This is a genomic window from Mycobacterium szulgai (assembly GCF_002116635.1).
In the GTDB taxonomy this organism is placed as follows: domain Bacteria; phylum Actinomycetota; class Actinomycetes; order Mycobacteriales; family Mycobacteriaceae; genus Mycobacterium; species Mycobacterium szulgai.
Window position 1 is genome coordinate 1 of sequence record NZ_LQPW01000136.1, and the last position, 56,621, is coordinate 56,621.

Here is a 56,621-nt window from a genome sequence, read left to right on the forward strand (position 1 = left end):
GCGGCGTCGGCGGTAACGCCGTGCTGTACGGCAACGGCGGCAATGGCGGCCCCGCCGACCCCCCCGGCCAATGCGGCCGTAGTGTCTGCGAACCCGCCGCTCCCACCGGTTCCGCCGTCACCGAACCACCAGCCGCCGGCTCCGCCGGTGCCGCCATTCCCGCCGGTCCCGCCGCTGAACGAGCCCCATCCGGCACCGCCCGCGCCGCCGGTGCCCAGGAGTCCGGCGGCACCGCCGGCCCCGCCGTTTTGTCCGGAACCACCCGACCCGCCGGCGCCACCGTCGCCGAACAGAATTCCGCCGGGCAAGCCGTCGTGACCAGTCCCGGGCGTCCCGGGCAGGCCATTAGCTATGAGTGGACGTCCCAGCAGAGCCTGGCTCTGTGCATTGACGGCGGCGAGCGCCTCCTGCTGCAAGATGTGCACGGGTGAAGTGCTGACCGGCGCGTTGAATCCGTCGGCGCCCAAGAGCGCGCCGCCGGCGCCACCGGCGCCGGTGGTGCCCGCGGTGGGGCCGGTTCCGGCGTTGCCGCCATTGCCGCCGTTGCCGTACAGCACGGCGTTACCGCCGACGCCGCCTGTCCCGCCCAACACTGCGCCTTGCCCGCCGGCGCCGCCGGCACCTCCATTTCCTAGCAAGATGCCGCTTACGCCGCCGTTGCCGCCGTTGCCGGCGATACCGCCAGCCAGTGCTGCCCCGCCGACCCCACCGATCCCGCCGTTTCCGAACAGCAGAGCGTGCCCGCCGGTGCCTCCGGCACCGCCCTGGGCGTTGCCGACTCCGCCTGCCCCGCCGGCTCCGCCATTGCCGGCTAGCACGCTGGCAACGCCGCCACTTCCGCCGCTACCGCCGGCGATTGCGCCAAACCCGCCGTCCCCGCCGGATCCGCCGGAACTGAACAGCAGGCCGGCGCTGCCGCCGGAGCCCCCTGCGCCGCCGGCACCTAGCGGGCCGTTGCCGCCATCGCCGCCGCCGCCGCCGGTGCCGAATAGCAGGCCGCCGTTGCCGCCGAGGCCGCCGGCACCGCCGTTGCCGGTGCCACCGTTGAAGCCGACAAGTACCCCGGGGCCGCCCGCGCCGCCGGCGCCACCGGCTCCGAACAAGCCGGCGCCCCCGCCCGCTCCTCCGTTGCCACCACTTCCGGTGCCGCCCAGCGCTGGGCCTCCCAAACCGCCGGCGCCGCCCCTGCCCCAGACCAACCCGCCGGTTCCGCCGGCGCCGCCGGTTCCGCCGTTTCCACCCGCCGAGTACCCACCGGCCCCGCCGGCGCCTCCGCTGCCGAACAGTCCGGCAGCCCCGCCTCTGCCCCCCGTTCCGCCGCCGGTACCCACCGTGTCGGGTGTGCCCGACCCACCGGCCCCGCCGTCGCCGAGCAACCAGCCGGCGTCGCCGCCGTTATTGCCGGTTCCGGGCGCTGCGTTGGCGCCGTTGCCGATCAGCGGGCGTCCGGTCAATGCCTGGCTCGGCGCGTTTACCGCGTCGAGCAGGGCCTGCAATGGCGAGGCATTAGCGGCTTCGGCGCTGGCATAGGCGCTCGCGCCGGCGGTCAATGCCTGGACGAACCGCTGGTGAAACGCCGTCGCCTGGGCGCTGAGCGCCTGATACCCCTCGGCATGCCCGGAGAAAAGGGCCGCGATCGCTAATGACACCTCGTCTTCGGCTGCGGCCGAGAGCGCCGTAATCGGGGCCGCTGCCGCCGCATTGGCCGCGCTCAGTGCCGAACCGAGACTCGCCAGATCGGTTGCCGCCGTTTCCAGCACCTGCGGTGCTGCCATCACAAAGGACATTTGCCACCCCAACGGCTCGGAAGTTTGGTTTGCGCTCGATCAACCCGGATACCTCTCGGGTCGACGCACACCGTATCCCGAAAGTCGGTAGTGCGTCGTACTTTTCAACGTCTACGGGTGAGTGGGCCGTTGCCCGCTGACAGCGAGCCGCGCATCATACGAGACGAATCCGGCGCCGCCCGCGTCCGGATGGCGCCGACGGTGTCCGGCGGTTATGTGTCAGCATGTCCGGATGACTGTTCGCAGGCTTGCCCGCATCGTTGGTAGCTCGGTGGCGATGAGTTGGGCGCTCTTGAGCGCGCCGCTCGCGCTCGCCCCAACCGCTGCTGCCGATCCATGTTCGGACGTCGCGGTGGTTTTCGCTCGTGGCACCCATCAGGAACCCGGTCTCGGCAATGTCGGCCAGGCGTTCAGCGACTCGCTCACCTCCCAGCTCGCAGGACGCTCAGTCGGGGTCTACGCGGTGAACTACCCCGCCAATGACGACTACCACAACAGCGCGGCAAGCGGTTCCGACGATGCCAGCGCCTACATTCAGCAGACCGTCGCCAGCTGTCCGAACACCAAGCTGGTGCTGGGCGGCTATTCCCAGGGCGCGACGGTGATCGACTTGGCCACCGCAGCGCTGCCGTCCCAGGTCGCCGATCACGTGGCCGCGGTCGCGCTGTTCGGCGAACCAAGCAGCGGATTCTCCAGCATGTTGTGGGGCGGCCAGCCGCTGCCCACCATCAGCCCGCTGTACAGCGCAAAGACCGTCAACATGTGTGCCGCCGACGATTTCATCTGCACCGGCGGAGGCAGCTTCGCGGCGCATGTCTCGTATGTCGAATCCGGGATGACAACCCAGGCAGCGACATTCGCGGCCAACAAGGTGGGTCAAGCGCCACAACGCGGGTAGCACCCCGTCGATTACCGTCGACGGTATGTCTGAAGTTACCGGCAACGCCCCAATCGACGACGTATCCCCCGGCGACATCATCACGGTGAACCGTGGCTCTGGTGAACGGCACTACAAGGTGGTGTTCAAGGACGCCGCCGACGCCGGCTACCTGCTCACGCTCGAAGGCGACGGCGGCGAAACCTTCGCTCTCGATCTTGCGGCAGGTAGCACGGTCAAGAGGTCGCTGCAGTCGAAGTGGGAGTCCATGCAGAGCCCGACGCCGCATACAGAGACTTAATCCGGGTTCAGTTGTTGAAGATCGTGGTGCCGGTTCCGCCGGGCGCGTTGCTGATATAGATCGGTTGAGTCGCGAACGGGAAGTTCCCGGTGTTCATGGTGCTGCCGGTCGTCACAGTTGGGGTGTAGCCCGCGCTCGTCACCCAGTGATAGAGCAGCGTCGAACCGTCGCTTGTGTACACGTTGATGACTGTTCCCGCCGGCAGCGGTCCCGAGCTTTGACCATTGCCGAGTAGGTAGGACGGCATGGTTCCGGTGACGCCACCGGAGTCGATGATCGCCGTAACGGCTTGCTGCGGGCCGCCATTGATGCTGACGTTCACCGTGCTGATCGGCGCTCCCGGTACTTCGACCCGCGGTGATCCCGTGTTGGGACCGAAATGCAGCTTTCCCCCTTGCTGGTCGATCAGCACACCCTGATTGAGGTCCCCGCCCAAGGCCGTCGTCGGACTGCTCGGGCCGGGACCCACGGCGTTGGGGCCGATACCCAGCACGCTGGTGACGCCGGCGGGAGCGAAATACCCTTCGAAAGTCTGGGGGAAGGACAGCAACACCACGTTGACCGGCGTCGGCGCGGTGACGACACCGTTGCCGAAATCGACCGGCATGTTGTAGGTCGCATATATATAGGTCAGTCCGCCGCTGTAGCCGCTGATGCCGAACGAGCTGGGCAGACCCAGGCGCAAAACGCCCAGCGGACCGCCAAAGGCAGTGGGTGTGACGACGAGGCCCTCGGAGCCGGTGTCGACGAGGGATTGGATACTCGGTCCGCCGTTGACGGACAGGTTCACCGCCGGCTCGGTACCCGCGTTGACGTGCATCAGCGCGGTTCTGCCGTCAATACCGAGCCCACTGGGCCCGGGGTAGCCCGCCAGCCAGCCGGCGTGGCCGCCGGTACCGCCGAAGCCGCGGATCCCACCGGCGCCGATGCCGCCGTAGCCGCCGGTGCCGCCATTGCCGATCAGACCCGCCGCACCCGCAGCGCCACCGTTGCCGCCGACCGTGGGCGATGCACCGCCGGGTCCGCCGGTGCCGCCGTTGCCCAACAGCCACCCGCCGGGACCGCCGGGACCGCCGGCCGCGCCGGTACCTCCGGTTCCTCCCGCTCCCCCATTGCCGATCAGCCCAGCCGCGCCGCCGGCGCCGCCGCCTACCCCCGCCGTCGTCGGCGAATAACCGGTGCCGCCGTTGCCGTACAACAGCCCACCGGGCTGGCCATTCGGACTGGCAGCCGTACCGTTGGCGCCGTCGCCGATCAGCGGACGCCCCAGCAATGTCTCGGTCGGTGCATTGATCGCGGCCAGCAATGGTGCTGTGACCGCAATCTCTGTCGCCAGATACGACCCAACGGCCGAGTTCAAGGACTGCACAAACTGCTGCTGGAAGGCATTGACCTGGATGCTGAGGGCCTGATACTCCTGCCCGAATCCGGCGAAAAGCTGCGACAGCGCGGTCGAAATCTCGTCAGTAGCGGCGGCCGCGATTCCGGTGGTCGGCGCGGCGGCCGCCGCGTTCGCCGCAGCGAGCGCGGACCCGATGCTCTCCAAATCCGATGCCGCCGACATCAGATATTCGGGAGCCACGACCAGAAGTGACACTCCGCCCCTTCCCCCTCAATCGCCGACCAGGTGTGCGCCTAAGCGTAACGAGATGCCCGTCTCGGCAGCTGGGTTTTCACGTATCGGTAACCAGCAACGCCCGAGCAAACGCACGGGCACCGCCATACTTGCCGCTTTTGGGGGCTGGCGCGCGGACATCACACCGGTTCAAAGGATTTGTTAAGAATCTGCGGAGGCGGCGGGCCGATTGTTATCTCACCAGCAAGTCCCCAACGCTTTGAAGGAAACCACCACCACCATGTTCACCACCCGCGTCACCAAGTCCGTCGCCGGCACCGCCCTGGTCGCCGGGACCGTCGGCCTAGCCACCCTGCTCTCGTTCGGAACCGCCAACGCCAGCTCCGTCGACGACCAGTTCGTCGCCACCCTGCAGCAGCAAGGGATCACCGTGAGCAACCCGCAGGCCGCCATCAAGGTGGGCCACAAGGTATGCGTCGCGCTTGGCGAGGGCACGAAGCCCAGCGCAATCAGCGCGCAGCTGGTCAAGGACAACCCCGGCATGAGCGAGCAGAACTCGCTGGTGTTCGTGGTCGACTCGGTGCAGTCCTACTGCCCGCAGTACATGCACCACAACGCCGACGGCACGGTCACGATCAGCGCGGCCTGAGACCGCGTCGCTCAAACATGTTGGGATACTGAAGGATTCAGGGCCTAGCCGGGGCAATAGGTTGATTCGGCGGCACTGACCATGGAAGTGACATCGGCAAACGAGATGCCCTTCGCGCCCAAGGTGGTGTGAATGTCCTGGGCGATCTGGTCAGGCGTCTTTCCGGCCATGCGATCGGCGCAAATCTGGTGCCCCATGGCGATGATGTCCGAGTCGTCCCCGGCCGGCCAGGAGAATCCGAGCTGGTGCATCTTGGAAATAAACGTGTCATCGGTGCTGTCGGCGAGTGCGATCGCAGTGCCCGTGGTCAGGGCAGCGCCGACCATCACAGGGACAGCAAGTCTGGCAAGCCAGCGAGGTGAAAACATCTGAACGCCCTTTCTTGTTGGCGTTGACGGCTTCCTCAGTACAGTCCGAGCGGCCGCAAACTGCAATACGGAAAAATGGCGGTAACCGGTTAGTTACGCGCGCCTAGAAGAAACCCGACTCCCCGGACCCGGAGTTGAATCCACCCGAGTCCGAGCCGCCCGAATTCCCGAAGCCCGAGTTGTTCATCCCGCCGGTGTTACCCATGCCCGAACTGTGTTCGCCCGAGTTGAAGAAACCGGTGTTGTAGTAACCCGAGTTCATCAAGCCGATGACGTGGTTGCCCGAATTCAAGAAGCCGACCTGCAAGCCATCGGCACCATGGTTGAAGAAGCCGGTGTTGGTTCCCCCAGCACTGGCGTTGAAGAAGCCGATGTTGTCTTCACCACCGCCGGAGTTTCCCCAACCCGAGCTGTATCCGCCACTGGCCGAATTGGTGAAGCCCGAACTGTAGTTGCCCGTGTTGAAAAAGCCGGAATTCCCGGTGCCGGAGTTCCCGAAGCCGGAGTTTCCGGTGTTGCTGGCGGTGCCGCCAAATCCGGTGTTGACGTCGCCCGCGTTCCACAGACCGGTGTTGGTGTCGCCCGAGTTGAAAAGACCCGTATTGGTGAAGCCCGAGTTGAAGAAGCCGGTGTTGCCCGCCTGTCCGACGATTCCCGGGCCGAAGACTGGGTCGGTGCCATTGCCACCGCTGTTGAAAGCGCCTGTGTTGCCGATTCCGGAATTGGACCAGCCCACATTGCCGAAACCCGCATTGAAGGAGCCGACGTTGTGATTGCCGGCGTTGAAGAAGCCCACATTATGGCCGAACAGCGAAGTGCCGCCGGAATTGAAGGCACCCAGGTTGCCGTTGCCGGCGTTCACCAGCCCCATATTGGTGCTGCCCGCGTTGAAGGAGCCGGTGTTGTAGGCGCCGGCGTTCCAGAACCCGGTATTCGTGCTCCCGGTGTTCCCGATTCCGGTGTCTGTGTTACCCGAATTGAACAGACCGAAGTTGTTTGTTCCCGTGTTGGCGATGCCCCAGTTGTGGGTGCCGGAGTTGAAGAAGCCGGAGTTGTCTGTTCCGGAGTTGAACAAGCCGGTGTTTCCGCTACCGGAGTTCCACCCGCCGAAGCCAATCTGGTTGTTGCCGGTGAGACCGATGCCGATATTTCCATGCCCGGTGTTAGCCAGGCCGACATTGCCGTCGCCGGCGTTGGCAAAGCCGAAGTTGAAGCTGCCGTTATTGCCCACGCCGGCGTTCCACCCGACATTGTTGGCGTTCAGCCCGCCGATGCCGATCTGATTGTTGCCGGTGAGCCCGATGCCGATGTTGTTGCTGCCGACGTTGCCGACCCCGATGTTGCCGTCGCCGAGGTTGCCGAACCCCCAGTTGTAATTGCCCAGATTGTCAACGCCCACATTGAATGTGGACTGTATGCCGTCGATGGCTCTGGCCACGTTGCCGTTGCTGAAGCCGATGTTGCCGGTGCCGACGTTGCCCAGGCCGAAGTTGAACTGACCGATGTTGCCAGTGCCGAAGTTATAGCTGGCCGCGCCCGGGTAGGGCGCGCCGGCGAAACCTAACGCAGCGTTTCCGTTGCCGGCACCGATGTTGAAGGAGCCGAAGTTACCGAAGCCCACATTGTTGTCGCCGCCGCCGGCGGGCCCGCCATTGCCGGAGCCCAAGTTGAAGCTGCCGGTGTTGCCGCTGCCGATGTTGAAGCTGCCGATGTTGCCGATGCCCAGATTTATGCCCTGCAGACCGGGCAGGCTTTGCAGGGCCTGCTGCCACGGTGTCAGCTGGGCGGCCGCCGCGGCGGCCCCGCTGTAGTAGCCGAACATCGCCGCGACGTCCTGGGCCCACATCTGTTCGTATTGGGCCTCGACGGCCGCGATCGCTGGAGCGTTGAGGCCCAACAGGTTTGCCCGGATCAAGGAGACCAGGGCCGACCTGTTGAGCGCTAACGACGCTGGGTGTACGGTGGCCGCCCACGCGGCTTCGAATGCGCAAGCCGCCGCTTGCGCCTGACCGGCGGTAGTTTCGGCCTGGGTCGCGGCCGCGGCTAACCACGTTGCATAAGGAGCCGCCGTGGCCGTCATAGCCGCCGCGGCCGGGCCCTGCCACGACGTACCTGCCAGCCCGAAAGTCACCGACTCGAACGAGGCAGCCGCAGAATTCAACTCACCCGCTAACCCATCCCACGCCGCCGCGGCGGCCAACAGCGGTCCTGATCCCGCACCGTTGAACATTCGACCCGAATTGATCTCAGGCGGCAACACCGCAAAATTCATCGTGCCCCACCCTCCGCGTCGGCGCTCATCCCTACCCCGCTCGTAGCGGCGGTGGCCGAACAAACTGTACCCGGCAGTCCTCCAGATGTGGCCCGTTTTGCGCTGTTGCGTCACAAAGCACGGTGCACAAAATGATTCAGCGTCAACACTTCTCGTGCAGATGTCAGGTCAATGGCCGGGTAGCCGCCATCAGCGGTCCAAACCCCACGGCTTGCATGCGGTTCATCATCTTCGCCGTTGACGGTTCATGTTCCAGCAACGCGTCGACTGCGTCCTCGGCGGTATCGACGATGCGCACCAGCCTGCCGAATTCCGGGCGTGACAACTTCGCCCGCCCGACGAACAAGGCATCAAGCACGGGCAGAACCGGCAGTTCCTCCGTCCAGAATTCTTCGCCCAAAAAAATCATCGGGGCGAACGGCTGGTCGTTTCGCGGATAGAAATTCTGCGCCGCATTCTGAAACACTTCTTGCAACGTGCCCGCTGCTCCAGCGGTGTAGATGATGCCGTTGGCGGCCAATGAAAGCAGGATGTCTTCGCGAATGCTGTTCTGGAAGTACTTCGCGACTTGCGTTGCCAGCGGCGAAAGCGGCTCACCCCCGTAGTACCAGGTGGGCACCGCGATGCTGCGTCCTCCACGGTCGATGAACGTTTGCGCGATCTCGTACGCGGGTTTGACCCAGTCATGCAGCCGGCGCACCATCGCGATGTCGACCGCACCCGTGCAGGAGACCACCGCCGACGCGCCCTCGGGCAGCGTCGGCCGCGCCTGCAATTGCTTCAGTGCGTGGGTCACATCGTCGCCCGGCGCACTGGCCAGCAACGCGCCCAAGTGGGTGGCTTCCATCGCTCCGGGCCCGCCTCCGCTGGCAACCAGGCAGCCGCGTTGTGTCAGGGCCCGCGCGATGTCCACTACGGATGAATAGTTCGCCGATCCGCGAATCTCGTCATGGCCACCCATGATGGCGACCGTGGGCGAGTCAACACTATGCAAGAAAAGGGTGAGGGCGCGCATGATCGAGTGGTCGTGCAGCGCCTGCATCATTCCTGCGTAGGGATCGGTGGGACACGCTCCGCCGTTGGCGGTGAAATATCGATAGGACCGAAAGTCCACGGTTTCGGCGAAGCTGTCCGGCCGTTCCGCGGCGAAGCCGCTCAGCAGCTCCATCGGCGTGTAGAGCGAGCTGCGCAGCGGCTGGAACGGGACTTCAAGAATCGGCATGTGGCATCCGGCTGCATTGTGTCACAACGGATTGGCGCGACAGAGTAATTCGCTAACAGTTGCAGCGCTGCGTCGGATGCGCAATGGCCTTCAGCACGAGCTGTGGGGTCCCGCCGAAATCATCTGGGTTGCAGGTGTATAGCGCGAGGCCCGCCTGGGCCTGCTGCAAATGTTGCCGGCGCACGGCAGGCTCGTCCACATCACGCGCGACATACGGTTTTACGGACAGCACTGCCAAGGTGCAGTCCCCGCGTTGGAGGTCTGTTGAGTTTTGGCCGGTGTGGGTATCAGTGATTGCAGAGGCGAGCCGGCCCTTGTGGTACTCGTCTTTGATCGTCGTCGTCGTAGTTTGCGACGATGCGGTGATAGGCGACGGTCGTCGTGGAAGGGGTGCTGGTCGCCGTGGTGGAGTCGGAGCCGGGAGAACCGTCGGAGCGAGGTCGCGTTGCGTCGGTTAGCTGATCGAACTATAGTCTGGACAGGTGTCCAGTTTTGCTGTCACGGTGTTCGCGGGTCCGGACACCGGGATGGATTTGAGACGTGCTTCCGCCGTCGTTCCCCAGCGGAGAAGAGTTGAGTATGCGCATCGCCCTGCTGTCCTACCGGAGCAAGACCCATTGCGGTGGACAGGGCGTCTATGTGCGCCATCTCAGCCGCGGTCTGGTGGACCTCGGGCACGACGTGGAGGTGTTTTCCGGTCAGCCCTACCCCGAGTTGCTCGATCCGCGGGTGCGCTTGACCGAAGTGCCGAGCCTTGATCTGTATCGGGAACCCGACCCCTTCCGAGTGCCGCGCCTGAGCGAGATCCGCGATTCCATCGACGTGCTGGAACTCCTCACCATGTGGACCGCGGGATTTCCCGAGCCGCGGACATTCACCATGCGGGCCGCCCGGCTACTCGCCGACCGGGTCGCCGACTTCGACCTCGTCCACGACAACCAAAGCCTGGGCACCGGCCTGCTCGGCATCGCCGAGCTGGGCCTTCCGGTGGTCGCCACCGTGCACCACCCCATCACCCGTGATCGTCTGCTCGATCTCGCGGCAGCGCGGTGGTGGCGAAAACCGTTGGTGCACCGTTGGTATGGCTTTTCCAGTATGCAGAAACAGGTGGCCCGGCAGATCCCGGACCTGCTGACCGTTTCCTCGTCGTCGGCGGTCGACATCGTCTCCGACTTCGCCGTCTCCCCCGGCCAACTGCACGTGGTGCCGCTGGGAGTCAATACCCAACTGTTCCAACCCGGATCGGGTCGAAGACAAGCCGGCCGGGTCATCGCGATCGCGAGCGCCGACACGCCGCTCAAGGGCGTAGCCACGCTTCTGCACGCGGTCGCCCGATTGCGCGTCGAGCGCGACCTCGAGTTGCGACTGGTCGCCAAGGTGGAACCCAACGGTCCCACCGAGAAACTCGTCGCCGAATTGGGGATATCCGACATCGTCCACATCTCCAACGGGCTCTCCGATGAAGACCTGGCCGCATTGTTCGCTTCGGCCGAGGTTGCCTGCATTCCCTCACTCTACGAAGGGTTTTCGCTGCCTGCGGTTGAGGCCATGGCAAGTGGCACCCCGATCGTTGCCAGCCGGGCGGGCGCGCTGCCCGAGGTTCTGGGCACCGACGGCGCCTGCGCGCAGTTGGTGCCGCCGGGCGACGTCGATGCGCTGAGCGTCGCCCTCGGCGAACTGCTGGATTCGCCGGAAAAGCGCCGCCGGCTGGGCAGCGCCGGAAGAGCTCGCGCTGTCAGGGTTTTCAGTTGGGAAGCCGTAGCGGCGCAAACCCTGCGCGTCTATGAACGGGCGATTGCGCGCAAGGCCGCTAACTTGGGCGAAACGCCATGCTGACAGTCGATTTCGACCGGCTGGGCATCGGGCCATCGACCAAGGTCATCGACGTGGGATGTGGCGCCGGCCGCCATGCCTTCGAAGCTTATCGGCGCGGCGCCGACGTCGTCGCCTTCGATCGCGACGGCGCCGAATTGCGTTCGGTGGAAAACATGTTGCAGGCGATGTCGCAGACCGGTGAAGCGCCGCCGACGGCATCGGCCAAAGCTGTACTCGGTGATGCGCTGAGGCTGCCCTACGCCGACGAGACCTTCGACTGCGTCATCGCCTCCGAAATCCTGGAACACGTGCCGCAGGACGACGCTGCCATCGCTGAGTTGATCCGGGTGCTCAAAGTCGGTGGCACCCTGGCGGTCAGCGTGCCCCGGTGGCTGCCCGAGCGGGTGTGCTGGCTGCTGTCGGAGGAGTACCACAGCAACGAGGGCGGCCACGTCCGGATCTACCGCGCCAGCGCGCTGCGGGACAAGATCGCCCGCGGTGGAATGGAATTGACGCACACGCATCACGCGCATGCACTGCACTCGCCGTTCTGGTGGCTGAAATGTGCGGTCGGCGTGTCCAATGGCGATCATCGGGTGGTGGCCACCTATCACCGGCTTCTGGTATGGGATCTGATGCGCCGGCCCAAGATAACCCAGCTCGCCGAGACACTGCTCAATCCGCTGGTGGGTAAGAGTGTGGCGATGTACTTCACCAAGCCGCAAGCGGTGACAAGCCAAGCAGCGCAAGGGTATTCAGTTGCATCGAGTTGATCCGCCGACGGTTCCCGGCGTCCTCACGCCCGAACAATGCCGGCAGACCGCGGCGTCGATCGCCCTCGCGCAGGAATCGTCGGGTGCCATCCCGTGGTTTGACGGCGGTCATACCGATCCGTGGGATCACGTGGAATGCGCGATGGCGCTCACCTCGGCCGGACTCCTGGAACACGCGCGGGCGGCGTTCGACTGGAGCCGGCGCACTCAGCGGCCCGACGGATCCTGGCCCATCCAGCTGCGTGCGGGAGTTATCGAAGACGCCAACAGTGACAGCAACTTCTGCGCCTACATCGCCACCGGTGTCTGGCACCACGTGTTGGTCACCAGCGACCGGTCATTCGCTGCGGTCATGTGGCCGGTGGTGCACAAAGCGATCGACTTCGTCATCGACCTGCAAGTGGGTTACGGTGAAATCTGTTGGGCGCGAAGCGAAAATGGTATCTTGCCAGAGGCGTTGGTGACCGGCAACGCCAGCATCTACCACAGCATCCGGTGCGCGCTCGCGTTGGCTGAGCTCGTCGGCGAACCGCAACCGGAGTGGGAATTGGCACTGGGCCGGCTCGGCCACGCGATCATCGCCCACCCCGAGGCATTCACCGAAAAAGACCGTTACTCGATGGACTGGTACTACCCCATCCTGGGCAGCGCGCTGCGCGGCCCAGCGGCGGCTGCGCGAATCAAGCAGCGCTGGAACGACTTTGTGGTCGACGGTATCGGGATCCGGTGTGTGGTCGATCGCCCCTGGGTGACCGGCGCCGAAACCTGCGAACTGGTGATGGCACTGGACACCATCGGGCACCGATCGGCTGCGCGCCAGCAATTCGATGCGATGCAGCATCTGCGCGACGGCGATGGCTCCTATTGGACGGGTTTGGTATTCGCCGACGGAAAGCGTTGGCCAGAAGAGCGAACCACCTGGACGGGCGCCGCCATGATTCTGGCGGCAGACGCGCTGTCCGATACGACGCCGGGCAGCGGGATCTTCCGCGGCGACGGCCTACCGGTAGGCCTGCAGACCGACTTCGACTGCGAATGCATCGCCGCCGGGCCTAGCCGGTAGCCTCGACCGGCTCCCCGGCCTGCCCGCCGGTGCGTTCGAGCACCCGCAGTGAACCGGTGACCGCGACCTCGCGGAATTGGCCGGAATCAATTGCCCGGCAATAGATTTGATAAGGCGGCCGACCGCCATCCTTAGGGTCGGGGAACACGTCGTGGATGACTAGGGCTCCGCCGCCGGCCACCCATTTCGCCCATCCGTCGAAGTCGTGCTGCGCGGCGGTCTCACTGTGGCCGCCGTCGATGAACAGCAACTGCAGCGGCGACCGCCACGCCCGAGCAACCACGGGCGACTTGCCGACGACGGCAACTACGTGATCGTCCAGTCCGGCCGCGTCGAGCGTGCGACGAAACGTCGGCAGTGTGTCGAACAATCCGGTGACCTCGTCGACCAATGTGGCGTCATGGTATTCCCAACCGGCCTGGTGTTCCTCGGACCCGTGATGGTGGTCGACGGTGAAGAGCACGCTGGCGGTTTTCTGCGCCGCCGCGCCCAGCAGCAGCGTGGATTTGCCGCAGTAAGTACCGATTTCGACCGCCAGTCCGCCGTCGAGATATCGTCGCGCGGCGTCGTAGAGAGTGCGCCCCTCGTCGGCCGGCATGAAACCTTTCACCTGTTCAGCCAGCGCGAACAACCGCTCGGTCGAACTGGTGTCGGCGTTCATCGGCTCAACCTATCCGGTCGCTCTGCCGGCGCCGGCAGGACCTGGCTCAGCCGTGCGGCGCCTCAGAGATCTTGCTGTCCGGCTTGCCTACCGATTGGCAGTAGAGCGTTACCGAGGCGCGTGTTGCCGAAATCTCCACATTGTTGGGATCGCTGCCGTTCTTGTCCTTGAGCATCTTGCTGATCTCGTCGCTCTGCTTCTTCTCGTCCTGCGTGGTGAAGTCCTTGCACTTTGTGTCACCACCGGTATTGATGACCTTTGAGGCCGAACATCCGGTGAATAGCAACGCGGCGATCGCGATAGCGGGCGCAATTCGCTTCATCGTGGGCCTCCCTGGATCGAAGTTGTAACTATCTGTACACCATGACGCCGAATTCCAAACGCTTCGTCCCCCTTCACGCCGCGGCCGCCGTGACGACGATCGAGTCGCCTCCGGTTTTCCACGCATTCGTGAAGGTGGCGACCGATACCTGCTCGTCAGCATGGTCGGCGCCTGGGTCGTTGAGGTCGACCGTCTGGGTGTTGGTGTCCAGTCCGGTGACGACCAGAAAGTGGTCGGCGCTGGTGCGCTGGTCGCTGGTGTTCCAGATGATCGCGGAGTTCACCCAGGCGATGACCTTGCGATTATCAGCGAGGTAGTGCTGCAGCGCGGTCATACCGGTCTGATCGGCATGCGTGTTATCGGTCATGGCGGATTTGATGCCGTAATGGTCGAGCAGCACCACGATGTCCCCCATTTCGATGCCGCCATTGCCATTGGTGTGGCTCGGGTCGTTGCCGGGGGCATAGATGGGTCCCGGGTTGGTTTGGGAAGGGGTGTTCTCAGCCAATGTGATGACCTGCTGCTCCGTCAGAACGCGTCCGGTGAGCTCACCGACCACATCGGCGACCGAGACGAGCCCGCAATTGTCCTCGAGCGACTGCTGTTGCCAATACTTTGCGGCCGCGGCCGGGTTGCCGTACACCCCGCCGGCGGCCGCAGGCCAAGCCGACGGCGATGGCGCACTGGTGGAAGCAGCGCTAGTGGTCGTCGACGGAGTCAGCGAGGGCGCCGAATGGGTTACCGGGGTGCATGCCGAGGTGACGCAGACGCCGGTTAGGCCGATGATCGCATATGCCACGGCAGTGCGCGTCGCCGCCGCGATCCCGAAGTTGAACATGGTGGTTAGTGAAGACCCCATCACCTGGTCTTGACAATCCCCTTCAGGCGCATCGGGCCGCGCTGAATTGAGCGAGTTCAGGGCAGATAGCTGCTTGACAGTTGACCACGAGTGGTGTCCAAGTCAGTTGCCTTGAGTGGCAATATGTTTCATCCAATCGAAGGCGGTTGCTAACACCGGCCGGTTTCGGCTTGCAGTTCGCGGGCTACCCGATGGTCGATGACATCTGACCCTGATACCCCGCTGCCGCGCCGCCGGAGCAATGTTCGATGGCCGCGTCGCCTTCTGTTTGGTGCCCTTGTGGTACTGGGAGTCGTGGGCGCGGTTCAGCTTGCCGCCCTGACGCATTGCCCGACCGGCAACTGCCACCGAGCCGCTGAGGCGTCCGGCCCGGCGCGACTGACGATCACTCCCGCTGCCAATGCACACGACGTCGACCCGGTGGCGCCGGTGATGGCGAAAGCCGATGTGGGGACCCTGCTGGAAGTCCGCATGGTTAACGACGCCGGCAAATCAGTCGAGGGCGTCATGACCCCCGACAACACGGTTTGGAAGACGACCACCGCGCTGGGCTATGGGCGGACCTACACGCTGACGGTGACCAGCCGCGGCACCAATGGCGTTGCCACCACTGAAGAATCGTCGTTCTCCACGCTGCGGCCGTCCAACCAGACCAAGGTGTCGTTCACCACGACGTCGGAGGCGCCGCTGCGAGACGGGGGCACCTACGGGGTGGGAACTGTGGTCGTGGCCCACTTCGATGAGCGGATCACCGACCGGGCCGCCGCCGAGCGCCGGCTGACCGTGACCACTAACCCGCCGGTGCCGGGATCCTGGTTCTGGGTCGACAGCCAGAACGCGCATTGGCGACCCGAGCATTACTACGCACCGGCCACGACCGTCGCCGCCGAAGCCAAGATTTACGGAATATCCATGGGCGACGGACTATTCGGCCAGGAAGACAACCGGGTGTCGTTCCGGATCGGGGACGCGCACATCGCCATCGCCGACGATGCCACCAAGATGGTCAGCGTCTACGACAACGGGGCTCTGGTGCGCACCATGCCGACCTCGATGGGAATGGGCGGGACCGAAACGGTCGGATCGCAGACGCTGTCGTTCTGGACGCCGCCGGGTGTCTACACCGTCCTGGACAAGGGCAATCCGGTCGTCATGGACTCCTCCACATTCGGGTTGCCCAAGAATTCGCGCCTCGGCTACCGCGAGACCATCAACTACGCCACCCGGATCAGCACCGATGGCATTTATCTGCACCAGCTCGATGCCACGGTGTGGGCACAGGGCCACACTGACACTTCGCACGGGTGCCTGAACCTCAACGGCGACAACGCAAAATGGTTTTACGACTTCTCCGTTGCGGGTGACGTCGTCGAGGTTCGAAACACCGGCGGGCCGCCGCTGAAGATCACCCAGAATGGCGATTGGAGCCTCAGCTGGGATCAGTGGCGCGACGGCAGCGCGTTGAAGCCCGCCTCGTAGACTCTTGACTGATTCCAGAAAAGAGCGTAATAGTGGCGGGGTGCCCTCTACGGCGGACTTCACCGAAAAGCTGCGGATGGCCGATCTACGGGTGACCCGGCCCAGGGTCGCCGTGTTGGAAGCCGTGTACGCCAATCCGCATGCCGACACCGAGACGATTTTCTCGACGGTGCGGACCGGCTTGCCCGACGTTTCGCGCCAGGCCGTCTACGACGTGCTCAACGCACTGACTGCGGTCGGTCTGGTTCGGCGGATCCAGCCATTGGGGATGGTCGCCCGCTACGAGTCCAGGGTCGGTGATAATCACCATCACGTCGTGTGCCGGTCCTGCGGAGTAATTGGCGACGTCGACTGTGCGGTCGGTGAGGCGCCGTGCCTGACCCCGTCGGACGAGAACAACGTCTTGGATGGCTTCGTCCTCGACGAGGCCGAAGTCATCTATTGGGGCCTGTGCCCCGATTGCTCGACACCTGTTGCCTGATCACAGCCGTGATCACAGCCTGATTGAATAACACCCGGAAGGAATGCTGTGTCCTCTGATACATCCGACAGCCGCCCACCCCACGCAGACACCAAGACGGCCAGCACCAGCGAGAGCGAAAACCCGGCGATCCCCTCCCCTAAGCCAAAGTCGCACGCGCCCTTGACGAATCGGGACTGGTGGCCCGATCAGGTCGACGTGTCGAAGCTGCACCCGCACTCGCCGCAGTCCAACCCGCTCGGCGAGGACTTCGACTATGCCGAGGAGTTCGCCAAACTCGACGTCGAGGCGCTCAAGGCCGACATGGTCTCGCTGATGACCACCTCGCAGGACTGGTGGCCCGCCGACTACGGCCACTACGGCGGCTTCTTCATCCGGATGAGCTGGCATGCCGCAGGCACCTACCGCATTCACGACGGCCGCGGCGGCGGCGGTCAGGGCATGCAGCGCTTCGCCCCGCTCAACAGCTGGCCGGACAACGCAAGCCTGGACAAAGCCCGCCGGCTCCTGTGGCCGATCAAGAAGAAGTACGGCAGCAAGCTGTCCTGGGCGGACCTGATCATCTTCGCCGGCAACGTGGCGTTGGAGTCGATGGGCTTCAAGACCTTCGGCTTCGCGTTCGGCCGCGAAGACGTGTGGGAGCCCGAGGAGATCCTCTTCGGTGAAGAGGACGAGTGGTTGGGTACCAACAAGCGCTACTCGGGCGAGCGGGACCTCGCCCAGCCTTACGGTGCGACCACCATGGGCCTGATCTACGTGAATCCCGAAGGCCCCGAAGGCAAACCGGATCCGGTGGCCGCTGCGGTGGACATCCGCGAAACGTTCGGCCGGATGGCGATGAACGACGAAGAGACCGCCGCGCTGATCGTCGGCGGCCACAGTTTCGGCAAGACCCATGGCGCCAGCGCGGACCCGGTCGGTCCCGAGCCCGAGGCCGCCCCGATCGAGCAACAGGGGTTGGGGTGGAAGAGCACCTATGGGAGCGGCGTCGGCAAGGACGCCATCACCAGCGGCCTGGAAGTGGTCTGGACACCCACCCCGACGAAGTGGGACAACACCTTCCTGGAGACGCTGTACGGCTACGAGTGGGAGCTCACCAAGAGCCCCGGCGGAGCCTGGCAGTTCACCGCGAAGGACGGCGCCGGTGCGGGCACCATCCCCGACCCGTTCGGTGGGCCAGGCCGCGCGCCGACCATGCTGGTCACCGACATCTCGCTGCGCGAGGACGCAATCTACGGCCCGATCACCCGGCGTTGGCTTGACCATCCCGAGGAGCTCACCGAGGCGTTTGCCAAGGCGTGGTACAAGCTGCTGCACCGCGACATGGGTCCGATCAGCCGCTACCTGGGGCCGTGGATTCCCGAGCCGCAGTTGTGGCAGGACCCGGTTCCTGCCGTCGACCACGCGTTGATCGACGAGCAGGACATCGCGGCACTGAAGAGCAAGGTGCTCGCGTCCGGCCTGTCGGTTCCTCAGCTGGTCAAGACGGCCTGGTCGGCTGCGGGGAGCTACCGCAACACCGACAAGCGCGGCGGCGCCAACGGTGGTCGGCTGCGCCTCGAGCCGCAGAAGAACTGGGAGGTCAACGAGCCCTCCGAGCTGGACAAGGTGCTGCCGGTGCTAGAAGGCATCCAGCAGGACTTCAACAGCTCGGCCTCCGGCGGCAAGAAGGTCTCGCTGGCCGACCTGATCGTTTTGGCTGGGTCGGCAGCCGTCGAGAAGGCAGCCAAGGACGCCGGCTATGAGATCTCGGTGCACTTCGCCCCCGGGCGCACCGACGCCACGCAGGAGAACACCGACGTGGAGTCGTTCGCGGTCCTCGAGCCGCGCGCCGACGGGTTCCGCAATTATGTGCGGCCGGGTGAGAAGGCCCCGCTGGAGCAGTTGCTGGTCGAGCGGGCATACCTGCTGGGTGTGACGGCCCCGGAGCTGACGGTGCTGGTCGGCGGCCTGCGTGCGCTGGGCGCCAACCACGGCGGCAGCAAGCACGGCGTGTTCACCGACAAGCCGGGCGCGTTGACCAACGACTTCTTCGTCAACCTGCTCGACATGGGTACGGAGTGGAAGGCGTCGGGGACGGCCGAGAACGTCTATGAAGGCTTCGACCGCTCCTCGGGGCAGCTGAAGTGGACGGCGACCGCCAACGACCTGGTATTCGGCTCCAACTCGGTGCTGCGCGCCTTGGCCGAGGTCTACGCGCAGGACGACAGCAAGGGCAAGTTCGTCGAGGACTTCGTCGCTGCCTGGGTCAAGGTCATGAACAACGATCGGTTCGACATCAAGTAACACCCACACAGTGCGACACCCCGCGGGCCGCCGGCTCGCGGGGTGTCGTTTTGCTTCGCGCTACTTCTCCAGGGTGAACTGATTGACGTCGATGTAGCCTTCGCGGAACAACTTGGCGCACCCGGTCAGGTACTTCATGTAGCGCTCGTAGACCTCGTCGGACTGGATCTCGATCGCCTCGTCCTTGTGTGCTTCCAGGGCGTCGGCCCACAGGTCGAGGGTCCGCGCGTAATGCAGCTGCAGTGACTGGTTGCGGGTCAGGGTGAAACCCGCCTCCGCGGACTTCTCCTCCACCATCTCGATCGTCGGCGGATGGCCGCCCGGGAAGATCTCGGTCGCGATGAACTTCAGGAAGCGGGCCAGCCACAACGTGAGCGGCAACCCTCTTTCGGTCATCTGCGGCATCGTCAGGCCGGTGATGGTGTGCAGCAGCATCACGCCGTCGGCCGGCAGGATCTTGTAGGCGCGCTTGAAGAAGTCGGCGTGGCGGTCGTGGCCGAAGTGTTCGAAGGCGCCGACGGACACGATGCGGTCGACGGGCTCGTCGAACTGTTCCCAGCCTTTGAGTTCCACCCGCCGGCTGCGCGGAGTGTCCAGCTCGTCGAAGATCTTCTGCACGTGGGCGGCCTGGTTCTTGGACAGGGTCAGGCCGACGACGTTGACGTCGTACTTCTCGATGGCCCGGCGCGCGGTGGCGCCCCAGCCGCAGCCGACGTCGAGCAGCGTCATGCCCGGCTGTAGGCCCAGCTTGCCGAGTGCCAGATCGATCTTGGCGATCTGGGCCTCTTCCAGCGTCATGTCGTCGCGCTCGAAGTACGCGCAGCTATAGGTCTGGGTCGGGTCCAGGAACAGCCGGAAAAAGTCGTCGGATAGGTCGTAGTGCGCCTGCACATCATCGAAGTGCGGTACTAATTCATCAGCCATGACCCCTGCGCCTTTCTGAACCTGAGAAATGTTTCCTCATGCATCAATCGAGCATGGTATCGGGTCAGCGTTGCCAACCGTGAATTCCGTCGTCAAAGCAGATATTGCACAGGCGTGAAATACTAAGCACCACAACGGGATCCGCCTGTTATCGACGGTTTAACCGCTGCAGCCGCGCTTTTGCTTCGTCGAGCAGTTCCGCCGCGGACCGGCTGGCTTCCCGTGCTTGGTCATAGCTGTTTTCGCTGCGCTTGAGCGCCCGCTCAGCCTGGCGCAAGCCGGCCAGAGCCTCGTCGCGGTGGCGCGCAGCGGCATCGCGTTCGGCTTCTCGCTCTGACAACACCGCATCTGTGTCGGCCTTGGCGCGCTGAGCGGCGGCCACCGCCGCGTTCAACTCTCTTAGTTGCCGATCGGCTTTGCCGGGCTTGTCTGCCTGTGTGACCGGCTTCATGTCGCCGTCGCCGTCGCCGTCGCCGTCGCCGAAGCCGAAGCCGCCAAAACCCGACCAGTGCTCGGCTTTGGTCAACCGGCCCAGCCGGTCGGCAACCTCGGGGTCCGCGACTGCGGCTTGCAATGTGCTGGTCACGTCGTCGCGTACCGCTGCCGAGGGCTGACCTACTTCGGCCGCGTCGAGCGCATCCCGGACGAGTTCGTTGATCAGCCCGTGTTGCTCGACGGACAGGGTCCGGATCTGGTCGCCGTCCATTGTGGCGTGCGCGGCGCGCAGGCGTTCCCCCAGGTCAACCAGCCGCTGTCGGGCGTCGCGATGGGTGAGTACCAGCCGATTGACGATCCAGGCCGGTGTGGTGGGTTTGCGCGCCGCCGAGATCCGTTGAGCGGTGTCGACGTCGCCGCGTTCTTTGGCTCCTGCGGCTAATCGCTTTCGCTGCGCCGTGAAAGCATCCAGCGGCGCCCAGTACAAGCTGTCGAGTTCGTCATCGGCCATAACGCCATGATCGCGTTGTGCCCACGCCATCGCCCAGGGTGCCGCAGAATATCGGTTTACCTAGCGCGGTCGTGCGGTCGTCGCAGGAGGGATGCCGATGTCGTACGTGATCGTGTTACCAGCGAGCCTGGCTGCGGCATCTTCGGAATTGTCCGAAATCGGCATAGCGGTCACGACAGCCGCCAGCGCGGCAGCAACGCCCACGATGGCCCTGGTGGCCGCCGCCGCCGATGAAGTGTCGGCTGCCGTCGCGGACGTCTTCCGTACGCACGCTCAGCAAGCTCAGGTGTTGAGCGCCCAGGCGGGCGCGTTCCATCAACAGTTCGTGGCGGCGTTGGCCGTGGGTTCGCACGCGTACGCCGGCGCCGAGGCGTCCAACGCAGCGACCATGCAGGGCTTACTGGATGCCGTCAACGCCCCCTGCCAAGCGTTGCTGGGACGTCCGCTGATCGGCAACGGCGCCAATGGCGCGCCGGGCACCGGAGCCGATGGTGGCGCTGGCGGGTTGCTGTTCGGCGGCGGTGGGGCCGGCGGGTCCGGAGCACCCGGGCAGGCCGGTGGCAAGGGCGGGGACGCGGGCCTATTCGGAAAGGGTGGAGCCGGCGGCGCCGGCGGGGCCTCCTTGACCAAGGGTGGAGCCGGGGGCGCCGGCGGGTCGAGCTGGTTGTTCGGCAATGGTGGCGCCGGGGGCGTTGGCGGCAGTGGACAGATCGACGGCGGGGCCGGCGGGGCCGGCGGGTCAGCCGCCCTGTTCGGCAGTGGCGGGCGTGGCGGCATCGGCGGGCTCGGCGTGGACGGGGTCGCTGGATCCGGTGGTGCCGGCGGCGCAGGTGGGGTGTTCGGCGCCGGAGGCGTCGGAGGGGACGGCGGGCTCGGCGTCAACAACGTCGGCGGCGCCGGTGGCGCAGGTGGCCACGGCGGCTTGCTCTACGGTGCCGGTGCCGACGGCGGTAGCGGCGGCTCCGGTCGCGTCGACGGCGGAGCGGGCGGCGTGGGGGGCAGGGCCGGCCTGCTCTTCGGCACCGGTGGATCTGGTGGCGACGGCGCGACCGGGGGCGACAACGGCGGAGCCGGCGGCGCGGGTGGCCAGGCAGGCTGGCTCTTCGGTGCCGGTGGTACCGGGGGTGCCGGCGGCGCCGGCCATCTCGAAGGCGGGACAAGTGGTGCCAATGGTGGGATCGGAGGTGCCGGCGGGAACGCCGGACTCCTGTACGGCGACGGTGGAGCCGGTGGAGCCGGCGGCATCGGCCATATCAAGGCCGGAACGGGTGGTGCCGGTGGGAACGCCGCGATCATGTTCGGTGCGGGTGGGGACGGTGGGCATGGCGGCGCCAGCGGCACCGCCGGCGGGGCCGGTGGTGCCGGTGGACGCGGCGGCATGCTGTACGGCGACGGCGGCAACGGCGGATTCGGTGGGTCGGGCGGGTTTGCCGCGCCCGGCGACGGCGGGGCGGGCGGACCCGGCGGGATAGCGGGATTGTTCGGCAACGGCGGCGAGGGCGGACCCGGCGGGATGGCGATGACCGGCACCGGCGGGGACGGCGGCAACGGCGGCAACGCCCGACTGGTCGGCAACGGTGGTGGCGGGGGCAACGCCGGAACCGGCACCACTGAGGGCAAGGTGGGTGACGGCGGAACCGCCGGGCAGCTCTTCGGACAGAACGGTGTCAACGGAGCGCGATAGCCGGCCGAACACCCGCGGGCAGGAGGATGCGCGATCAACAAGCTCGGTTTCCGGAGCGTGGTCATGCTCGGGATCAACGCGATCATCGGAGCGGGAATCTTTCTGACCCCAGGTGCGGTGATCAAGCTAGCCGGGCCGTTCGCGCCCGTCGCATACATTCTGGCCGGCCTGTTCGCGGGCGTCATGGCGCTGGTGTTCGCAACGTCGGCGCAATACGTGAAAACCAACGGCGCGTCCTACGCATATACGACTGCTGCATTCGGGCGCCGGATCGGCATCTATGTCGGTGTCACCCACGCGATTACCGCGTCCATCGCTTGGGGAGTGCTGGCGTCTCTGTTCGTCTCGACGCTGTTGCGGGTGACCTTCCCCGGCAAGCATTGGGCCGACGAAGATCACGTGCTCAGTGTCAAGACGCTGACGTTTCTAGGCTTTATCGCCGTGCTCTTGGCCATAAACCTGTTCGGTAACCGAGTCATCAAGTGGGCCAACGGGATATCGACCTTGGGTAAGGTATTCGCCCTGTCGATCTTCGTCGCCGGGGGGCTCTGGATCATCGTCACACAGCATGTGAACAACTACGGAACGGCTCGGTCGGCTTACCATCCGGCGGCGTATTCATTGCTCGGAGTTGCCCAGATTGGTACGAGTACCGCCTCCAGCTTGGCCCTTGCCACCATCGCCGCCTTGTACGCGTTCACCGGTTTCGAGTCGATCGCCAACGCCGCCGAAGAGATGCATGATCCCGAGCGCAATCTGCCCAGAGCCATTCCCGTGGCGATCTTTTCGGTGGGCACAATCTACGTACTTGCTTTGGTGGTCGCGATGCTGCTGGGGGCGGAGAAGATCGTGGCCTCCCCCGACACGGTGAAGCTGGCAGCGGGCATCGGAAACAACGCTTTCCGTACCGTCGTCGTCATCGGGGCGCTGGTTTCCATGTTCGGCATCAATGTGGCGGCTTCGTTTGGTGCACCACGGCTTTGGACCGCACTGGCCGATGGGCGCGTGCTGCCCACCTACCTGGCGCGCAAGAATCGGTTCGGTGTGCCGATGGTCGCCTTCGCGATCACCGCGTCGCTGGCTCTTGCGTTTCCGCTGGCGCTTCGATTCGACAGTTTGAACCTGACCGGCCTGGCGGTGATCGCCCGATTCGTCCAGTTCATCATCGTGCCCATCGCTCTGATCGCGCTGGCGCGTTCGCACCGCGAAGAGTACGCCGAAATACCGCGAAACTGGTTCTCCGACAAGGTTTTACCGATGGTAGCGTTCGTGATTTCGATCGTGCTTGCGGTTTCCTTCGATTATGGGTCGCTCTTCTCGTCGCGAGGGCGGCCCAATTACTTCTCGATCACGTTGATCGTGATCACCTTCATCGTCGTGCCGGCGCTGACCTACCTGCACTACTACCGGGCACGCCGACGGCAGTCAGCTTAAGCGCCGGGTGGACACCAGATCGCCAACCAGACTGCACGTCTCGAGCAACCCCGGCCCATAGGTGGCGGCGCCGCACTCGCATTCCCAGCAGATATGCGTGCCGCAGGAGCACGAGATGGTGCCGACGATCATGTGTCCCGGCAGCAACCAATGGCCACGGGCACAGCGCTGCGGCGGTCTATCCAGCCACTGATCCGGCCAGTGCGGGCGCGAGCCCAATGCCGGCTCGCCAACATGAACACTCACGGGCATCACACTGGCATTTGCTGCAGCGCCAAATCCAGCGCACGGCGCAAATCGTTATTCTCCGATGTCTTTCCTTGACCGTGTCGTTGTGGCCGACTCCGTATCGCGAGACCGACTGGCTTGCAAGGCATTGGGGCGATGTGCGATTGCCGGCGCACCGGTAGCTGTCGACGTGCGGCTGCGGAGCGCCTTCGACTCGGCAATCGCGGCGACTCAGGCTCGTGGCGCCTTCTGCAAATACCGGCGTCGGCCCCCGCCGTCGTCGTAGCATCTAAGACGGACTACTTGATTCCACGTCGGGAAATGAGTTGCCTCGGGCGCCGACGGGTGGAACGAGTGGGAGGTCAATCATGGTGAATTTTGCGCTGGTGCCCCCGGAGATCAATTCGTTGCTGATGTTCACCGGCGCCGGCTCGGCGCCGATGCTCGACGCCGCGGCAGCCTGGGACGGGTTGGCCTTGGAGCTGGATGCGGCGGCCTCGTCGTTCTTGTCGGTTACCTCGGGGCTGGCCGGCCAATCGTGGCTGGGTGCGGGGGCGGCGGCGATGGCGGCCGCGGCCGCTCCTTATGCGGGGTTCTTGAGCGCCGCTTCAGCCCAAGCTCGAGAGACGGCCGCGCAGGCCAAAGGGATCGCTGGGGTGTTTGAGGCCGCGCGTGGCGCGACCATCCATCCGCTGGCGGTGGCGGCCAACCGCACCGGGTTCGCGCAACTAGTTCGGTCAAATCTGTTGGGACTCAACACACCTGCGATCATGGCCGTCGAAGGCGTCTACGAGCAGATGTGGGCCACCGATGTCGCCGCGATGTTCGGCTATCACGCCGGAGCATCGTCGGCGGCGGCCCAGCTGCCGACGGCGGCGAGCCTGCAACAATTCCTGAGCAGCCTGCCGAGCCTCGGCCTGGGCAACAAGGGCAACGGCAACGTGGGCGGCGGCAACACCGGCAGCGGCAATGTCGGCGACGGAAACCTCGGCAGCTCCAATCTGGGTGGCGGAAACGTCGGCAACAAGAACCTGGGCAGCGGAAACCAGGGCACCGACAACGTCGGCTCCGGGAACATCGGGATCGGAAACATCGGTTTCGGAAACGTCGGCGTCGGCACCAGCGGTGGCCAGAACGTGGGCATGGGGAACTTCGGCAACGCCAACATGGGCTTGGGAAACAACGGCAACTGGAACATCGGTGGCGGCAACGCCGGCAACAACAACACGGGTGGCGGCAACACCGGCAGCGGAAACTTCGGTTTCGGCAACACCGGCAACGGCAACATCGGGATCGGCCTCACCGGTAACAATCGGGTTGGGATCAACCTGGCGGGCCTGCTGAACTCCGGCAGCGGCAACATCGGCATCGGTAATTCGGGCACCAACAACATTGGCTTCTTCAATTCCGGCAGCGGCAACATCGGCATCTTCAGCACCGGCAGCAATGCCCTGCAGCCGGGCCACTTCAACAGCCTTGGCTTCGGGAACTCGGGCGTGGGGAACGTCGGCTTCGGGAACGCGGGGTTCGGGAACACCGGCTTCGGCAATGCAGGTCAGTTGAACACCGGGTTCGGGAACTCGGGTGCCGAGAACACGGGCTTCGGGAACGCGGGCAACTTCAACACGGGCTTCTGGGATTCGGGCGACACGAACACCGGCATTGGGAATTCGGGCTCCGTGAACACCGGCATGTCGCATTCGGGGAACGTGAACACGGGTTTCGGGGCCATCACCAACAGCGGCCTGGTCAACTCGGGCTTCAACAACTCGGGTACCGGGATTTCGGGCTTCTTCAACACGGCCACCGGTCCTTCGTCAACCGCTATCTCGGGCTTTTTCAACACGGCCAGCGGTGGAACCATTCTCAATGGCGCCACCTCTGGCATTGCAAATACTGGCATCCCGGGTGCCTTTGGTCCTAGCTATGCCGGCGTGAACTCGGGCTTGTTCAACAGGGGCAGTGCAATATCGGGTCTACTCAACCTGAGTCGGCTGTTGCCGTAAGCGAACAGGTGAGACCCCCGTCGGTGCGTGGTGGCGCGAGATCAACCGCTTGTCGCAGCCGTGACTCACTCCAGGTCGCGGTGTGCCGAAATTCGTTGCGCGAGTTCAGCGAACGCATCCCGCACCGCGGCCGGTTGTTCGATCCAGGGAAAATGGCCGGCGTCAGCTATGACCCGCCTGATCACGTTCGGTGTGGAGAACCGCTGGGATTCCCATAGCGCCTGGGTCACCACACGGTCCGCGGCTCCGCTAACGATCAGAGTCGGCAATATCGTTGGCCACCAAGCAAATTCGTAAGCATGGTCGAAATTCGCGTCGGACCATCGCGCGGCGTCGCTGTTGTAAGGCATGCGTGCCAACAGGTCTGCGCCCCGCGCGACGCCACGGTCGGTGAAATTCCACGGCGCTGAGGCGACAGCGACGGCGCGCAAATTGTCATTCGTCGGGTCGGATTCGTAGCGGCTGCCGGCCAGCTCGACGGCCGGCAAGGGGTCGTTGCGCATCGTCTCCTGCCACACTGGCAGCCACGACGCGTCTGGCGCGCTGCTGATCAGTGCCAGCCCTGCCAGCCGCGCGGCCAGCGCCGGAGTGGAGAGCAGATACTCGCCGCCGGTGGAGTGCCCGACATAAACCGGACACCCGACGGCGTCGGCCGCCTCGAGCAGCACCTGCGGCCACAAGCGATAGGGATCTGCGGGTGCACCGGGCGCGTCGACGTTCGAGCCGTCACCGGGCAGGTCGACCAGCCAGCAGTCCCCCGCCACCTCGACGGTGTCCACCAGCTCGTGCAGACTTTCCGAACCGATGCCCGGGCCCCCGGGCAGGAACAGCCAGTTCAGCTTTCCCGGACGGCCCGCTCGTCGGCGCAGCCGTACCCCAGACGGCGTCCAATGAACCTGATCCATCACCGTGCAGATCAGCGATCGAGATCCCACTGGCCGAAATCGGCCGCCAAGACCTCGTCGACATCCACGTGTATCCCGCCCAGCAGCGGGCCCGGGTTGGCCGCGGTGTTGACGATCTCCTGGTAGAGCACCGCGGCGGGCTCGCGCTGACCGTTGGACCACGACCTGGTCTGCCAGGCCCAGCGATGCCCGGCGCTGCTCGAGTGGCCGATCACGCCGTCCTTGATCGCCCACGCGCAGGCTTGGGAATGCCCGTAGATGCCGGTTCGCGCTACGCCCAGTACCGAGTTGATGCCGCGAAACCAGTCGAGGGCAGAGCCGTTCCAGGTGTTGAGGTCGATGTTGTCGTCGACACTGAAGAAGATCGGGGCCGAACCCGAACCGCCGGCCGCAGCGTGCAGCCGCAGCGCCGTCGCAGCGTCGGCGACACCGCCGTCGTAGCCGCGGGTGAAGTCCGACGGCGCGGACCAACCGGGTTTGCCGTACTGGAAATTGCTGACGATGTGCAGACCCGCCGCGCGCAGCGCGTCCGCGTACTGGCGGGTGATGGGCTTTGCCTCGAAGTCGGCGCCGGGCCGCGATTCGGACACGTAGTTGACGACGCCGTCGTAGCCGGCCGCCTTGATTTCATCGGGCGGGATCCTGCGCTCGGCGAAATCGATCAGCCGCATATCGGCGGCGGCTGCCCGCCTCCCGTCGAACACCAGCGGCGCTGCACCGATGAGGACCGGCGTGAGGGCGTATTTGAGGGCATCGCGCCGGGAAACGCGTCCACCCCGTGCAGCCGAATCGTGCACGGCGCGATGGTAGCAAGGGCCCGGGTCTCAGGCCCACCACTCGTTACGGGCGATCAGCACATCCCGGAGCAGATCGGAGCGATCGGTGATGATGCCGTCGACGCCCATATCGAGCAGCATGTGCATGACCTCGGGGTCATCGACCGTCCAGGCGTGCACCTGGCGGCCCGAGGCATGAGCGGCACGAACCAGCCCCGGCGAGATGACCCGGACCCGGCCCAACCGCGGCGGCAGTTGTAGGCAATGGCTGTCGCGCAGCACCCGCCATGCATAGGCCCGGCTGGCAGGGCTTTTCGCCGCCAGACACCCGACGAACGCTCCGGTGCCGGCCGAAGTGGCCACCGGCTTGGACAGTAGCCGCAGCGCACGCCGTCGGCGGCGATCGGAGAAGGACGTGACGAGCACGCGGTTGTGTGCGTTGAGCCGCTCGATGACATCGACGGTCGGTTCGATGGCCGGCTCGGCTTTGATATCGATGTTGATTCGCATGTCGGGAAACGCGGCGAGCAGCTCTTCCAGAGTCGGGATCGGCTCTCCCGCCCCCAGATCGGCGCGCCGCGCACTTGACCAGTTCAACTGGTCGATCGCGCCGGAGACACCCCAGGTGGGCCGCAGCATCCGGTCATGCAGGATCACTGCCACTCCATCCCTAGTCCCCCGCACGTCCGTCTCGATGTAACGGAGTCCGAGGTTGACGGCTTCCTGGAACGCGGCCATGCTGTTCATTGGTACCTTGAACGCGGTAAATCCTCTGTGTGCCATGGCAATCCGACCGGCTCCGCGAAGAAACTCCATGCCAGCTGCGTCGCGGTCGACCATTGGCCAAGTATGTCAATCCGGCAGCGACGATGTCGTCGCAATGCCTACATTCGCTGACGCGGCCTGGCTGGGTGCGCGGTCTTACGGCCTTCGCGGTTTGACGGCCTTTGCCCGCAAGCGCTGCCAGCTGCGGACCATCAGCCATGCCTGGTTCGGCGGGAACGGGAAAACACGACCGCGATCGAGGGTGGGAATCGGATCCCCACTGGTTCAAATTCGATGTTCATCTCAGGATCGACAGCGCGGCCTAATGTCTCGAACGCTGAGGCACTGTAGGCACGCAGCGCGCTAATGACACCGTCATGTATGACGAGCCGCATCGACGACGAAGCCACCGCGAATATCAGCTGTGGCGGCAGCATCAGTAGTACCGACAACGTCAGTCGCAAAGGCGTGCGCCGTTTGAGGTCGATGACCAGAAAGCGCTTCCCGACCCTGGTGGCCTCCGCGATGGCCCGGTAGGCGACCGCAGGCGGCAGATGATGAAACGCCAGCGCAAACACCACCAGGTCATAGCTATCGTCTTCGGCGTCGATCGAGGTCGCGTCGATCACCTGGGTGCGCACGCGTGGGTTCGTGCCCAGCTCGCCGGCGGCGATGTTGGCAACAGAGGTCGGATCCACATCGCTTACCGTGACCGCCGCCGTTGGGATTAGTTCAAGGATCTTCGCCGAAAGCTTGCCGTGGCCAGCGCCTATTTCCAGGATCCGCGGACTGGGGACCTCGGATACGACCGCACGCGCCAGGCTTGCATAGATATCGTGCTGTTTGGTCCTGGTGCCGATGCGGTCGAGCATCCGGATGACCTTCTGCTTGGTCTCGTCGGCCACATCGTCGCGGTCGAGGTACTCGAGCGCATCGGTTTGAAAGCGACGATCCAGCCATGATGCGTCGGGCCCGCCACGCGGCATGGTCGCAATCGTCTCTATCGCATCCATCGCTGCTCTCCATTTCGAGGTGATGCCTTACCGCAACCAGAGTGCACCGGCGCGATCCAAAGGCGACCGCCGACGCCAAAACCCGCATCATCGAACCCGCCACTGAGCCCTAGACGAGTCGTTGCCATCTGGTTAACGGCTGCACCTGATTTTCCAACCCACTCAACGGGCGCCCCGCGAATGGCTAACATCTTCGTGTGCGCGCTTCGCTTGTCGGTAAATCGCTGAGTACTTGCCTGGTGGCGACCCCAATCGCGGCCACGCTGACGGTGGCGGCGGCGGTGCTGCCGCCCGGCGTCCCAGCCGGCCCACCGTCGGCCACCGCAGCGAACTGTCCGCAGGTGGAGGTCGTCTTCGCCCGCGGCCGTTATGAATCGCCGGGGACGGGCGTGCTCGGCAACGCCTTCATCAACTCGCTCAGCTCCAAGATCGGGGGCCGGAGCATGGGTACATACGCGGTGAAATACCCCGCAGACACCGAAGTCGACGTCGGCGCCAACGACATGAGCCGACACGTTCAGAACATGGCCAACAACTGTCCGGATACCAAGATGGTGTTGGGCGGTTACTCGCTCGGTGCGGCGGTCACCGATGTCGTGCTGGCAGTCCCCATGTCCGCCTTCGGCTTTGACAGTCCCCTGCCCGGAGGCATCGACCAGCACATCGCGGCGGTCGCGCTGTTCGGTAACGGAAGCCAATGGGTGGGTCCCATCACCAACTTCAATCCGATTTACAACGACCGGACCATCGAGTTGTGCCATGGGGCCGATCCCGTCTGTAACCCCGCCGATCCCAACACCTGGAAAGAGAACTGGCCGCAACATCTCGCCAATGCGTACGTGCAGGCGGGTATGGCGAACCAGGCTGCCGACTTCGTCGCCGGCAAGCTGTAGTCGTTCACGCGCGCGTCAGCGCCGCCCATCGGGTCATCGGCCTGCGCTGGCGCCGGCGAACCCGCTGAAATAGAGACGGTTCAACGATTTTCAGTTGCCGCCGGATACGGCGGCTGACCATCACCACGATCACGCTGACGGCGAATCTGCCCAGCGCCACGCGACGCGAGCGCCTCTTGCGGGTCGAAGCCGGCGAGCCGGCACGCCGGCCTGCGTAGTAGCCGACGCACAGTGCGGTCACCATCGCGGCCATCACCGCAAGCGCTGCCATGCAGATGAGCGTCCCCGGTCCTGGTCGCGGGACGGTCACAGTGCCGCCACACCTGGGCCAATAAACCGGTTGCCCACCCCGCCTCGGTCTGCGTCCAGCCCACTGGCAACGACTTACGGGATGCTCATAAACTTAGCGTGCAGGTTATTCTGGCAGCGCCAGAAGCACTTGTCGGCCCATACGCAAGTCATATGTTCAAGCTGAAATTAATTCAGCCTGCGAGCGTCGCGGCCATCGCTTCTTGGTGAATTAATAAGGCGAGTTGAACGATTAACTCTGGGTGAACAATAATCTGTTGAAATGGCGCGAATAGTGATAAGAACGCGGACGTTCGAGCCTGTCTTGGTGCTTTCCTGACGTCTTTTCGTGCCTAAAGCGATGTGTTGTCGTACTAGCGGTGGCAATGTCGCCAAACCGGCCACGCGATCGCGAACATGCTCACCGCCCGGAGTGTGCGCGATCCCGATAACGGCAGTTCGAGAGCCATAGATGTGACCATGGTCGGGTGTTCTGCTGCGGCGGCGCGGCAGCGCCAGGTTCGCCGGCCGGGCCGGCCGAAGGCAATCGGCCGCACGCTCCCGCATTCGCGGCGTGCACATATTAAATGAATAGAACTTGAAGAATTCCTGTGAAGGTCCTGTGATTAAAATCAGCCTGAATGTTGGGGAAACGTCAAGATCAGCGTCCATTCCGAGTGGTCAGCTGTATTGAACCCGGGTAACCCCCTTTATAGCGTTCCTGGCAAGCGAACACATCGCGGTGTTCGGGCCAGTGCCGTTTCCTGGGAGGGGAATCCAATGTCTTTTGTACGCACGTATCCAGAGCACCTGGCAGCCGCGGCCAGCAACCTGCAGTCACTTGGTGCGGCGTTGCACGTCGGCAACGCGGCCGCTGCCGGACCCATAACCGGCGTCGTTCCCGCGGCTATCGATGAGGTTTCAGTACTGACGGCAGCACGGTTCGCCACGCACGGTCAGCGGTTCCAGGAATTGAGCGCGCAAGCCTCCAGGATTCAGGCGACGCTGGCGGCGACGCTGGCGACAAGTGCGAACTCCTATGCCGAGACCGAGGCGGCCAACGCAGCATCGGCGGGTTGAGCGGACCCGGAAACCAAGGAATCCAGGAAACCCAAGAGGAGTAGGCAAACGTGGTCGACTACGGGTTATTGGCTCCCGAGATCAACTCCGCGCGCATATACAGCGGACCGGGGCCGGGCTCGCTGGTAGCCGCCGCGGCGGCGTGGAGCAATTTGGCCGCTGATCTGCAGGAAGCCGCAGCGGGGCATCGCTCGGTTATCGAAGCGCTGACCAGCGGGCCGTGGTTGGGGCCGGCAGCAGCACAGCTGGTTTCGGCCGTGTCGCCGTTCATTACCTGGCTGAGCACCAGCGCCGAACAGGCCGCTGAGGTGGCGAGCCAGGCGGGCAACGCTGCGACCGCCTACGAGGCGGCGTTCGCGGCTTCGGTTCCGCCGCCGGTGATCGCCGCCAACCGGGCACTGCTGGCGGAGTTGACAGCGACCAACCTCCTTGGCCAGAACAGTCAGGCGATCGGCCAACTCGAGGCGCAATACGCCGAATTCTGGGCTCAGGATTCGGGTGCGATGTTTAACTACGCGAGCCGGTCGGCAGCGGCGACGCAGTTGGCGGAGCAGCCGGCGCCCGCCGAAGTGGCGAATCCGTCGGGAGTGGCCGACCAGGCCATCGCGGTTTTCAAGGCCGGGTACAACACCGGTTACACGAACATCATGAACGTGGCGAATCCGATCAACGCGAGGGTGTCCGACGTGCTCAAGACGCTATCGGCGCCCATCAACGGCCAGGTGATCGACCAATGGCTGGTGGCCAACACACCGCTGGACGACATCGTTTCGCTCTACAGCAAATACCTCTCCCCCTACCTCAATTCCTGCGCGGCGATGATCCAGTCGACGCAGTCCTTCGGACAGGTCAGCAACGGGCTTGTCGCCATGGCCAACTTCGCGAAGCCCGCGGCTTCGGCGGCCAAGGCGGTCGAAGGCGCGGCGTCCGCGGCCGGGGCCGCCGCGGCCAACGCCGGGAGCAACCTGGGCGGCAGCGTCGGAGGTGTGGCAGCGGGTCTGGGCAAGGCGCTCCCGATCGGGGGCTTGTCGGCGCCGGCAAGCTGGGTGCCGTGGCACGCGACCACCGATCCTGGACTGGCCAGCGCGATTCCGGCCGCCGCCGAGGGCAACAGTTTTCCGATGGCTCCGCCGTTCGGGCAGTTCCTAAACGGCGGCTACGGGCGTAATCAGCCGAGCTATGGCTTCAAGCCGTCCGTCATGGCGAAGCCGCCAGCCGCCGGTTAAGCGCCGGATACGCAGCAATGCTCGACTACGGCTTGTTGCCGCCCGAGATCAACTCTGGGCGCATTTACACCGGTCCGGGGGCGGGGCCATTGCTGGCCGCCGCCGCCGCATGGAGTGGCTTGGCTGAGGACTTTCAAGCTGCCGCGGCCGGTCATCGGTCGGTCATTGAAGGACTGACCAGCGGTCCCTGGCTGGGGCCGGCGTCGGCCTCGCTGGTTGCGGCGGCGAGTCCGTTCATTACCTGGCTGGACAGCAGCGCCGTGGAGGCCGCGGAGGCCGCCAGCCAGGCGAGCGCGGCCGCGACTGCCTACGAGGCGGCTTTCGCAGCCACCGTCCCGCCGCCGGTGATCGCGGCCAACCGCGCACTGCTGGCGGCGTTGATCGCGACCAACCTCTTCGGGCAGAACACTGCGGCGATCGCCGCGACCGAGGCCCAGTACTTCGAGTTCTGGGCTCAGGATGCCGGGGCGATGTACAACTATGCGGGCAACTCGGCGGCGGCGACCCAATTGGCGGAGTTGCCTGAGCCGGCGGAGGTGGTGAACCAATATGGCCTGGTCGACCAGGCCGTCGCTGTCTTCAAGGCCCAATACAACAGCGGCTACACGAACATCATGAATATGGCCAACCCGATCAACTCCCGCGTCGCTGATGTGCTCAAGACACTGTCGGCACCCATCAACGGCAAGGGGATCGACCAGTGGTTGATGGCCAACACACCGTTGGACGACCTGGTCCCGCTGTATAGCAAGTACATCTCGCCTTACGTCGCACCGATTCAGGCGGTGTTTCAGTCGGGGCAGGCCTTCGGTCAGGTCGGCAGCGGTAGCACCGCCATCTCCAAATTCTTGGGCGACCTTGCTCCGGCGGCCAAGGCGGTGCAGGGCGCAGCGCAGGCCGCAGGCTCGGCCAAGCTCTCTGGCAGCGTCGGTGGCGTGACGGCGGCAGCGGGCAGGGCCGTTCCGCTCGGTGGGCTGTCGGTGCCTGCAAGCTGGACGGTGAGCGCCACCACCAACCCGGGAGTGACGGCTCTCGCTAACACCGCCGCGTTTCCGGCCGCAGCCGAAGGCGCTACCAGCGGGCTGCCGACGGCCCCGCCGTTCGGGCAGTTCGTCAATGCTGGACGGGGCCGCAAGCTTCCGTCATACGGGTTCCGGCTGACGTTCATGGCGCGGCCGCCGGCGGCGGGCTAAGTAAGCGTCAGGAGTAAGCGTCAGGACGCGGTCAAATCGCGGGTGGCGGGCCCTTCCAGCAGCGTGCCGTCCGGCGCGAACCGCGATCCGTGCAGCGGGCATTCCCATGCCTGGTCGGCGTCGTTCCAGTTCACAATGCCGCCCAGGTGTGGGCATACCGGCGATACCCGGTGCTCGGTGCCGTTGACCCGGCTCCTGGCTTCCAGATGCCACGGCGGTCCGCTGACAACACCGCCCTCGTCGGAGCCAGGGCTGCGACTCATGGTGCGCGTGACCGGAGTGATCCAGCCCTTGGCCAGGTCGAAGCCGACTTCCAGATTGGCCTGCAACGCCGTCGGCAACCCGGACAGCTCGTGTGGGCTCCAGCTGGCGAATGCGTCGGCCCAGTCCATTCGGCCGCCGAGGATGCGACTCGACAACGCCAACGCCGCCGCGGGGCCGTTCGTCATTCCCCATTTGTTGAAACCTGTTGCCACATAGATGCTTTCGGTACGCGGCAGAATAGGGCCCACGTAGGGTAGGTCGTCGATCGGGGTGTAGTCCTGTGCCGACCAGAAATGTGTTTGCACCGCACCCGGGTAGTGCTTTCGCGCCCACGCGGAGAGTTCCTCGAGATCCTTGGACGGGCTCTTGTTACGACCTACGGTGTGGCCGGCGCCGCCGACCAGCAGCCGCTCCCCGTCGGCGGCCGGTGCGTAGCGCACCGAGCGCGTTGGCGAATCGCTGGAGATCATCATCGGCCGGGTTATGTTTCCGGCCACCTTGAAAGCGAAGCAATACGACCGGCTGGGCTTCACTCGGGCGAAGTATCCGCCACGGTCCAGAATCGGGACGCCGGTGGCAAGAACCAACTGCCGGGCCCCGACTTCTACGTCGCGCTGCGCCTCATCGTTGACACGCGCGCGCACGCCGCTGCCGCGACTGGACACACTTCGTACCCGGGCGTGTTCGACCAGTCGTCCCCCGCGTTCGAGCAGTTCCACGACGAGTGAGTCCAGGAATGGCATTGGGTCGAACTGCGCTTGGTCGGCCAGGCGCACGCCACCGTGGTACGGAAACGGCACACCGGCGTCGTCATCCCATTCGACGGGTAGCCCCGCCGCCTTGCAGGCAGCCAGTTCGGCACGCGCGGAAGGAACTCCGTTGGCGGATTGCGCGTAGGTGTAGGCATCTTCGCGTTGTACCGCTATCCCGTGGGTGTCGCAGTGATGCAGTACCCACTCCATGCCTTCACGGTTTCCGGCCACGTACTGGCGTGCCGCATCCTTACCATGTTTGGCCACGATCTTGGATAGGTGGGTGCCCTGCAGCAGGCTGATCTTCGCCGTGGTGTTGCCGGTTGCGCAGGCGCCCACCGTACGCGCTTCGAGTACCAGGACGTCCTTGCCGGCCCGGGCCAACAGGACCGCGGTCATCAGCCCGGTGATGCCCGCGCCCACCACAATGACGTCGGCGGAGCGGGAATCGTCGTCGAGCGCGCTCGCGGTCCAGGACGGTTTGGCGCGATCGGCAAGCCATAAAGAGGTCACGGCTGGGCAGGTACCCCGGTAATGGCTCGGGGAAACGGCCACCGTCCTGTGACGCCGTTCGCGGTTTCAGCACAGCCGCCCTGGCTGCTAGGGTGCGGTGCTTATGCCCCAGATGGATCGTCGCAGCATGTTGTTGATGGCGGGTATCGGCCTGGTGGCAGCCGCGGCTCCTATCCCGGAAGCCCGTGCTGTGCCCAATGGCCAGCCCGGAAACTACCTCTTCCACGACGAGTTCGACGGGCCGGCGGGTTCGGCCCCCGATCCGTCGAAGTGGACGGTGTCCAAAGCCCGCGAAACGATCAAGGACCCGACGTATTGGGAGTTGCCCGAGCACGTCGGTCAGTACCGGGACGATCGGCAGAACGTCTTCGTCGATGGCAACTCCAACCTGGTCATTCGCGCCGCCAAGGACGGGAACACCTACTACGGCGGCAAGATTTTCAGCCCCTGGCAGGGCGGCATCGGCCACACCTGGGAAGCGCGAATCAAGCTCGACTGCCTCACGGCCGGATGCTGGCCCGCCTGGTGGCTGTCCAGTGATGCCCAGGGCGAAATCGACATCCTCGAGTGGTACGGCAACGGCAAGTGGCCCGCGGCCACCACCGTGCACGCGAAATCCAACGGCTCGGAATGGAAGACGCACAACCTGGCGCTGGACAGCGCCTGGCACACCTGGCGAGTTCTATGGGATGAGGCCGGGATGCGCTTCTGGCAGGACTACAGCGACGGCGCGCAGCCGTACTTCACTGTCGCGGCGAACTCGCTAGCTGATTGGCCCTTCAACAACCCCGGCTACCAGCTGTTTCCGATCCTGAACCTTGCGGTTGCCGGTTCTGGCGGTGGGGACCCCAGCCCGGGAACCTATCCCGCACAGATGCTGGTCGACTGGGTGCGCGTCTGGTAGCCGAACAGCATGGACGTCGGACCGCATGTCGCGCGTTATGCACGCCGGTTCTGCCGCCTGCACGCCGACGTGCATTCGGTGTCGTCGCCGCTGGGAGCATGGCTGATCCTGGCTCTGCTGGCACCGGTAGCACGCGGTTCGGTACGTGCGGAACTCGACGAGATCCTCGGGATGGACGCCAAGGGAGCCCGCCGGGCGCTCGACGAACTGCTCGCCGACCCGCCGGGTGTGATTCGGGCCGCGCTGGCGGTCTGGGGGGTAGCAGAATGGCCCGGTCCACTTCCCGCGGCCGTGCAGACCGGGCCGGTCCCCAGCCAGGTGCAGGCCGATGCATGGGCGCGTGACCGAACCGGCGGACTGATCGAGCGGTTCCCGGTCGGCGTTGCCGGAATGACAGCGGTGCTGGCCAGCGCACTGGCGACCCGGATCACCTGGCTACGGCCATATGACGTCATCGACGCGGGCGAACTCAGGTCGCCATGGCGCACAGCGGTCGGCGCCGCGCTCACGCTCGGCGACGCCGACGCGTATTTCACCGACGTCGCGGGGTTGGGCACCGTCGGGGTGCACACCGCGCTCGGTCCCGACTCACTGCAGGTGACCTCGGTCATCGCGGCCGAAGACGCTGACTTCGAGACGGTGTTAGCGGCCGCCCACGACATTGCGCGGCGGGCGGCAACCGGTTCCACCGTGCGTCGCCGCGAGCTGTCGGAGCTGCCGCTGGGCGACGGCGAGTTCTGGACGATCTCCGAGGAGCGCCGGCCCGGCGGGGACCGGGTGCGGGTGGTGCTGCCGGCCTGGGAGGCGTCGTCGGATCACGACCTGACCGCCGATCCTGCCCTTGGCTTCGGCGCCGCCGGACGCGCGCTCGGGGCGTGCGTTGATCGTGGGGACCCGCCGCGCTTGCAATCGCCGGGCGTGCCGGACATCGACGCCCGACAGGCCGCGGTCGCCCGCTACGGGCGCTGGGGATTCGAAGCCGCCGCCGTTACCGCCGTCGCGCTGCGCAGCGCGATGATGACGCCGGGACTATCTCGTTCGGCGACGCTGCGATTCGGCCACCCCTACGCGGTGGTCGCGGTGACCGGTGGACGTAACCGCCGCGACCCGTGGGCCGGCGTGCCGGTGTTCGCCGCATGGGTCACCAAACCTGCCGAGGTCGGTTCCGGCCGCTAGTCATCATGGCGGGGGCTGCGCCACTCATTGAGCTTGCGGCCCAACGAATCTGCCGCGCTGGTAGCCGCGCGTCCAACGCCATCGACGATGCCACCCAGACCGTCGCGAATCCCTCTGATCAAAGGATCATCGGATTGGTCGAAGCCGTCGCGGTAATGCCGGGCAGCATCGCCGAGGTCGTCGGAAAATGAGGTTTTGTCGTCGTCGGACCGGCGTGGATAGTCGCCGGCCATCACCTTGCCGTAGCCGCCGCTGTCCACCCACTGGGTCAGCGCGGCCGCCCGAAGCACCGAAAACGGGTGCGTTTGCAGCTCTAGGTTGAGCAGCTTGAGCACGCCGTCGCGCATGTCGCCCGATTTCTCGTATTCCCGGGCCTGGGCCAGGAAGGCTTCCGAGTCCAGCTTGTCCAGCCGGTTGCCGCCGGCAAGCTTCATCTCCACTTGGATCGCGGCGTGCACATCCTGGCCGCACAGCAATCCGGCGCGGTCTCCGGACAATTCCGATTTGCGCTGCCATTCAAGCAGTGCGGCGACGATTGCCCGCAGCGCCCAGCCGCCCACCGGCAGGAAGCCGAATGACCGCGCCAGCCGCATCAGATGCATCATCATCGTGCGATAGACCGCATGACCAGACAGCGCGTGACCGAGCTCATGGCCCACCACGAAGCGCATCTCCTCATGGCTCATCAGTTCATACAGCCCGGAGGTGATTACGATGAACGGCTGCTCCATCCCAAGCGTGTAGGCATTGGCTTCCGACGATTGGGTAACGAAAAGCTCGGGCTTTTCCGGCGCGTCCAGTACGTCGACGCACTCATCGAGTAAGGCGTCAAGGTCGGCGAACTGACGCGGACCCACGCGCGCCGCACTGGCCAGATACAGCAGCCGGTGTTGGCGTTCCCGCAGCATGCCCGACATGAGCTTGAGGACTTGGTCGAAACCCCGCAGCCGGCGCAACGCGGAAAGGGCGGTCCGATCGGCGGGGTGTTCCCACGCGCGGGAACTGATCCCCGGAAACCTCGTGCGCGTGGTGGCGGGTGCCTCAGACATGGCGCGCTCTCCCCTCGGTGTATTTGACCTTGAGGATACGAGCGCGCGAGAACCCTTGGCCTTAGCCGACGGTCGACAGTGCGCCGGCGCCTGGCAGCCGGGCAGCCAGGTCGGCCAGCAGCCGATCGACGTCGACCGTCTTGCCGCGATAGCCGATATGGGCGTCGGGTCGGATGACAAACGCGCATGCCGCGTCGACGCCGTATTGGCGGTGCGCCGAGCGCATCGGATCGCCGAGCGCCATGGGGTGATCGGCGAAACGTTCCGCGGTGATCACGCGAGCCCGTACCAGTCGGGGGTAGGCGTGCTCGATCTGTTCGGCGATCCGGCAGAGTTCCACGGCCGGGCGCGCCTGCTCGTCGAGCCCGGTGAAGAGCAAGACCGTGTGATGCGTGCCGCGCAACGTCCGGTAAAGCCGTTGCGGCTGCCCGCCGACCAGCACGTCGGCTTCCCTGGCTCGGTCGCCCGGCGCGGGGGCATCCGACCAGCCGCCGCCCTCTTGGGCGTTGAGCGGACTGTTCGGATAGCGCAAGCGCAACTGCGCCAACAGCCCAACGAACCACCGGCGGAACCATGGCCGAGCCAGCAGTTGGCCGGCCACCAGCGGGCCCAGCCAGCCGCGGGCGATCTTCGACAGCGGGTTGTGGCCGACGAAAGCCGAGAAGAGCCGGTCGGTGGTCTTGAGCAACTGAATGCCTACCGGATGACGCTCGGCCTCGTAGCTGTCGAGTAGCGAGTCGTCGCCGATCCCGCGCTGCACCAGAGCAAGCTTCCAGGCCAAGTTGTACGCATCCTGGATTCCGGTATTCATCCCTTGGGCCCCGGCGGGGCTGTGCACGTGGGCGGCGTCGCCGACCAGGAAGACGCTTTGCTTGCGGTAGACGGGAACGACACGGCTGTGCACCCGGTAACGCGAGACCCAGTTGGCCTTGATGATCTTGGCGGGGAAGGGCACGCGCTCGTCGAGCATCGCCTGAAATTCTTCGTGGGTGGGTTCGCTGTACTCCGCGCCCGGTCCCTGCGGCCCCAATGGGACGTTGCCGAAGATGCGGTAGCGGTTCTCCCCTGCCATCGAGAACGCCGCGAAAATGCCTGCCGCGCTGGGGAATCCGTACAGACCGCCGTGCGGTAGCTGCCATTCGACTTCGGCATCGGCCATGATGAACTCGTCGCGATAGGTGGAGCCGGTGAACGCGATGCCGGCCGCTTTGCGCACGGAGCTGTGGGCGCCGTCGCAGCCGATGACCCATCGGCAGCGCAGGGTCTCGATCGACCCGTCCGCCGCGCGCAGAGAGACCGCCAGGGTTTCGCCGTTCTGCGTTAAGTCGATCAGCGCCCGGCCCCGCTCGATCTCGACGCCCCGCTTGGACAGCGACTGGGTGAGAATCCGCTCGGTGTCGTGCTGTGAGAGGGTGCGCAACGCTGGATATGAGGTGTAGTTCTGCGGCCCGGATAACATCCCGGCCAGGTCGAGTTCCACCTTCTTGTTCCGGAAGGCGATCGTCAGCGACGTGGCGGGGTTGCCCGCTGCAAGTGCCTCGTCGATTACCCCGATGTCGTCGAAGATCTCCAGCGTCCGCGGCTGCACGACGAGCGCTCGGGACGTCGTCAGCGGCGCGAGTTCGCGATCGATGATCCGCACCGCGACGCCGTGTCGCGTCAGCTCGTTTGCCAGTGTCAGCCCCGTCGGCCCCGCTCCGACGATAAGTACTGCGGTCAATCGCTCGTCCATCGCCGACCAGCTCCTTCAATAGCAATTCGTCAAGTGGTGAATTTCTACCACAACGACTGTAGTACTTATGAGCCGCCGAGCGCAACAGGATGTGGTGTGGTTCGAGAAATAGCCACACCGCCGCGTCGCTGGGACGCGGCGGTGTCGCTGTTTAGGGGAAGTTAGGCGGGAGCGTCGCCCGGGCAGGCCCGGAAGCTGCGGTGGCCAGCAGCCACGTCTGCACCCATAGCCAAGGCGCGTTGCCGGCCGAGAAAGGCAGGATGGCGACTCATCTCGTCGCGTAGCTGTTCTTCACGTTTTTGTGCTGCGATCCAGAGTGGGTGGGATTGGAGGACAATTACCGTCGCTCCTGATGCATTTGCCACGACTGTCATCTCCTCTCGCACTACCCAACTCAGCCGCACTGCTGCGCAAGGCCACACGACCAGATGTTCTCGGCTTTGTATACGTAGGATGCCCAGCAAACCTGTGACCAAACCGTGTCTAAAGATGAGAATTAGCCGTGAATTTGAAATCTGGCCCTTATCCGCATCGCGTATGCGCTAAAAGCCACGGCTGCGAGAGCTCTAGCGGATCATATTGACGCCGCCGTAGCGCGGTTTGCGGCTTATTGTCGATCTTTTCACCTTGGCGGCGGCCGTATTTCGGCTCTTAGTGAGTGAGTAGCGCGACGGCACTCCACGGCCGGCGGCCGGGGCTGCGCGGATCGGCGTCAGGCAGCCACGATACGGCGCGCATTGATAACGGAAGGCGCTGAAATCGGCGGGGGGCCGCCAGCAACGATTCGGCCTGGGCGATGCGCCATCCGAGTTCTTCGAAGAATGCCAGCCCGTTCTCAGGGGCGAACTTGAACGGCGCATTCTGCAGCATGCCGGCCATCTTCTTGTTCATCATCTTCTTAAGGCCCGGGCCGGCGAGATCAAGCATCCACCAGGCGACCGTGGGTTGCTTGATCGCGGTTGAGAGGGCGACGACGTCACTGTCGTCTAGGTACATCAGCAGACCTTCGGTCAGTACCAGCGCTTTGGTCGCGCCGGCGAGAGCATGGTCAAAGAACGCGTCGCGGGCGTTTGAATCGGCCAGATCGACTGCGGTTCGGGTCAACTGACAGCGTGGCGTCTGGTCGGCGAGTGCCTGTTCCTTTTCGGCGAGCAGCGCCGGCAGATCGGCCTCCACCCACCGCAGGTCAGCCGGGAGATTCAGGCGATACGGCCGGGTGTCCAGGCCGGCGGCCAGATTCAGTACCCGGTCGCAGCCGCCGGCGATCGCTTCGGCGATCGTGTCATCGATGATCTTGGTGCGCGCGACGAGCCACCAACCGTTACGGGTGGTGCGCGGAACCTGGGCGACGATGGCGTGGCCGTGCTCACCCGCGAGACGCCCCGCCAGTGGGTCGCTGAACAACGCATCGCGGCGGGCCGATTCGGTGGCGCGATGCAGTGCTGTCCACCGAGCCGTATCGGAGACATGGCTGATGACGTGCCCAGGGTCTGAAATACCTGCGTTATAGCACCACTGTGCAGGCAACTCAGGGTTCGGTACGGTGCGGTCATGCCTGAGAAGAACCGCCGCTTCCTGCTTCGTGAACGGCCCACCGGACGCATCGGTCCGGAAACCTTCGAACTCAGTGAGGCGGCGATCCCCCAGATCGGCGACGGGGAGGCGCTGGTACGCATCGACTGGATCTCGCTCGACCCAACCAACCGCGCATGGATCAACGAAACGCCGACCTACCTGCCGCCGGTGGGCATCGGCGAGGTGATGCGCGCGGGCGGGCTCGGCGAGGTGATTGCCTCCAAGAACCCCAACTATGTGGTCGGGCAAACGGTGCAGGGCCTGGTTGGCTGGCAGGAGTACGCGGTCGCCTCGGATGCAATGCCGCTATTCCCGGTCGATGTCGCCGAGGGTGTCTCCCCCAGCGCATACATGGGTGCGCTCGGGACGACCGGGCTGACGGCCTGGATCGGGATCCGCGACATCGGCAAGCCGCAACCGGGCGAGACTGTCGTCGTCTCGGCGGGCGCCGGCGCCGTCGGCTCGGTGGCCGGACAGCTCGCCAAGGCCGCCGGCGCCCGGGTGGTCGGGATTGCCGGAGGCCCGGAAAAGTGCGCGCTGCTGACCGACCAGCTCGGGTTCGACGCCGCCGTCGACCACCGCGCCGACGACTGGGCCGCCCAACTGGCCGTGGCGACGCCCAACGGCATCGACGTCGATTTCGAGAATGTCGGTGGCGACATCATGGATGCGATATTCGCCCGGCTCAACATCCGAGCACGGGTGGCGCTGTGCGGCCTGATCTCCGGCTACAACGACGCAGACCCGCCGCCGGGACCGCGCGCGTTCGGCAATCTGCTGATTCAGCGGGCGCGGGTGCAGGGATTTATTGTCCTGGACCACCTCGACCGCGCGCCGGAGGCGATCGGCGAAATCGCCGGCTTGATCAGCAAGGGCGAACTGACGCCGCTGGAAACCGTGGTGGAAGGTTTCGAGCAGCTGCCGACTGCGATCAACATGCTGTTCGACGGCAAGAATGTCGGCAAGCTCATGGTCAAGCTTTAGCCCTGAACTCCTCGGCTAGATAGCCGTCGACGAAGTCGTGCAGCGCCGGTCCCAGGGTCGACACGGTCGATCCGTGCAGCTTGGCGAGCAGGATCAGGCCCTGGTAATGCGCGAATAGGGCGTGGGCCAGCTGGTCGGGGTCGACCCCGTCGCGCAGCATGTGTTGCTCGGCGGCTTGCCGGCAAACCTTGGCCAGCTGCCCTTCCAGCGTGGCAAGCCGCGCCGCGAGGTGGATGCGCACTGCTTCGTCAGTGGTTGACAGCTCAGCGGCCAAGTTGCCGAATGGGCAGCCCACAAAGCGTCCGAACTGCACGTGCAGGGCGGTCTGTATCGCCGCGATCGCGTCCGGGACCGCCGCGAGCCGGTCTGCGGGCGTGGCGGGGGTGACCCCCACCTGGCCGGCCAGCTGCGTTTGAAACACCTCTAGATGCAGGTCGATGACCGCTTTTGCGAGGTCGGCCTTAGAGGCGAAGTAGTGGTAGAAGCTGCCCTTGCGGACGTCGGCCGCCGCACACAGTTCCTCCACGCCCACGTCGTGGTAGCTGCGTTCGAGGAACAGTCGCGCCGCGGTCGACACGATGCGATCCCGAGCAGTGGAGGTCCGAGGCACTGGCGCAGCCTATCTAATAGTTGACTGGTCGGTCAAAGCTCCGTTACGTTGTGCAGCATCGTCGGCGCCGAGTGAATTGGAGATGGCAGCAATGAGTTCCACGGCCCAGGAGGTCTTCCGCACCCCCGATTCGCGTTTCGAGCAGCTTGCGGGATACGACTTCGCGCCGCACTACCTCGAGGTGGATGGGTTGCGGATGCACTACCTGGACGAAGGCCCGCGCGACGGATCGCCGGTGGTGTGTTTCCACGGCGAGCCGACGTGGGCTTACCTCTACCGCAAGATGCTGGCGCCGCTGGTGGAGGCCGGGCACCGCGTCATCGTTCCCGACTACGCCGGGTTCGGCCGCTCTGACAAACCCACGGACCGCCGCTGGTACACCTACGACCGGCACAGCGAAATCGTCGCCAAGGTGCTGGGATCACTCGAATTGCATGACGCGGCCGTTGTCGTGCAGGACTGGGGTGGCCCCATCGGGTTGCGCTGGGCGATGGAAAACGCCGATCGTGTTGAGGCGCTGATGATTTTGAATACCGGGATCTTCACCGGGCGGGTGTCGAAGGGGTTTATGGCTTGGCGTGACTTCGCCGAAAAGAACCCCGATCTACCCGTCGGCTTGGTTATCCAGAGCGCCACGACAACCCAGCTTTCCGACGAAGTCTTAGCGGCCTACGAAGCGCCATTTCCCACCACCGAGTCAAAGGCGGGTGCCGCACAATTTCCATTGCTGGTACCGATCAGTGAGGACTCCCCCGGCGTCACCGAAATGCTGGCCGTCTCCGACGCGCTGTCGCGGTGGAACAAGCCGGCTCTGATTGCGTTCTCCGACACCGACCCTGTCTTTCCCTACCCGAAGTCGGGACAAAACTTCTGCGATTTGATTCCGTCTGCGGGCGAGCAGGTAAAGATTGAGGGCGCGGCGCACTTCGTGCAGGAGGACCGCGGCGAACAACTTGCCGCAGAACTGCTTTCGCTACTGGCGAAGGTCTAGCCCGGGCCGATGAGCCGCGACGGTGCCCTGGCAGGGTACTGGCCGAGTCCGTGGCCTGGTGAGGACGGCGGCCCACGCCGCGCTCAGGCGCCCTGCGGTAAGCCGGGACTCGGCATCGCCGATAGCGAGCGTCTGGAAGTGGTAAGTCGTGACGCCTTTGCGGTCACGATGGTGGTACTGCGCGATCCCGGCGAGGTGTACGTGCTGCGGCACACACTGGGGCCGCGGATGGGCAGTCCGTCAACCGGATGGGTCGAGCGCATTGACCCCGACTCGCTGCGGCCACTGCAGCGTTCACCGGACCTGGCCGCCGGGCCGTTCTGGCCGGGTGGGCTCGCGGCGCACGCCAACGGATCGCTATATACGGTCTTCGGCTGCTGGTGTCATCGCTTGGGCCCGGACTGCTCGGTGATCGCCCGGCGCGAGTTACCCCAGCCGCGGCCCTACAACTCTTTCGTCATCCTCGCCGACGGGACCATCGCCACAAAGGATTTCGACCGGAGGGGCGATTCCCGCCGGGCGCGACTGTTGCTGCTGGAACCCGAACGGCTGCAACCGCGTTGCGCCGAGATTGAACTCCCCGAGCGGACGATCGCACGGCTGTCCAGTGACGGCCACGCGATCTACGTCGTCGGTGTTACCGCGGTGTACCGCTACCTCTGGGATCCCGCGGCGCAGCGACTCGAGCGCGACGACGGTTGGATGCTGCGCTACGGCGGCAGGGCTGACCAGAGCTACGGTTGGGATCCGGTCGTCGACGGCGGGCACCTGTGGTTCCTCACCAACGGCGAACACACCTACACCCACTCGATGCTCGACGCCGGCGTCGCGCCGGGCGCCAATCAGCTGGTTCGCGTATCGCTAACGGACGCAATCGATTACCAGTTCACCGAGGTGTGCGGCGCGGCGCGTGGCGCGGTGACCAATCCGCCGCTCTACGACCCGTCGCGCCGCATCGCGTTGGGATACGACTCGGCCAACGGCGTCCTATCCGCCTGGCGCCTCGGCGACGAGGGTCTGCAACCGTTGTGGCAGCGCCGGCTTGCCACGGCCAGCCACATGCTGCGTTTCCCCGACACCGGCGAGGTCGTGATCAACGACTTTCACACCGTGCTGCCCCGGCTGCGCGACCCGCGCCTGCGCCGCCTGGCCATGCAGGCCGGGCCACTATTGAGCAACCGGCGCCTGCGTGCGGCGGGCGCCCGGCGCAGTGCGGACCATGTCGTGGTGCTCGATATCGAAACCGGGCGCGAACGCGCCCGTGCCAAGGTGCCGAGCCTATTTCAGGGCGTGGTTTTCCCCGCGGTGGGATGGGGTCGCGATGTGTACTATCCGACGCTGTCCAACCTCGCGCGCGTCAGCGTGATCTGATTGGCATGTGCGCCCCATCCTCCGTTCGGAGGAGAGCGGTTCCACCTTTTAGCCTGCCAACCGCCGGATCCCATTCAGGCGTAAACGATCTACATTCGCGCATGGAGTACGGGCCGTCGCCGGTAAAACACTGGCGGGCGGTCGATAGTGTGCTCTGAACGACGCAGCCGACCCCGCCGCAGGTTAGGTGAACGATGAGAAGCACAGATGTCGAGCAGGTCTTGCGTAAACAGCGGTTGCGGTCGTTGCAGGCCGGGGCTTTGATGCGGGTCGGCGTCTTCTGCATCATGCTGCTGGCGATGCTGCTCGACACCAACTCGACCCGATGGCCCGGGCAGATCACGCTGCTCAGCGCCTATGCGGCAGTGACAGTTTGCGCGCTGATCCTGGCTTTCACCGCGAAACGTCCGCCCGTTACCGGGGAGAAGTTGATATTGCTTTTCGCGTTGATCGACGTCGGCGCAGTGTTCGGCTTCAAGCTGCTGTCGCCGGGCGGATACATCCCGCTGCTGGTGATGGCGCTGCTGCCGCGGATGGTGGCGGTCGAGTTGTCGCTGCGACTGGTGGCGACCGTGCTGGCGTTCAGTATCGCCGTGTTCGCCGCGTCGGTGATTCAAGACCCTGTGATCGCGCCGCGACTGGGCCCGGCGGCCATCGCGCTGATCGTGTTAATGTACGGATTCGTCTGCAGCACAGCGTTATTGGTGGTGTTCTTCCGGCGCCGCCATGTCGACGAGATGGCCCAGCTGACGACCTCCCGCGAAGCGTTGCTCGCCGAGACGATGACCGCCTCGGAGCTCGAGCGCCGGCAGATCTCCGAAGCCATCCATGACGGACCGCTGCAGGACGTACTGGCCGCCCGTCGCGACATCGCCGACTTCATGAAGGTGTCCCCGGATGCGCCGTTGCAGGATGCCCTGGCCAGCCTGCATGACGCGTCACGGCTACTGCGTGAGGCGACCTTTGAACTACATCCGGCCGTACTCGACCAGGTCGGCTTGGCCGCCGGGGTGGAAAAGCTGGTTTCGGTGACGGCGGCCCGCTCCGGCATCTCCATCGCCGCTGACGTCGATTACCCCGCCGCGAACGCGATCGACCCCATCGTGTTCGGCGTGATTCGCGAGTTGTTGTCCAACGTAGCCCGGCATTCGCGGGCCAGGACGGCCTCGGTGACACTCAAAGTCATTGACGGCGTGGCTCATATCGACGTGGCAGACGACGGGATCGGGATATCGGGCGAGGTTGCGACACGCCGTCTCGCCCAGGGACATATCGGCCTGGCGTCGCACCGGGCGCGGGTGGAAGCCGCCGGCGGCACGCTGACCATCGTCGATGAACCGGTCGGGACACACGTCCGCATCTCATTGCCGCTGCGCTACTGAGCGCAACCGGCCCGGCCGAATTGGGGACCCAGGCTCCATCGATTGGGGGGCAGCCGGTCATCCGCTGTCTAGCCGGTCGACCGATAGGAACCGCTGCAGCAGCGCGTCACGGTAGATGCGTGGGCTCCATCACAACGCGGTGAATCCGTACCCACAGCGTCGGCCCGTTCCGAGGGGAGTTTGCCGTGTCCCTGAATTTCGCAGCACTACCACCGGAAGTCAACTCGGGCCGAATGTATTTCGGCCCCGGGTCGGCGTCGCTGCGGGTGGCTGCCGCGGCATGGAAGGACTTGGCCGCCGGATTGCGTTCGGTGGCCGCCTCGTACAACTCGGTGATCTCGGGTCTGACCGCAGGACCGTGGTTGGGTGCCGCATCGATATCCATGGCGGCCGCGGCCGGCGCCCACGCGGCGTGGATCAGCGCCACCGCAAGCCAGGCGGCGCAGGCACACGCCCAGGCCGGCGCTGCCGCCGACGCATATGAGGCGGCATTCGCGGCGACGGTGCCCCCGGCGGCGATTGCGGCCAACCGTGCCCAGCTGATGTCGCTGATCGCCACCAATTTCATCGGTCAAAACAGTTCAGCGATTGCGGCCACCGATGCCCTGTACGTCGAGATGTGGGCCCAGGATGTCGCTGCCATGTGCGGCTATGCCAGCGCATCGGCGGCCGCGACGACGCTGACACCGTTCACCGCTCCCCCGCCGATCAGCCGCGTGACCGGGCCGGCTGCCCACAGTGCCGCGGCCGTGGCCGCCGGCCAGCGCGGCATCGCCGCGCTACCGCATACGCTGCGGGGGCTGGCGTCATCGCTGCCTGAGCATCCGGTGTATGACCTGATGAATTTCGTCTCCGACTTCGCCACCATCATGGCCTTGCCGACGTCGATTACCAGTGCCTGTGTGGGGACCATCAATTCGCTGGTTTCGTTGGCCGGCGGCACCGCTGCCGCCGGGGCGGAGGCGGCGGAATCGGTGGCCGGCGCCGGGCTCGGCGCGATCGGTTTGGCGGGCCTGAGCGCGCCCGCTGCGGTCTCGGCGGGCGTGGGTCGCGCCGTCACTGTGGGCGCATTGTCCGTCCCGCCGGGCTGGGCCGCGGCCGCCGCGCCGACGGTGCCTGCCACGGCGTTGCCCGCTGCCCATGTGGGTGCCGGGCCGGCGGTGCTGGCAGGGCAGCCGGGAGTCCCCGGGATGCCGATGCCGGCGACTTGGGCGCGGACCGGCGGCAGCACCGCGCCGCGTTACGGGCTGCGTTTCACCGTGATGTCGCGGCCGTTTGCCGCTGGTTGAGGCGGGATCATCGGGCGAAAGTCGTTGCCGGACAGATTATTCCAGCAACCGGCGGCGCATCGCCTCGGCTACGGCGGCGCCGCGGTCGGAGACACCGAGCTTTTCATACAGGCTCTGCACATGCGTCTTCACGGTGCTGGGAGCCAAGTGAAGTCGGGACGCGATCTGTGGGACCGACAGCCCGTCGGCCATCATCGCCACCACCTGTGCCTCCCGCTCGGTCAACAGCGTCTTCTCTCCCCCGGCCCGCCGTTTGACCTCACCGGCCAACCCGCCGGCGACGCCAGTGGGCAGATACGTGTTGCCCTTCGCGCAGATGACGACCGCATTGACGATCTCGTCACTGTCGGATTCCTTGGTCAGATAACCCGAGGCCCCTTCGGCGAGCGCCTTGTACACGATCGAGCTGTCGTCGAAGGCGCTCAGCAGCACCACGTATGTGGGCAACCCGTCGCGGGTTATCGCGTGCGTGACGGCCAGGCCGTCCAACTCGGGCATTTTGTAGTCGAGAAGGGCTACCGCAGGCCGGAATTGCCGGACGGCCGCCAGCGCCGCGCGGCCGTCGGCCACCTCGGCGACGACGTCCACCCGCCCGCTGGACTTCAGGGCGCGCACCACACCTTGGCGTGTCACCGGGTGGTCGTCGGCGACGACTACTGTCACTCGCTCACCGGGGTGGGCCATGGGCAGCTCCAAGCGCTCTCAGCAAAGCTCTGGACCCGGCCGACGGGCGGGCGGGTGGCCCTCATTGTAAGGTCACCGAGGCTTTGCGGATCGGCGACGGACCGGCGGCCGAGCCTTCTCCCCCAATTGGTGGAGGAAACTTCATCCCCCGAATCGGGCATCGGCCCGAGGGACTAGCCGTGGGCACTGCCCGAGAATCGTTAGTAAGTCAAACAATGGCGGCAACCTAAATCGACGACGATAGGGGAATCGACATGAAGAACAACGGCGCAGCGATGAGCAGCTACCCGAACAAGACGGACAAGCTGGGCTTGCACCCTCGGTCCTGGTTCACCGCCACACTGTTCGTGGTGGCGCTGATGGTCGTTGGTGGAGCGCTTGCCCTGGCTGCCCCCGCACAAGCCCGGGCCGACGCCTGCGCCAGTGTGAGCGGCCGCCATGTTTCAGCCGGTGGTTGTTCAGATGTCGCCGGCACGGTCGAGCAGTACACAAACCCGCCGGCCGGCTACCCGCCGGCTCCCGCCGGCGACGCCTACGCATGCGCCAGCGTCGGTCGGCATATCGACGTCAGTGGTTGTGTCTAAGGGTTCGCGTTAACCCTAGAAATACCAAGCCATTACAAGGTCGCGACTACCAGTAGCTTGGACTGATCGCGCGGATCGACGCGCACCGGCACCTCGGCGCCAACCCTGATGTGGGGTGCTGTCGAAAGCTCGAGTGCTACACGCCGCGAGGCTTGGTACGGCTCGTGTTCGGGCAAGCGCACCTCCAGCTGCAGTTCGTGCCAGCAGCCCAGTGTGGTGGTCGCGACGTTCTCCCGGATGCCGACGATCGTCGCGACACCGGCCACACCCTCGCGCATCAGCCGTTCCCGCTCGGCGTTGAGCGCGGTGAGTTCGGCGAAGCTGTCCATCGCCCGCCGCTTGTCGGACGAAGTGACCCGCTGGCCCGCACTGGCTTTCCTCGCTCGCTCGAACCAGCCCACGTGCGTCAGCGTAGTTTGGAGTTTCGCACTTGTCGCAGGACCAGTAGCGTTGCTGCATGTTTCGCATGACGGTCGAAGATGTGTTCGTCATCCGCAACCGCGGAGCGGTGGCCACCGGCCGGGTGGAGTACGGCGAACTGCGCGTCGGTGACGAGGTTCGAATCAACGACGGGCCGAACATCCGGGTGGACGCCATCGAGGCTTTCCGCAAGAAACTGGACACCGCGACCGTCGGCGACAACGTCGGCCTGCTCTTCAAGAAACTCGGCAGCAGTGATATTGCTGCCGGGGACGTGATTTCTGCTGCGGGCGTCTTTCTGGCCTAGGCGATCGAGACTATGTACACCAAGGCCCCCGCCGGGCCGCACCTGCATCGTGGCCTCGCCAACCGGCATATCCAACTGATCGCAATCGGCGGTGCGATCGGCACCGGTCTGTTCATGGGGTCGGGCCGCACGATCTCGCTGGCCGGCCCGGCGGTGCTGGTGGTGTATGCCGTCATCGGGTTCTTCGTGTTCTTCGTGCTGCGCGCCATGGGCGAACTGCTGCTGTCGAACTTGAACTACAAGTCGTTCGTCGATTTCGTGTCCGACCTGTTGGGTCCGGCGGCCGGCTTTTTCATGGGCTGGTCGTACTGGTTCGCCTGGGTCGTCACCGGAATCGCCGACCTTGTGGCGATCACCGGATACACCAGGTTCTGGTGGCCCGATTTGCCCCAATGGCTGCCCGCGCTGGTGACAGTCGGGGTGATTCTCGCGGTCAACCTGATCAGCGTGCGCTACTTCGGCGAGATCGAGTTCTGGTTCGCCCTGATCAAGATCGCTGCGATCCTCGGATTGATCGTCATCGGCGCCATCCTGGTTTCGACGAATTTCGTTTCGCCGCAGGGCACCCACGCGGCGATCGGAAACCTGTGGAACGACGGCGGGTTCTTCGCGACGGGATTCATGGGCGTGGTCAGTGGATTCCAGATCGCCTTCTTCGCCTATATCGGTGTCGAACTCGTCGGCACCGCCGCGGCCGAGACGGTGGATCCGCGACAAACACTTCCCCGCGCCATCAACGCCGTCCCGCTGCGGGTGGCGATTTTCTATATCGGTGCGCTGGTGGCCATTCTGGCCGTGGTGCCGTGGCGGCACTTCGCCAGCGGCGAGTCGCCGTTCGTGACGATGTTCTCGTTGGCCGGGCTTGCCGCCGCGGCATCGATCGTCAACTTCGTCGTGATGACCGCGGCGGCGTCCTCGGCCAACTCGGGGATTTTCTCCACTGGGCGAATGCTTTTCGGTCTGGCCGACGAAGGCAACGCGCCGGCGGTCTTCCGCCGGCTCAATCGCGGCGGCGTGCCCGCGGCCGGCCTGCTCGTCACGGCTCCCCTACTGCTGACGTCGATCCCACTGCTCTACGCCGGCGGGTCGGTCATCGGGGCCTTCACCTTGGTGACGACCATCTCCGCGCTGCTGTTCATGTTTGTGTGGGCGATGATCGTCGTCAGCTATCTCACCTACCGACGCCGGCACCCACAGCGCCACGCCGCCTCGACCTACAAGATGCCCGGCGGCGTCGCGATGTGCTGGGCCGTCCTGGCTTTCTTCACTTTCGTGCTCTGGACGCTGCTGTCGGCAGCCGAGACCGCGATCGCGTTGACCTGGTTCCCGTTGTGGTTCGTGGTGCTGGCGGCCGGCTGGCTGATCGTTCGGCGCCGTCCCGGCCGCGCCGAGCAGTATCGGCTGTTCCAGGCCGAGATGAGCCGCCCGATTGATTCACCCAGCTGAGCGGGCATGAGTTGAGTTTCGGTTGTTGGGATCGGTAGCGGGCCGGCGGCTCTGTACTTGACCTAACGACGACGCCAACGAGGCGACGCCACAGGAAAGGAAGCCCGCACATGAAGCTCGTGCCCTCCAGCATCGAGGAACAGATCAATCGCGTCGACCGCCAATACAGCCTGGCGATCGGGATCGGCAGTGGCATGGTTGCCGCCTGGTCCCTGTTCCGGGTGATCTGGTTGCTTTACATCTCGATGACGTTTGGCTGGTTCCTGGGTTCGCTGGCGATCCAATTGGTGCTCTGGGGCGTGATCGGTACCGCTGCCGCTGTCGCGGCCATCGGGTTCTTGAACCGCTACCTCAAAGGTCCTGGCTCGGAACGTGTTTGAGTGACGGCGGGCGGAATCGGTCCGGACCTGAACTGGGTCCGGACCGATTGCCGTTGTGTCAATCGGCGGTAATCCTGCGCAGCGTGATGTCGAACAGCTTGTCGAAGGACTGTTGGTGGCCGGTGCTGGCGGTACCCGTCAAAATCAGCCCGGACGCGCGCGCATAGGAGTAGTAGTCAACGCGCGTCGCGTCGGCGGGGTCGCCGCCGATAGTCGCGGTGATCGAGTATCGGAAGCGTTGCGGCCCGCTCGAGGGGTGTGAATCCTCCAGAACGTTCACGGCATAAGAGCCGACGGCGGCACTGTTGAAGTGCAAGCAGCGCTTGACCAGGCCGGTGAACGCGTCGAAGCCGGCCGGATCGAATTCGCGGCCGACCATCAGCCGGATGTCCCTACGGTCGGCGACGTCGGGCGAATCGGCCGGGTCGTGCCCGAAGACCTCGGCTGCGTCGAAGGCACCGGTCGAGGCCACACCCACCACCGAGAAGCATTCGGCGGGAGCGAAGCCCAGGCCCTCATCGGAAACGTGGTACCGGAAGTAGCCGAACGTATCGGACAGTTCCTTGATGTCGCTCACGGTCCACGACGGTGGAAAGTCACCGGCCTTGGGCAGCAGATCTGCTAGTTGCTGATCGTTGCGTGCGGCCAGGTTTGGGGCCAGCGGCACTGGACCGGACGTGCTCCGGTGGGGCCCGCCGCTGACTACCGCGGGCGCGGTGACGACCACCGCGGCGATCGCCACCACCCACAACGCCGCGGCAGTCAGCCACGGCCCACGTGGCTTTCGCGATCTAGGCATGCTGGTCATAACGCGCGCAACTTGTTCACGGTTTGGGTGGCCAGGCGCTGCACCACGTCGAGATCAGCGCCCTCCATGTACATCGTGCATTCCAGCAAGACACCGCGCACCGCGTAATAGGCGACATGGTAGGTCGACGCCGGATCGCGGCTGCCGATCGTGGTGAACGTTCTCATCACGGTGACGGCGGCATCAGCGCCGCTGGCCGAGCGTGCCTCCACTTTGGTGGTGACGTTGCGCTGGTTCTTGACGCGGCCGTCGAGAAAGTAGTTGGTGACATGGTAAGAGCCGCAACGGCTAAGCCAGTCAAGGTAATTCGCGATCCGCGCCGGGCCGTCGGGGACCGCCCAGATGGCAAAGCGGCTATTGGGGCCGTGCTCGCGGCCTTCCCCGGTGGCGGCGGCATCCGGGGGTGGAGCATCCTGCACGAACAGCTGGGCATACCGGTCGACCTGGACGAAGGCGGCCAGGGCGCTGCCGGAGTGGTCGAGAACTTTCGGCACGCTCCCGCACGTGTCCGGTACATAGACCGCCGTCGGGTTCGGATTAGGCGGCGGAGTCAACGCATCGTTGGCCGATGGCGCCGCCCGCTGCAACCGCCCCGACAGCGAATAGCCCCAATCGGGCGGGACGTCGGCACTGGCGGGCAATGCGGTGGCCAGGACCCAGTCGGTTTGCGAGGCAAGGGTGGCCGGTGCGGCTTTCGAATGCGGCTCGGCAAGCACCGTCACACCGCAAGCTCCCAGGACGGCAAGGGCAATAGCAGCCAGCACGCGGGGCCACGGTTGGCCGGCCGTCGCGGACAGCATCGCTACACCTTAACGTGATGAAGCCGCGATACAGGCCATAGACACACGGCCACGCGGTCAGCCGTTCACATCGTGGCAAACGGGGCAGTAAAGAAGGGTGTAGTGTCCACAAGCCATGACCGATGCGACGCGCTTCGTCGACGCGAACGGGCTGAAATTCGCGTATCTCGAGGAGGGCTCCGGGCCGCTGGTGCTGATGCTGCACGGCTTCCCGGACACCGCGCACAGTTGGGACGACCTGCGTCCGCGCATCGCCGCCAAGGGCTACCGCGCGGTCAGCCCCTTCATGCGCGGATACCATCCGAGCGCGATCCCGGCCCGCGATCCCGATCAGGAGACCTTGGCGCACGATCCGCTCGCTCTGATCGAGGCGCTCGGCGCCAGTGACGCCGTCGTGATCGGACACGACTGGGGTGCCTCGGCCGCATACGGCGCCGCCGCGCTCGCCCCGGATCGGGTGGCCAAACTGTTCATCGTCGGCATCCCGCACCCAGCGGCGGTCAAGCCGTCGCTGAAGAAGCTTTGGGGCGTGCGCCACTTCGCCACCTACAAACTGCCCGGAGCGCCGAACCGCTTCGCGCGCAACGACTTCGCCGCCCTGCCGGCGATCTATCGGCGCTGGTCGCCAACATGGCGCCCCGACCCCAGCGAGTTCGACGCCGTGCGCGCCAGCTTCGCCAACCCGGCGAGTCTGAACGCGGCATTCGGCTACTACCGCAAGCTCTCCCCTGTGCCCTCCACGTCACTGAAGACCCGGATCACGGTACCCACGGTTGTCTTTGCGGGCCTTGACGATCCGATCGTGTCGCCCGCCGACTACCGAGGTGCGGCGCGGATGTTCGACGGCGAGTACATCGTCGAGGAAGTGCCAGGCGGGCACTTCATGCACCGGGAGCACCCGGAGGAGTTCGCCGAGCGGCTGTTGTCTCATCTTTGAGCCAGGCGCGGCGTAGGGGTGATCTTGAGGGCGTAGGCCGGCCACACGTCCAGCGCCTCGGGAAAGGTGACCACGAGGCGATCGGCTGCGCATTCGTGTTCCAAGACGCCGCCACCGAGCAGCTCGACGGTGGTATCCGGTGAGCCGGCAAGCCCGCGCAACCCGACGCGGCGCTGCCCGGGCGCCTGCAGGAAAGTGGCGTACAGCGCGTCGTCGTTCTGGGTGAAGCGAACCTTGGTGCCGTCGGTCGCGGTGGCTTCCGCCGTCACCCACGGCCGGGTACCGAAGTAGGCCGCGCCGGTCACGTCGAGCCAGCTGCCGAAGTCGGTGAGCAGCTTTGCCTGCAGCTCCGGGATGGTGCCGTCGGGGTAGGGACCGATCCCCAGCAGCAGATTGCCGTTCTTGCTCACCAGGTCGGCGAAGGAGCGGGCCAGCTCGGTGAGCGACAACGTCTCGTCCGGACCTTCCTGGCGATTGTTCCCGAACGAATGGCCTACGCCGCGGGTCGACTCCCATTTGCCCGGCTTGATGTCGTCGTACTGAGCGTATTCGGGGGTGCGGAAATCGTAGTGGAAGCCGGCGGGAAACTCGAGCCCCTTAACCCGGTCCGGCAGGTACTTCCACAAACTACTCACCAGGCTGAGACCGCGCACCGTCAAGGGTTGGGTCACACGCCCTTTCGGCAACCGCAGCTGAGCCCAGCGGTCGTTGATGACGCCGTCGGAAACGGTGTCGTAGTAGTAGGCAAACAGTTCGGCGAGGTCGGCCTGCGGTGGGTATCCGATGTCGTTCCACAACACCGACGGCGCATAGCGCTCGACGATCTCGCGAATGTGGTTGTTCGCATAGCGGGTGTATTCGGGGGTCTGGACGAGGGAACTCGCCATGGTGGCCAGGTCGGTGATGGGCTGCGGGTTGAAGGTCCAGTCGTAACCGCCCGAGTAGTACAGGCCCATCTTGATGTTGCGGGCGCGCACCGCGCTGGTCAGGTCGCCGACCAGGTCACGCTCGGCATGCCAGGAGTTCTTGTGCGGGTTGGGATGTCGGCTTGGCCACAAAGTGAACCCGTCGTGGTGCTTGGTGGTGAGAACGACGTAGCGGGCGTGTGCCCGGGTGAACAGATCAGCCCAGGATGCCGGATCGAATTGGCGTACCGCGTCGTTGAACACCGGCTTGAAGTCGTCGTAGGAGAAGCCCGGACCATAGGTCTGCATATGGTGTTGCTGCGACGGACTGCCGGGGATCTGGATGGTGTTCAGGTACCACTCGGCATACGGATTGTGTTTGAGCCAGTACACCGGCCCCTTGGTCAGCATCAGCTCCTGGATGTCGGCTTCCAGCGGCGCCCACCCGGGCACGGAGTACAGGCCCCAGTGGATGAAGATGCCGAACTTCGCGTCCGCGAACCACTGGGGCAGGGGACAGGTCTGGAACGGCTTCACGCCCGGACCAGCTCTGGGTGGAACTTCGCGACCATCCGGCGGATACCGTCACGCCAGTCGACTTCGGTT

Annotated in this window: 54 protein-coding genes (1 of these 54 running past the window's edge); 28 read left to right on the top strand and 26 right to left on the bottom strand. The window is 65.3% G+C overall.

What is annotated here, in order from left to right; translation table 11 throughout:
* On the bottom strand, nt 1-1,787 hold a 1,787-nt coding region (locus AWC27_RS19260), incomplete at its 3' end, for a PE family protein (RefSeq protein WP_139837094.1).
* 232 nt (nt 1,788-2,019) lie between these two features.
* Here AWC27_RS19260 and AWC27_RS19265 point away from each other — a divergent pair.
* Together AWC27_RS19265 and AWC27_RS19270 are read left to right on the top strand one after the other, a co-directional pair.
* Nucleotides 2,020-2,685, top strand: a complete 666-nt coding sequence (locus tag AWC27_RS19265) for a cutinase family protein (protein WP_085671953.1) — start codon at nt 2,020-2,022, stop codon at nt 2,683-2,685.
* Nucleotides 2,686-2,710: 25 nt separating this feature from the next.
* On the top strand, nt 2,711-2,965 hold the full coding sequence (locus AWC27_RS19270) for a hypothetical protein (RefSeq protein WP_085671954.1): 255 nt from the start codon (nt 2,711-2,713) through the stop codon (nt 2,963-2,965).
* A 7-nt stretch (nt 2,966-2,972) separates the two neighbouring features.
* On the opposite strand, the gene AWC27_RS19275 is transcribed toward AWC27_RS19270, so the two are convergent.
* Complete coding sequence (locus AWC27_RS19275) at nt 2,973-4,562, bottom strand: PecA family PE domain-processing aspartic protease (RefSeq protein ID WP_085671955.1); 1,590 nt, start codon at nt 4,560-4,562, stop codon at nt 2,973-2,975.
* 259 nt (nt 4,563-4,821) lie between these two features.
* Between AWC27_RS19275 and AWC27_RS19280 the strand changes: the two genes are divergently transcribed.
* Nucleotides 4,822-5,190: a DUF732 domain-containing protein gene (locus AWC27_RS19280; protein ID WP_139837095.1), complete on the top strand. Its 369-nt coding sequence runs from the start codon at nt 4,822-4,824 to the stop codon at nt 5,188-5,190.
* Nucleotides 5,191-5,234: 44 nt separating this feature from the next.
* Here AWC27_RS19280 and AWC27_RS19285 read toward each other — a convergent pair whose 3' ends face one another.
* The 3 genes from AWC27_RS19285 to AWC27_RS19295 form a co-directional block, all read right to left on the bottom strand.
* Complete coding sequence (locus AWC27_RS19285; RefSeq protein ID WP_245847279.1) at nt 5,235-5,516, bottom strand: DUF732 domain-containing protein; 282 nt, start codon at nt 5,514-5,516, stop codon at nt 5,235-5,237.
* 145 nt (nt 5,517-5,661) lie between these two features.
* Nucleotides 5,662-7,830, bottom strand: coding sequence for a PPE domain-containing protein (locus tag AWC27_RS19290; RefSeq protein WP_085671958.1), 2,169 nt, complete (start codon nt 7,828-7,830; stop codon nt 5,662-5,664).
* 163 nt (nt 7,831-7,993) lie between these two features.
* Nucleotides 7,994-9,052 (bottom strand): LOG family protein, encoded by a 1,059-nt coding sequence (locus AWC27_RS19295; protein ID WP_085671959.1) that lies wholly within the window; start codon nt 9,050-9,052, stop codon nt 7,994-7,996.
* Nucleotides 9,053-9,631: 579 nt separating this feature from the next.
* On the opposite strand from AWC27_RS19295, the gene manT reads away from it, so the two are divergent.
* From manT to mmpH, 3 genes are read left to right on the top strand one after another with little or no spacing between them, the layout of a single operon-like run.
* On the top strand, nt 9,632-10,888 hold the full coding sequence (gene manT / locus AWC27_RS19300) for an MMP alpha-(1->4)-mannosyltransferase (protein WP_085671960.1): 1,257 nt from the start codon (nt 9,632-9,634) through the stop codon (nt 10,886-10,888).
* The gene (locus tag AWC27_RS19305; RefSeq protein ID WP_085671961.1) at nt 10,882-11,640 is read left to right on the top strand and encodes a class I SAM-dependent methyltransferase; all 759 of its coding nucleotides are present in this window, start codon (nt 10,882-10,884) and stop codon (nt 11,638-11,640) included. The genes manT and AWC27_RS19305 overlap by 7 nt, the downstream gene beginning before the upstream one ends.
* A complete protein-coding gene (gene mmpH, locus AWC27_RS19310) occupies nt 11,627-12,703 on the top strand; it encodes an MMP endo-(1,4)-3-O-methyl-alpha-D-mannosidase (RefSeq protein WP_085671962.1) in 1,077 nt (358 codons plus the stop codon). The genes AWC27_RS19305 and mmpH overlap by 14 nt, the downstream gene beginning before the upstream one ends.
* Here the strand turns inward: mmpH and AWC27_RS19315 are convergent.
* From AWC27_RS19315 to AWC27_RS19325, 3 genes are all read right to left on the bottom strand, one after another.
* On the bottom strand, nt 12,693-13,364 hold the full coding sequence (locus tag AWC27_RS19315) for a class I SAM-dependent methyltransferase (protein WP_085671963.1): 672 nt from the start codon (nt 13,362-13,364) through the stop codon (nt 12,693-12,695). The genes mmpH and AWC27_RS19315 overlap by 11 nt on opposite strands.
* Nucleotides 13,365-13,410: 46 nt before the next feature.
* Nucleotides 13,411-13,686, bottom strand: coding sequence for a hypothetical protein (locus AWC27_RS19320; RefSeq protein ID WP_083112732.1), 276 nt, complete (start codon nt 13,684-13,686; stop codon nt 13,411-13,413).
* Nucleotides 13,687-13,759: 73 nt separating this feature from the next.
* Nucleotides 13,760-14,545, bottom strand: a complete 786-nt coding sequence (locus AWC27_RS19325; RefSeq protein WP_245847281.1) for a C39 family peptidase — start codon at nt 14,543-14,545, stop codon at nt 13,760-13,762.
* A gap of 198 nt (nt 14,546-14,743) precedes the next feature.
* Between AWC27_RS19325 and AWC27_RS19330 the strand changes: the two genes are divergently transcribed.
* The 3 genes from AWC27_RS19330 (at nt 14,744) to katG (ending at nt 18,791) form a co-directional block, all read left to right on the top strand.
* A complete protein-coding gene (locus AWC27_RS19330) occupies nt 14,744-16,024 on the top strand; it encodes a L,D-transpeptidase (RefSeq protein WP_085671965.1) in 1,281 nt (426 codons plus the stop codon).
* Between the two features lie 76 nt (nt 16,025-16,100).
* The gene (locus tag AWC27_RS19335; RefSeq protein ID WP_276075070.1) at nt 16,101-16,505 is read left to right on the top strand and encodes a Fur family transcriptional regulator; all 405 of its coding nucleotides are present in this window, start codon (nt 16,101-16,103) and stop codon (nt 16,503-16,505) included.
* Nucleotides 16,506-16,553: 48 nt separating this feature from the next.
* Entirely contained in the window at nt 16,554-18,791 is a 2,238-nt protein-coding gene (katG, locus tag AWC27_RS19340) for a catalase/peroxidase HPI (protein ID WP_085671967.1), read from the top strand.
* Between the two features lie 60 nt (nt 18,792-18,851).
* Here the strand turns inward: katG and mmaA2 are convergent, their stop codons facing one another.
* Together mmaA2 and AWC27_RS19350 are read right to left on the bottom strand one after the other, a co-directional pair.
* Nucleotides 18,852-19,715: a cyclopropane mycolic acid synthase MmaA2 gene (gene mmaA2, locus AWC27_RS19345; RefSeq protein WP_085671968.1), complete on the bottom strand. Its 864-nt coding sequence runs from the start codon at nt 19,713-19,715 to the stop codon at nt 18,852-18,854.
* Between the two features lie 148 nt (nt 19,716-19,863).
* The gene (locus AWC27_RS19350; RefSeq protein ID WP_085671999.1) at nt 19,864-20,661 is read right to left on the bottom strand and encodes a hypothetical protein; all 798 of its coding nucleotides are present in this window, start codon (nt 20,659-20,661) and stop codon (nt 19,864-19,866) included.
* A gap of 97 nt (nt 20,662-20,758) precedes the next feature.
* On the opposite strand from AWC27_RS19350, the gene AWC27_RS19355 reads away from it, so the two are divergent.
* From AWC27_RS19355 to AWC27_RS19365, 3 genes are all read left to right on the top strand, one after another.
* Nucleotides 20,759-22,345, top strand: coding sequence for a PE family protein (locus AWC27_RS19355; protein WP_085672000.1), 1,587 nt, complete (start codon nt 20,759-20,761; stop codon nt 22,343-22,345).
* Nucleotides 22,346-22,378: 33 nt separating this feature from the next.
* A complete protein-coding gene (locus AWC27_RS19360) occupies nt 22,379-23,779 on the top strand; it encodes an APC family permease (protein ID WP_264078947.1) in 1,401 nt (466 codons plus the stop codon).
* 596 nt (nt 23,780-24,375) lie between these two features.
* Nucleotides 24,376-26,013 carry a PPE family protein gene (locus AWC27_RS19365; RefSeq protein WP_085671970.1) on the top strand — a complete coding sequence of 546 codons (1,638 nt, stop codon included), beginning with the start codon at nt 24,376-24,378 and terminating at the stop codon, nt 26,011-26,013.
* A 65-nt stretch (nt 26,014-26,078) separates the two neighbouring features.
* On the opposite strand, the gene AWC27_RS19370 is transcribed toward AWC27_RS19365, so the two are convergent.
* The 4 genes from AWC27_RS19370 to AWC27_RS19385 form a co-directional block, all read right to left on the bottom strand.
* Nucleotides 26,079-26,918: an alpha/beta fold hydrolase gene (locus AWC27_RS19370; protein ID WP_085672001.1), complete on the bottom strand. Its 840-nt coding sequence runs from the start codon at nt 26,916-26,918 to the stop codon at nt 26,079-26,081.
* 11 nt (nt 26,919-26,929) lie between these two features.
* The gene (locus AWC27_RS19375) at nt 26,930-27,715 is read right to left on the bottom strand and encodes a DUF1906 domain-containing protein (RefSeq protein ID WP_085671971.1); all 786 of its coding nucleotides are present in this window, start codon (nt 27,713-27,715) and stop codon (nt 26,930-26,932) included.
* A 27-nt stretch (nt 27,716-27,742) separates the two neighbouring features.
* Nucleotides 27,743-28,510, bottom strand: a complete 768-nt coding sequence (locus AWC27_RS19380) for a glycerophosphodiester phosphodiesterase family protein (RefSeq protein ID WP_085672002.1) — start codon at nt 28,508-28,510, stop codon at nt 27,743-27,745.
* A 161-nt stretch (nt 28,511-28,671) separates the two neighbouring features.
* Nucleotides 28,672-29,472, bottom strand: coding sequence for a class I SAM-dependent methyltransferase (locus tag AWC27_RS19385; protein ID WP_085671972.1), 801 nt, complete (start codon nt 29,470-29,472; stop codon nt 28,672-28,674).
* Nucleotides 29,473-29,669: 197 nt separating this feature from the next.
* Between AWC27_RS19385 and AWC27_RS19390 the strand changes: the two genes are divergently transcribed.
* A complete protein-coding gene (locus AWC27_RS19390; protein WP_085671973.1) occupies nt 29,670-30,365 on the top strand; it encodes a cutinase family protein in 696 nt (231 codons plus the stop codon).
* 4 nt (nt 30,366-30,369) lie between these two features.
* Here the strand turns inward: AWC27_RS19390 and AWC27_RS19395 are convergent, their stop codons facing one another.
* On the bottom strand, nt 30,370-30,636 hold the full coding sequence (locus AWC27_RS19395) for a hypothetical protein (RefSeq protein ID WP_085671974.1): 267 nt from the start codon (nt 30,634-30,636) through the stop codon (nt 30,370-30,372).
* Between the two features lie 797 nt (nt 30,637-31,433).
* On the opposite strand from AWC27_RS19395, the gene AWC27_RS19400 reads away from it, so the two are divergent.
* The 3 genes from AWC27_RS19400 to AWC27_RS32840 are packed head-to-tail and all read left to right on the top strand — an operon-like array spanning nt 31,434 to nt 34,152.
* A complete protein-coding gene (locus AWC27_RS19400) occupies nt 31,434-31,733 on the top strand; it encodes a PE family protein (RefSeq protein WP_085671975.1) in 300 nt (99 codons plus the stop codon).
* 50 nt (nt 31,734-31,783) lie between these two features.
* Complete coding sequence (locus AWC27_RS19405; RefSeq protein WP_085671976.1) at nt 31,784-32,959, top strand: PPE family protein; 1,176 nt, start codon at nt 31,784-31,786, stop codon at nt 32,957-32,959.
* Between the two features lie 17 nt (nt 32,960-32,976).
* Entirely contained in the window at nt 32,977-34,152 is a 1,176-nt protein-coding gene (locus tag AWC27_RS32840; RefSeq protein WP_085671977.1) for a PPE family protein, read from the top strand.
* Between the two features lie 20 nt (nt 34,153-34,172).
* Here AWC27_RS32840 and AWC27_RS19415 read toward each other — a convergent pair whose 3' ends face one another.
* Complete coding sequence (locus AWC27_RS19415; protein ID WP_085671978.1) at nt 34,173-35,681, bottom strand: FAD-dependent oxidoreductase; 1,509 nt, start codon at nt 35,679-35,681, stop codon at nt 34,173-34,175.
* A 103-nt stretch (nt 35,682-35,784) separates the two neighbouring features.
* Between AWC27_RS19415 and AWC27_RS19420 the strand changes: the two genes are divergently transcribed.
* Together AWC27_RS19420 and AWC27_RS19425 are read left to right on the top strand one after the other, a co-directional pair.
* Nucleotides 35,785-36,585, top strand: a complete 801-nt coding sequence (locus AWC27_RS19420) for a glycoside hydrolase family 16 protein (protein WP_085671979.1) — start codon at nt 35,785-35,787, stop codon at nt 36,583-36,585.
* A gap of 9 nt (nt 36,586-36,594) precedes the next feature.
* Nucleotides 36,595-37,761 (top strand): serpin family protein, encoded by a 1,167-nt coding sequence (locus AWC27_RS19425; RefSeq protein ID WP_085671980.1) that lies wholly within the window; start codon nt 36,595-36,597, stop codon nt 37,759-37,761.
* Here AWC27_RS19425 and AWC27_RS19430 read toward each other — a convergent pair.
* From AWC27_RS19430 to AWC27_RS19445, 3 genes are all read right to left on the bottom strand, one after another.
* The gene (locus AWC27_RS19430) at nt 37,758-38,810 is read right to left on the bottom strand and encodes a M48 family metallopeptidase (protein WP_085671981.1); all 1,053 of its coding nucleotides are present in this window, start codon (nt 38,808-38,810) and stop codon (nt 37,758-37,760) included. The genes AWC27_RS19425 and AWC27_RS19430 overlap by 4 nt on opposite strands.
* Nucleotides 38,811-38,871: 61 nt before the next feature.
* On the bottom strand, nt 38,872-40,542 hold the full coding sequence (locus AWC27_RS19435; RefSeq protein WP_085671982.1) for an FAD-dependent monooxygenase: 1,671 nt from the start codon (nt 40,540-40,542) through the stop codon (nt 38,872-38,874).
* A 651-nt stretch (nt 40,543-41,193) separates the two neighbouring features.
* A complete protein-coding gene (locus AWC27_RS19445; protein WP_085672004.1) occupies nt 41,194-42,039 on the bottom strand; it encodes a class I SAM-dependent methyltransferase in 846 nt (281 codons plus the stop codon).
* 54 nt (nt 42,040-42,093) lie between these two features.
* Here AWC27_RS19445 and AWC27_RS19450 point away from each other — a divergent pair, with 54 nt between their 5' ends.
* A complete protein-coding gene (locus AWC27_RS19450) occupies nt 42,094-43,101 on the top strand; it encodes an NADP-dependent oxidoreductase (protein WP_085671983.1) in 1,008 nt (335 codons plus the stop codon).
* On the opposite strand, the gene AWC27_RS19455 is transcribed toward AWC27_RS19450, so the two are convergent.
* The gene (locus AWC27_RS19455) at nt 43,091-43,711 is read right to left on the bottom strand and encodes a TetR/AcrR family transcriptional regulator (RefSeq protein ID WP_085671984.1); all 621 of its coding nucleotides are present in this window, start codon (nt 43,709-43,711) and stop codon (nt 43,091-43,093) included. The two genes, AWC27_RS19450 and AWC27_RS19455, sit on opposite strands and share 11 nt — an antisense overlap.
* Before the next feature lie 91 nt (nt 43,712-43,802).
* On the opposite strand from AWC27_RS19455, the gene AWC27_RS19460 reads away from it, so the two are divergent.
* The 4 genes from AWC27_RS19460 to AWC27_RS19475 all read left to right on the top strand — a co-directional run bounded on the left by AWC27_RS19460 (nt 43,803) and on the right by AWC27_RS19475 (nt 48,744).
* Nucleotides 43,803-44,702, top strand: coding sequence for a haloalkane dehalogenase (locus tag AWC27_RS19460; protein ID WP_085671985.1), 900 nt, complete (start codon nt 43,803-43,805; stop codon nt 44,700-44,702).
* Nucleotides 44,703-44,711: 9 nt separating this feature from the next.
* A complete protein-coding gene (locus tag AWC27_RS19465; RefSeq protein WP_085671986.1) occupies nt 44,712-46,073 on the top strand; it encodes a hypothetical protein in 1,362 nt (453 codons plus the stop codon).
* Nucleotides 46,074-46,267: 194 nt separating this feature from the next.
* Nucleotides 46,268-47,455, top strand: coding sequence for a sensor histidine kinase (locus AWC27_RS19470; protein WP_085671987.1), 1,188 nt, complete (start codon nt 46,268-46,270; stop codon nt 47,453-47,455).
* A gap of 233 nt (nt 47,456-47,688) precedes the next feature.
* Nucleotides 47,689-48,744, top strand: coding sequence for a PPE family protein (locus AWC27_RS19475; RefSeq protein WP_085672005.1), 1,056 nt, complete (start codon nt 47,689-47,691; stop codon nt 48,742-48,744).
* A gap of 36 nt (nt 48,745-48,780) precedes the next feature.
* Here the strand turns inward: AWC27_RS19475 and AWC27_RS19480 are convergent, their stop codons facing one another.
* On the bottom strand, nt 48,781-49,428 hold the full coding sequence (locus AWC27_RS19480; RefSeq protein WP_085671988.1) for a response regulator transcription factor: 648 nt from the start codon (nt 49,426-49,428) through the stop codon (nt 48,781-48,783).
* 254 nt (nt 49,429-49,682) lie between these two features.
* Here AWC27_RS19480 and AWC27_RS19485 point away from each other — a divergent pair, with 254 nt between their 5' ends.
* Entirely contained in the window at nt 49,683-50,012 is a 330-nt protein-coding gene (locus AWC27_RS19485) for a hypothetical protein (protein ID WP_085671989.1), read from the top strand.
* Nucleotides 50,013-50,044: 32 nt separating this feature from the next.
* On the opposite strand, the gene AWC27_RS19490 is transcribed toward AWC27_RS19485, so the two are convergent.
* Nucleotides 50,045-50,413, bottom strand: coding sequence for a hypothetical protein (locus AWC27_RS19490; RefSeq protein WP_085671990.1), 369 nt, complete (start codon nt 50,411-50,413; stop codon nt 50,045-50,047).
* 56 nt (nt 50,414-50,469) lie between these two features.
* Here AWC27_RS19490 and AWC27_RS19495 point away from each other — a divergent pair, with 56 nt between their 5' ends.
* The 3 genes from AWC27_RS19495 (at nt 50,470) to AWC27_RS19505 (ending at nt 52,565) form a co-directional block, all read left to right on the top strand.
* Nucleotides 50,470-50,739, top strand: a complete 270-nt coding sequence (locus AWC27_RS19495) for an EF-Tu/IF-2/RF-3 family GTPase (protein ID WP_085671991.1) — start codon at nt 50,470-50,472, stop codon at nt 50,737-50,739.
* Between the two features lie 12 nt (nt 50,740-50,751).
* Nucleotides 50,752-52,185 (top strand): amino acid permease, encoded by a 1,434-nt coding sequence (locus AWC27_RS19500; protein WP_085671992.1) that lies wholly within the window; start codon nt 50,752-50,754, stop codon nt 52,183-52,185.
* A 110-nt stretch (nt 52,186-52,295) separates the two neighbouring features.
* On the top strand, nt 52,296-52,565 hold the full coding sequence (locus tag AWC27_RS19505) for a hypothetical protein (protein WP_085671993.1): 270 nt from the start codon (nt 52,296-52,298) through the stop codon (nt 52,563-52,565).
* A gap of 58 nt (nt 52,566-52,623) precedes the next feature.
* On the opposite strand, the gene AWC27_RS19510 is transcribed toward AWC27_RS19505, so the two are convergent.
* A complete protein-coding gene (locus AWC27_RS19510; RefSeq protein ID WP_085671994.1) occupies nt 52,624-53,373 on the bottom strand; it encodes a hypothetical protein in 750 nt (249 codons plus the stop codon).
* Complete coding sequence (locus AWC27_RS19515) at nt 53,370-54,173, bottom strand: hypothetical protein (protein WP_085671995.1); 804 nt, start codon at nt 54,171-54,173, stop codon at nt 53,370-53,372. Before AWC27_RS19515 ends, AWC27_RS19510 begins: the two co-directional genes overlap by 4 nt.
* A 115-nt stretch (nt 54,174-54,288) precedes the next feature.
* Here AWC27_RS19515 and AWC27_RS19520 point away from each other — a divergent pair, with 115 nt between their 5' ends.
* Nucleotides 54,289-55,110 (top strand): alpha/beta fold hydrolase, encoded by an 822-nt coding sequence (locus AWC27_RS19520; RefSeq protein ID WP_085671996.1) that lies wholly within the window; start codon nt 54,289-54,291, stop codon nt 55,108-55,110.
* Here AWC27_RS19520 and AWC27_RS19525 read toward each other — a convergent pair.
* Nucleotides 55,101-56,552, bottom strand: a complete 1,452-nt coding sequence (locus AWC27_RS19525) for an alpha-L-fucosidase (protein WP_085671997.1) — start codon at nt 56,550-56,552, stop codon at nt 55,101-55,103. The genes AWC27_RS19520 and AWC27_RS19525 overlap by 10 nt on opposite strands.
* Nucleotides 56,549-56,621 carry the 3' end of an NAD-dependent epimerase/dehydratase family protein gene (locus tag AWC27_RS19530; protein WP_085671998.1) on the bottom strand. 833 nt of this gene lie beyond the right edge of the window, so 73 of the gene's 906 nt are visible here — the last part of the coding sequence; its start codon lies off the right edge, out of view; it ends in the stop codon at nt 56,549-56,551. The genes AWC27_RS19525 and AWC27_RS19530 overlap by 4 nt, the downstream gene beginning before the upstream one ends.

Bases quoted from the DNA above. Each gene is read 5' to 3' on its own strand.
- AWC27_RS19265 (WP_085671953.1), top strand. From the start codon at position 2,020: ATGACTGTTCGCAGGCTTGCCCGCATCGTTGGTAGCTCGGTGGCGATG.
- AWC27_RS19270 (WP_085671954.1), top strand. From the start codon at position 2,711: ATGTCTGAAGTTACCGGCAACGCCCCAATCGACGACGTATCCCCCGGC.
- AWC27_RS19280 (WP_139837095.1), top strand. From the start codon at position 4,822: ATGTTCACCACCCGCGTCACCAAGTCCGTCGCCGGCACCGCCCTGGTC.
- AWC27_RS19285 (WP_245847279.1), bottom strand. From the start codon at position 5,516: ATGGTCGGCGCTGCCCTGACCACGGGCACTGCGATCGCACTCGCCGAC.
- AWC27_RS19290 (WP_085671958.1), bottom strand. From the start codon at position 7,830: ATGAATTTTGCGGTGTTGCCGCCTGAGATCAATTCGGGTCGAATGTTC.
- AWC27_RS19295 (WP_085671959.1), bottom strand. From the start codon at position 9,052: ATGCCGATTCTTGAAGTCCCGTTCCAGCCGCTGCGCAGCTCGCTCTAC.
- manT (WP_085671960.1), top strand. From the start codon at position 9,632: ATGCGCATCGCCCTGCTGTCCTACCGGAGCAAGACCCATTGCGGTGGA.
- AWC27_RS19305 (WP_085671961.1), top strand. From the start codon at position 10,882: ATGCTGACAGTCGATTTCGACCGGCTGGGCATCGGGCCATCGACCAAG.
- AWC27_RS19315 (WP_085671963.1), bottom strand. From the start codon at position 13,364: ATGAACGCCGACACCAGTTCGACCGAGCGGTTGTTCGCGCTGGCTGAA.
- AWC27_RS19320 (WP_083112732.1), bottom strand. From the start codon at position 13,686: ATGAAGCGAATTGCGCCCGCTATCGCGATCGCCGCGTTGCTATTCACC.
- AWC27_RS19325 (WP_245847281.1), bottom strand. From the start codon at position 14,545: ATGGGGTCTTCACTAACCACCATGTTCAACTTCGGGATCGCGGCGGCG.
- AWC27_RS19330 (WP_085671965.1), top strand. From the start codon at position 14,744: ATGACATCTGACCCTGATACCCCGCTGCCGCGCCGCCGGAGCAATGTT.
- AWC27_RS19335 (WP_276075070.1), top strand. From the start codon at position 16,101: ATGGCCGATCTACGGGTGACCCGGCCCAGGGTCGCCGTGTTGGAAGCC.
- mmaA2 (WP_085671968.1), bottom strand. From the start codon at position 19,715: ATGGCTGATGAATTAGTACCGCACTTCGATGATGTGCAGGCGCACTAC.
- AWC27_RS19350 (WP_085671999.1), bottom strand. From the start codon at position 20,661: ATGGCCGATGACGAACTCGACAGCTTGTACTGGGCGCCGCTGGATGCT.
- AWC27_RS19355 (WP_085672000.1), top strand. From the start codon at position 20,759: ATGTCGTACGTGATCGTGTTACCAGCGAGCCTGGCTGCGGCATCTTCG.
- AWC27_RS19365 (WP_085671970.1), top strand. From the start codon at position 24,376: ATGGTGAATTTTGCGCTGGTGCCCCCGGAGATCAATTCGTTGCTGATG.
- AWC27_RS19370 (WP_085672001.1), bottom strand. From the start codon at position 26,918: ATGGATCAGGTTCATTGGACGCCGTCTGGGGTACGGCTGCGCCGACGA.
- AWC27_RS19380 (WP_085672002.1), bottom strand. From the start codon at position 28,510: ATGGAGTTTCTTCGCGGAGCCGGTCGGATTGCCATGGCACACAGAGGA.
- AWC27_RS19385 (WP_085671972.1), bottom strand. From the start codon at position 29,472: ATGGATGCGATAGAGACGATTGCGACCATGCCGCGTGGCGGGCCCGAC.
- AWC27_RS19395 (WP_085671974.1), bottom strand. From the start codon at position 30,636: ATGGCAGCGCTTGCGGTGATGGCCGCGATGGTGACCGCACTGTGCGTC.
- AWC27_RS19400 (WP_085671975.1), top strand. From the start codon at position 31,434: ATGTCTTTTGTACGCACGTATCCAGAGCACCTGGCAGCCGCGGCCAGC.
- AWC27_RS32840 (WP_085671977.1), top strand. From the start codon at position 32,977: ATGCTCGACTACGGCTTGTTGCCGCCCGAGATCAACTCTGGGCGCATT.
- AWC27_RS19420 (WP_085671979.1), top strand. From the start codon at position 35,785: ATGCCCCAGATGGATCGTCGCAGCATGTTGTTGATGGCGGGTATCGGC.
- AWC27_RS19425 (WP_085671980.1), top strand. From the start codon at position 36,595: ATGGACGTCGGACCGCATGTCGCGCGTTATGCACGCCGGTTCTGCCGC.
- AWC27_RS19430 (WP_085671981.1), bottom strand. From the start codon at position 38,810: ATGTCTGAGGCACCCGCCACCACGCGCACGAGGTTTCCGGGGATCAGT.
- AWC27_RS19435 (WP_085671982.1), bottom strand. From the start codon at position 40,542: ATGGACGAGCGATTGACCGCAGTACTTATCGTCGGAGCGGGGCCGACG.
- AWC27_RS19450 (WP_085671983.1), top strand. From the start codon at position 42,094: ATGCCTGAGAAGAACCGCCGCTTCCTGCTTCGTGAACGGCCCACCGGA.
- AWC27_RS19460 (WP_085671985.1), top strand. From the start codon at position 43,803: ATGAGTTCCACGGCCCAGGAGGTCTTCCGCACCCCCGATTCGCGTTTC.
- AWC27_RS19465 (WP_085671986.1), top strand. From the start codon at position 44,712: ATGAGCCGCGACGGTGCCCTGGCAGGGTACTGGCCGAGTCCGTGGCCT.
- AWC27_RS19470 (WP_085671987.1), top strand. From the start codon at position 46,268: ATGAGAAGCACAGATGTCGAGCAGGTCTTGCGTAAACAGCGGTTGCGG.
- AWC27_RS19475 (WP_085672005.1), top strand. From the start codon at position 47,689: ATGTATTTCGGCCCCGGGTCGGCGTCGCTGCGGGTGGCTGCCGCGGCA.
- AWC27_RS19480 (WP_085671988.1), bottom strand. From the start codon at position 49,428: ATGGCCCACCCCGGTGAGCGAGTGACAGTAGTCGTCGCCGACGACCAC.
- AWC27_RS19485 (WP_085671989.1), top strand. From the start codon at position 49,683: ATGAAGAACAACGGCGCAGCGATGAGCAGCTACCCGAACAAGACGGAC.
- AWC27_RS19495 (WP_085671991.1), top strand. From the start codon at position 50,470: ATGTTTCGCATGACGGTCGAAGATGTGTTCGTCATCCGCAACCGCGGA.
- AWC27_RS19500 (WP_085671992.1), top strand. From the start codon at position 50,752: ATGTACACCAAGGCCCCCGCCGGGCCGCACCTGCATCGTGGCCTCGCC.
- AWC27_RS19505 (WP_085671993.1), top strand. From the start codon at position 52,296: ATGAAGCTCGTGCCCTCCAGCATCGAGGAACAGATCAATCGCGTCGAC.
- AWC27_RS19510 (WP_085671994.1), bottom strand. From the start codon at position 53,373: ATGACCAGCATGCCTAGATCGCGAAAGCCACGTGGGCCGTGGCTGACT.
- AWC27_RS19515 (WP_085671995.1), bottom strand. From the start codon at position 54,173: ATGCTGTCCGCGACGGCCGGCCAACCGTGGCCCCGCGTGCTGGCTGCT.
- AWC27_RS19520 (WP_085671996.1), top strand. From the start codon at position 54,289: ATGACCGATGCGACGCGCTTCGTCGACGCGAACGGGCTGAAATTCGCG.